Annotated in this window: 48 protein-coding genes and 1 pseudogene (1 of these 49 running past the window's edge); 24 read left to right on the top strand and 25 right to left on the bottom strand. The window is 67.5% G+C overall.

Going from position 1 to position 57671, the window contains the following annotated elements; genetic code table 11:
- The 6 genes from KOI35_RS30400 to KOI35_RS30375 all read left to right on the top strand — a co-directional run.
- Positions 1-1567, top strand: the 3' portion of a protein-coding gene (locus KOI35_RS30400; RefSeq protein WP_215792099.1) for a serine/threonine-protein kinase. 413 nt of this gene lie to the left of the window's left edge; only the last 1567 of its 1980 coding nucleotides appear in the window; its start codon lies beyond the left edge, outside the window; its stop codon occupies positions 1565-1567.
- Positions 1568-1580: 13 nt separating this feature from the next.
- Positions 1581-2681, top strand: coding sequence for a winged helix DNA-binding domain-containing protein (locus KOI35_RS30395; RefSeq protein WP_215792098.1), 1101 nt, complete (start codon positions 1581-1583; stop codon positions 2679-2681).
- Positions 2682-2704: 23 nt separating this feature from the next.
- Complete coding sequence (locus tag KOI35_RS30390; protein ID WP_215792097.1) at positions 2705-5305, top strand: AfsR/SARP family transcriptional regulator; 2601 nt, start codon at positions 2705-2707, stop codon at positions 5303-5305.
- Between the two features lie 57 nt (positions 5306-5362).
- Positions 5363-6601, top strand: a complete 1239-nt coding sequence (locus KOI35_RS30385) for an MFS transporter (protein ID WP_215792096.1) — start codon at positions 5363-5365, stop codon at positions 6599-6601.
- Complete coding sequence (locus KOI35_RS30380; protein WP_215792095.1) at positions 6598-7791, top strand: hypothetical protein; 1194 nt, start codon at positions 6598-6600, stop codon at positions 7789-7791. Before KOI35_RS30385 ends, KOI35_RS30380 begins: the two co-directional genes overlap by 4 nt.
- A gap of 86 nt (positions 7792-7877) precedes the next feature.
- Entirely contained in the window at positions 7878-8957 is a 1080-nt protein-coding gene (locus KOI35_RS30375; protein ID WP_215792094.1) for an Rv2578c family radical SAM protein, read from the top strand.
- Here KOI35_RS30375 and KOI35_RS30370 read toward each other — a convergent pair.
- The gene (locus KOI35_RS30370; RefSeq protein ID WP_215792093.1) at positions 8926-9489 is read right to left on the bottom strand and encodes a TetR family transcriptional regulator; all 564 of its coding nucleotides are present in this window, start codon (positions 9487-9489) and stop codon (positions 8926-8928) included. The genes KOI35_RS30375 and KOI35_RS30370 overlap by 32 nt on opposite strands.
- Positions 9490-9583: 94 nt before the next feature.
- Here KOI35_RS30370 and KOI35_RS30365 point away from each other — a divergent pair, with 94 nt between their 5' ends.
- Positions 9584-9976 (top strand): nuclear transport factor 2 family protein, encoded by a 393-nt coding sequence (locus KOI35_RS30365; protein ID WP_215792092.1) that lies wholly within the window; start codon positions 9584-9586, stop codon positions 9974-9976.
- A gap of 3 nt (positions 9977-9979) precedes the next feature.
- Here the strand turns inward: KOI35_RS30365 and KOI35_RS30360 are convergent, their stop codons facing one another.
- A complete protein-coding gene (locus tag KOI35_RS30360) occupies positions 9980-11050 on the bottom strand; it encodes a glycoside hydrolase family 43 protein (RefSeq protein ID WP_215792091.1) in 1071 nt (356 codons plus the stop codon).
- Between the two features lie 70 nt (positions 11051-11120).
- Positions 11121-11516 (bottom strand): toxin-antitoxin system YwqK family antitoxin, encoded by a 396-nt coding sequence (locus KOI35_RS30355; protein WP_215792090.1) that lies wholly within the window; start codon positions 11514-11516, stop codon positions 11121-11123.
- Between the two features lie 175 nt (positions 11517-11691).
- On the opposite strand from KOI35_RS30355, the gene KOI35_RS30350 reads away from it, so the two are divergent.
- Together KOI35_RS30350 and KOI35_RS30345 are read left to right on the top strand one after the other, a co-directional pair.
- Entirely contained in the window at positions 11692-13431 is a 1740-nt protein-coding gene (locus KOI35_RS30350) for an AfsR/SARP family transcriptional regulator (protein WP_215792089.1), read from the top strand.
- Positions 13432-13580: 149 nt separating this feature from the next.
- Positions 13581-14438 (top strand): phytanoyl-CoA dioxygenase family protein, encoded by an 858-nt coding sequence (locus KOI35_RS30345; protein ID WP_215792088.1) that lies wholly within the window; start codon positions 13581-13583, stop codon positions 14436-14438.
- Here the strand turns inward: KOI35_RS30345 and KOI35_RS30340 are convergent.
- Positions 14435-15487 carry an alpha/beta fold hydrolase gene (locus tag KOI35_RS30340; RefSeq protein WP_215792087.1) on the bottom strand — a complete coding sequence of 351 codons (1053 nt, stop codon included), beginning with the start codon at positions 15485-15487 and terminating at the stop codon, positions 14435-14437. The genes KOI35_RS30345 and KOI35_RS30340 overlap by 4 nt on opposite strands.
- A gap of 56 nt (positions 15488-15543) precedes the next feature.
- Here KOI35_RS30340 and KOI35_RS30335 point away from each other — a divergent pair, with 56 nt between their 5' ends.
- From KOI35_RS30335 to KOI35_RS30325, 3 genes are read left to right on the top strand one after another with little or no spacing between them, the layout of a single operon-like run.
- Positions 15544-16296: a 3-hydroxybutyrate dehydrogenase gene (locus KOI35_RS30335; RefSeq protein ID WP_215792086.1), complete on the top strand. Its 753-nt coding sequence runs from the start codon at positions 15544-15546 to the stop codon at positions 16294-16296.
- The gene (locus KOI35_RS30330; RefSeq protein ID WP_215792085.1) at positions 16296-17147 is read left to right on the top strand and encodes an alpha/beta fold hydrolase; all 852 of its coding nucleotides are present in this window, start codon (positions 16296-16298) and stop codon (positions 17145-17147) included. The genes KOI35_RS30335 and KOI35_RS30330 overlap by 1 nt, the downstream gene beginning before the upstream one ends.
- Before the next feature lie 30 nt (positions 17148-17177).
- On the top strand, positions 17178-17939 hold the full coding sequence (locus KOI35_RS30325; protein ID WP_308121222.1) for an SAM-dependent methyltransferase: 762 nt from the start codon (positions 17178-17180) through the stop codon (positions 17937-17939).
- Here KOI35_RS30325 and KOI35_RS30320 read toward each other — a convergent pair.
- The 3 genes from KOI35_RS30320 to KOI35_RS30310 all read right to left on the bottom strand — a co-directional run bounded on the left by KOI35_RS30320 (position 17929) and on the right by KOI35_RS30310 (position 20729).
- The gene (locus KOI35_RS30320; protein ID WP_215792084.1) at positions 17929-18807 is read right to left on the bottom strand and encodes an AraC family transcriptional regulator; all 879 of its coding nucleotides are present in this window, start codon (positions 18805-18807) and stop codon (positions 17929-17931) included. The two genes, KOI35_RS30325 and KOI35_RS30320, sit on opposite strands and share 11 nt — an antisense overlap.
- Positions 18808-18842: 35 nt before the next feature.
- Positions 18843-19196, bottom strand: a complete 354-nt coding sequence (locus tag KOI35_RS30315) for a hypothetical protein (RefSeq protein ID WP_215792083.1) — start codon at positions 19194-19196, stop codon at positions 18843-18845.
- 165 nt (positions 19197-19361) lie between these two features.
- Complete coding sequence (locus KOI35_RS30310; RefSeq protein ID WP_215792082.1) at positions 19362-20729, bottom strand: cellulase family glycosylhydrolase; 1368 nt, start codon at positions 20727-20729, stop codon at positions 19362-19364.
- A 116-nt stretch (positions 20730-20845) separates the two neighbouring features.
- On the opposite strand from KOI35_RS30310, the gene KOI35_RS30305 reads away from it, so the two are divergent.
- The gene (locus KOI35_RS30305; RefSeq protein ID WP_215792431.1) at positions 20846-21562 is read left to right on the top strand and encodes a helix-turn-helix domain-containing protein; all 717 of its coding nucleotides are present in this window, start codon (positions 20846-20848) and stop codon (positions 21560-21562) included.
- Positions 21563-21679: 117 nt separating this feature from the next.
- Here the strand turns inward: KOI35_RS30305 and KOI35_RS30300 are convergent, their stop codons facing one another.
- The 4 genes from KOI35_RS30300 to KOI35_RS30285 form a co-directional block, all read right to left on the bottom strand.
- Positions 21680-24604 carry a hypothetical protein gene (locus KOI35_RS30300; RefSeq protein ID WP_215792081.1) on the bottom strand — a complete coding sequence of 975 codons (2925 nt, stop codon included), beginning with the start codon at positions 24602-24604 and terminating at the stop codon, positions 21680-21682.
- The gene (locus tag KOI35_RS30295) at positions 24588-26486 is read right to left on the bottom strand and encodes a S1 family peptidase (protein ID WP_215792080.1); all 1899 of its coding nucleotides are present in this window, start codon (positions 26484-26486) and stop codon (positions 24588-24590) included. The genes KOI35_RS30300 and KOI35_RS30295 overlap by 17 nt, the downstream gene beginning before the upstream one ends.
- Positions 26487-26488: 2 nt before the next feature.
- Entirely contained in the window at positions 26489-26809 is a 321-nt protein-coding gene (locus KOI35_RS30290; RefSeq protein ID WP_215792079.1) for a CU044_2847 family protein, read from the bottom strand.
- 488 nt (positions 26810-27297) lie between these two features.
- Positions 27298-27870 carry a dihydrofolate reductase family protein gene (locus KOI35_RS30285; protein WP_215792078.1) on the bottom strand — a complete coding sequence of 191 codons (573 nt, stop codon included), beginning with the start codon at positions 27868-27870 and terminating at the stop codon, positions 27298-27300.
- Positions 27871-28009: 139 nt separating this feature from the next.
- Here KOI35_RS30285 and KOI35_RS30280 point away from each other — a divergent pair.
- Positions 28010-28249, top strand: a pseudogene (locus KOI35_RS30280) (helix-turn-helix domain-containing protein); the annotation flags it as partial.
- A 154-nt stretch (positions 28250-28403) separates the two neighbouring features.
- Here the strand turns inward: KOI35_RS30280 and KOI35_RS30275 are convergent.
- Positions 28404-29021, bottom strand: a complete 618-nt coding sequence (locus KOI35_RS30275) for a ClpP family protease (RefSeq protein ID WP_215792076.1) — start codon at positions 29019-29021, stop codon at positions 28404-28406.
- Complete coding sequence (locus tag KOI35_RS30270) at positions 29018-29644, bottom strand: ClpP family protease (protein ID WP_215792075.1); 627 nt, start codon at positions 29642-29644, stop codon at positions 29018-29020. The genes KOI35_RS30275 and KOI35_RS30270 overlap by 4 nt, the downstream gene beginning before the upstream one ends.
- Before the next feature lie 242 nt (positions 29645-29886).
- Between KOI35_RS30270 and KOI35_RS30265 the strand changes: the two genes are divergently transcribed.
- Together KOI35_RS30265 and KOI35_RS30260 are read left to right on the top strand one after the other, a co-directional pair.
- Positions 29887-30417: a flavin reductase family protein gene (locus KOI35_RS30265; protein WP_215792074.1), complete on the top strand. Its 531-nt coding sequence runs from the start codon at positions 29887-29889 to the stop codon at positions 30415-30417.
- A 54-nt stretch (positions 30418-30471) separates the two neighbouring features.
- The gene (locus KOI35_RS30260; protein WP_246614045.1) at positions 30472-31215 is read left to right on the top strand and encodes an alpha/beta fold hydrolase; all 744 of its coding nucleotides are present in this window, start codon (positions 30472-30474) and stop codon (positions 31213-31215) included.
- On the opposite strand, the gene KOI35_RS30255 is transcribed toward KOI35_RS30260, so the two are convergent.
- From KOI35_RS30255 to KOI35_RS30240, 4 genes are read right to left on the bottom strand one after another with little or no spacing between them, the layout of a single operon-like run.
- Positions 31172-33199 (bottom strand): iron ABC transporter permease, encoded by a 2028-nt coding sequence (locus KOI35_RS30255; protein ID WP_215792073.1) that lies wholly within the window; start codon positions 33197-33199, stop codon positions 31172-31174. The two genes, KOI35_RS30260 and KOI35_RS30255, sit on opposite strands and share 44 nt — an antisense overlap.
- Positions 33196-34233, bottom strand: a complete 1038-nt coding sequence (locus KOI35_RS30250) for an iron-siderophore ABC transporter substrate-binding protein (protein WP_215792072.1) — start codon at positions 34231-34233, stop codon at positions 33196-33198. Before KOI35_RS30250 ends, KOI35_RS30255 begins: the two co-directional genes overlap by 4 nt.
- Positions 34234-35013, bottom strand: coding sequence for an ABC transporter ATP-binding protein (locus KOI35_RS30245; RefSeq protein ID WP_215792071.1), 780 nt, complete (start codon positions 35011-35013; stop codon positions 34234-34236).
- A 58-nt stretch (positions 35014-35071) separates the two neighbouring features.
- Positions 35072-35926, bottom strand: coding sequence for an AraC family transcriptional regulator (locus tag KOI35_RS30240; protein WP_215792070.1), 855 nt, complete (start codon positions 35924-35926; stop codon positions 35072-35074).
- 57 nt (positions 35927-35983) lie between these two features.
- Between KOI35_RS30240 and KOI35_RS30235 the strand changes: the two genes are divergently transcribed.
- Positions 35984-38269, top strand: a complete 2286-nt coding sequence (locus KOI35_RS30235) for a hypothetical protein (RefSeq protein WP_215792069.1) — start codon at positions 35984-35986, stop codon at positions 38267-38269.
- Between the two features lie 323 nt (positions 38270-38592).
- Entirely contained in the window at positions 38593-42453 is a 3861-nt protein-coding gene (locus tag KOI35_RS30230) for a ThuA domain-containing protein (protein ID WP_308121221.1), read from the top strand.
- Here the strand turns inward: KOI35_RS30230 and KOI35_RS30225 are convergent.
- Together KOI35_RS30225 and KOI35_RS30220 are read right to left on the bottom strand one after the other, a co-directional pair.
- Positions 42444-44255: a recombinase family protein gene (locus tag KOI35_RS30225; protein WP_246614044.1), complete on the bottom strand. Its 1812-nt coding sequence runs from the start codon at positions 44253-44255 to the stop codon at positions 42444-42446. The two genes, KOI35_RS30230 and KOI35_RS30225, sit on opposite strands and share 10 nt — an antisense overlap.
- Before the next feature lie 417 nt (positions 44256-44672).
- Positions 44673-45587 carry a replication-relaxation family protein gene (locus KOI35_RS30220; RefSeq protein ID WP_215792429.1) on the bottom strand — a complete coding sequence of 305 codons (915 nt, stop codon included), beginning with the start codon at positions 45585-45587 and terminating at the stop codon, positions 44673-44675.
- A gap of 938 nt (positions 45588-46525) precedes the next feature.
- Between KOI35_RS30220 and KOI35_RS30215 the strand changes: the two genes are divergently transcribed.
- Both KOI35_RS30215 and KOI35_RS30210 read left to right on the top strand, forming a co-directional pair.
- Positions 46526-46768, top strand: a complete 243-nt coding sequence (locus KOI35_RS30215; RefSeq protein ID WP_215792067.1) for a winged helix-turn-helix domain-containing protein — start codon at positions 46526-46528, stop codon at positions 46766-46768.
- 125 nt (positions 46769-46893) lie between these two features.
- Positions 46894-47373 (top strand): DUF488 domain-containing protein, encoded by a 480-nt coding sequence (locus tag KOI35_RS30210; RefSeq protein ID WP_308121220.1) that lies wholly within the window; start codon positions 46894-46896, stop codon positions 47371-47373.
- Here the strand turns inward: KOI35_RS30210 and KOI35_RS30205 are convergent.
- Positions 47336-48181: a DUF8757 domain-containing protein gene (locus KOI35_RS30205; RefSeq protein WP_215792066.1), complete on the bottom strand. Its 846-nt coding sequence runs from the start codon at positions 48179-48181 to the stop codon at positions 47336-47338. The two genes, KOI35_RS30210 and KOI35_RS30205, sit on opposite strands and share 38 nt — an antisense overlap.
- A 161-nt stretch (positions 48182-48342) precedes the next feature.
- On the opposite strand from KOI35_RS30205, the gene KOI35_RS30200 reads away from it, so the two are divergent.
- A complete protein-coding gene (locus KOI35_RS30200) occupies positions 48343-49386 on the top strand; it encodes a DUF3644 domain-containing protein (protein WP_369076859.1) in 1044 nt (347 codons plus the stop codon).
- A 188-nt stretch (positions 49387-49574) separates the two neighbouring features.
- Positions 49575-50513 carry a PIN domain-containing protein gene (locus KOI35_RS30195; protein ID WP_215792064.1) on the top strand — a complete coding sequence of 313 codons (939 nt, stop codon included), beginning with the start codon at positions 49575-49577 and terminating at the stop codon, positions 50511-50513.
- A 272-nt stretch (positions 50514-50785) separates the two neighbouring features.
- Here KOI35_RS30195 and KOI35_RS30190 read toward each other — a convergent pair whose 3' ends face one another.
- Positions 50786-50968 (bottom strand): hypothetical protein, encoded by a 183-nt coding sequence (locus KOI35_RS30190; protein WP_215792063.1) that lies wholly within the window; start codon positions 50966-50968, stop codon positions 50786-50788.
- 168 nt (positions 50969-51136) lie between these two features.
- Between KOI35_RS30190 and KOI35_RS30185 the strand changes: the two genes are divergently transcribed.
- Entirely contained in the window at positions 51137-52285 is a 1149-nt protein-coding gene (locus KOI35_RS30185) for a hypothetical protein (protein ID WP_215792062.1), read from the top strand.
- A gap of 200 nt (positions 52286-52485) precedes the next feature.
- Here KOI35_RS30185 and KOI35_RS30180 read toward each other — a convergent pair whose 3' ends face one another.
- From KOI35_RS30180 to KOI35_RS30170, 3 genes are all read right to left on the bottom strand, one after another.
- A complete protein-coding gene (locus KOI35_RS30180) occupies positions 52486-54138 on the bottom strand; it encodes an endonuclease NucS domain-containing protein (protein WP_215792061.1) in 1653 nt (550 codons plus the stop codon).
- A gap of 304 nt (positions 54139-54442) precedes the next feature.
- Entirely contained in the window at positions 54443-54670 is a 228-nt protein-coding gene (locus KOI35_RS30175) for a hypothetical protein (protein ID WP_215792060.1), read from the bottom strand.
- A 287-nt stretch (positions 54671-54957) separates the two neighbouring features.
- On the bottom strand, positions 54958-56106 hold the full coding sequence (locus KOI35_RS30170) for a Shedu anti-phage system protein SduA domain-containing protein (RefSeq protein WP_215792059.1): 1149 nt from the start codon (positions 56104-56106) through the stop codon (positions 54958-54960).
- Between the two features lie 466 nt (positions 56107-56572).
- On the opposite strand from KOI35_RS30170, the gene KOI35_RS30165 reads away from it, so the two are divergent.
- Entirely contained in the window at positions 56573-57241 is a 669-nt protein-coding gene (locus KOI35_RS30165) for a hypothetical protein (protein WP_215792058.1), read from the top strand.
- A gap of 208 nt (positions 57242-57449) precedes the next feature.
- Here the strand turns inward: KOI35_RS30165 and KOI35_RS30160 are convergent.
- The coding region (locus KOI35_RS30160; protein ID WP_215792057.1) for a flavin reductase at positions 57450-57671 on the bottom strand (222 nt) is incomplete at its 5' end.

Genomic DNA, 57671 nt, shown 5'->3' with positions numbered 1-57671 from the left:
CCTCAAACCGGGCAACGTGCTGTTCGCCCTGGGCGGCATCAAGGTGATCGACTTCGGGATCGCCCGGGCCTTCGAGGCGACCAGCCGGCACACCAGCACCGACCAGATGATCGGCACGGTGGCCTACATGGCGCCGGAGCGGCTCGACCCCGCGTTCGGTGCCGAGGTGACCACGGCGGCCGACGTCTTCGCGTGGGGCGTGGTGGTGGCCTACGCGGCCACCGGCCGGACGCCGTTCGGGGGCGAGTCGCCGACCGTCACCGCCGTACGCATCCTCACCCAGCCGCCGGACATCACCGGTGTGCCCGAGGCGTTGCGGGGTGTGGTCGAGCGCGCGCTGGCCAAGTACCCGTCGGAGCGGCCGACCGCCCGGGAGCTGCTCGACCTGCTGCTCGAGAGCCAGACCCGGAGCGTCCGGGCGACGCCTCCGGTGACGCCGCCTCCGGCAACTCCGCCACGTCGACGGCGCCGGGTCGCCGTGGCCGCGGTGGCCCTGCTGGCGCTGCTGACGGCGGGACTCGTCGGCGGGCACATGCTCAGCGCGACCACGTCGAGCGGCCCGGTGGCCGAGGAACCCGTCGACCCGCTCACCGCGATCCTGGCCGGTGAACGGCGTTTCTCGCTGCGGCTCGGCCCGACCGACCGCTTCTTCATGCTGGACGGCAACGGCGCCGAACTGGACGTCTCCGACGGCACCGGCTCCCGGTCGCAGTTCGTGCTCGAGCCGGTCGGCGTCGACTACATGATCCGGTCGCTGACCAACGAGGGCTACGCCGGCCCGGAGATCTGCCTCGGCGTCAAGATCACTCCGGGTGCGGACTTCGCGCCGGTGGTCGGCGCCCCCTGCACGCCGACCAAGGCCACCCTGTTCTCGGTGTCCGACACCGGCACGGACACCGACGGGCGACCCGCCTTCAGCGTCGGCAACGACTACGGCTTCCTGCGGTGGGACGCCGACGCCAGACGCTCGGACGTCAACGAGGTCGGCGAGCCCCAGTTCGCCGAGAAGTTCACCCTGGTCGACCGCGGCGAACTGCCGGTGCCCGCTCCGCCGGCGTCGACCAAGCCGACGCCGACGCCGTCGGCCACCGGGGCCGCGCTCGTCGACGCCGACGTCTCCATGCTGAAGAACTTCGCGATCGACCTCGGCGTCCCGGTTGTCATCATCCTGACCGCCGACGCGGGCGGTGATCACCACTTGCGTTCGCACCCGGACGGATCGGTGGACTTCACCGGCACCGCGGTCACCGAGTCGACCCGGATGACGATCAAGCCGGCCCGGGTCCGCAAGCGCACCGAGGCCACCGCGAACCAGGTCCAGATCGTTGCCACACCCAAGGTGGCCGCGGCGGGAGGCCCGACGTGCCTGACCGACGTGCGCGAAGTCGTCCTGCGCATGCAGCCGTGCCGCCCGGGCGACGCCGGCCAGGCCTGGAAGCTGACCCCGGCCGGCGACTCGGGACTGTTCGAGATGACCGGAGCCCACACCGCCGTCCGCAGTGAGAGCGGCCCCCTCCTGAAAGAGGGCGGCTGGGGCGCCTTCCAGACGATCGCGGTCGCCCGCTGACTACCCTGGCCGGGTGGAACTCTCGCTGAACCAGGTCCGGTCATGGCGTCTGCGGCGGCAATACCTCGACCGCCCGTCCGGGGTCTCGGCCGAGCAGATCGTCGAGCGATTGTGCGGGGTACAGGCCCAGGTCGCGTCGGCGGCCGAACAGGCGATCGCCGTCCGCATGGCGTCACCCGCCGTCGGCGTGGCGGCCCGGGCCCTCGAGAGCCGCACGCTGGTCAAGGTGTGGGCCATGCGGGGCACGCTGCACCTGCTGCCGGCGGGCGCGGCGGCCGACTACCTGAGCCTGCTGGCCGCCGCCCGCACGTGGGAGAAGGGCGTCTGGCAGAAGACGTTCGCCACGGTCGATCAGGTCAACGAGATCGCCGGCGCGGCCCGCGAGATCCTGCACGACACCGTGCTCACCCGCGAGGAGCTGGCGGCCCGGATCCTCGAGCGCACCCGGGACGACTCGCTGACCGAGCTGCTCGGGTCGGGCTGGGGGACGGTGCTCAAACCGCTGGCCTGGCAGGGCGTCCTGTGCAACGGGCCCAGCGACGGCACCCGGGTCACCTACACCAGCCCGGCCACGTGGATCGACGGCTGGACCGGGCTGCCCGAGCCCGACGAGGCGGCGGCACGGGTCATCCCCGCCTATCTGGGCGCGTACGGTCCGGCCACGATGGACATCTTCGACCAGTGGCTGATCCGGGGCGCGTCCAGGAAGGCGATGCTGAAGAAATGGTTCGCCGCGGCCGGGCTCGCCGAGGTGACCGTGGACGGCAGGAAGGCGTACGCGCGAACGGAAGATCTCGACGACCTCGCGAACGCCGAGCCGATGCCGGGCGTCCGGCTGCTGCCCGCGTTCGACCAGTTCGTGCTGGGCCCCGGCACCGGCAACGAGGAGATCGTCCCGCCCGGCCGGCGCCCCCTGATCAGCAAGGCCGGCGGCTGGATCGCGCCCGTGGTCGTCCACGACGGCAAGGTGGCCGGCGTCTGGGAGTCCGGCGACGACGGCATCGCGGTGACCCTCTTCCCGGAGGCGGGCGCCGTGTCCGAACAGGAACTGGCCGCCGAGGCCGCCCACCTGGGGACAACGGTCGGTGCCGTCGCCCGTGCGCCCGAGGCATAGGGCCGGTATGGGATCGTTGCCGGGTGCTCGATGTGCGTCTGCTGGGACCGGTGGAAGTCTGGGCCGGCGAACGACGGCTGTCGATCGGCGAGCCGCGCCAGCGGGCCGTCCTGGCCGCCCTCGCGTGTGAGGCGGGCCGGGTCGTCACGGCCGAGACGCTGATCGACCGGGTGTGGGGCGAGCAGCCGCCGGCCCGGGCCCGGCACACCCTGCAGTCGCATCTCACCCGGGTGCGTGCCGCGCTGCGCCAGGGTGGGGGCGATCCGCTGATCCGGCGCTCCGGCGGCTATCTGCTCGACCTGCCCGCGGATCGGGTCGACCTGCTCCGGTTCCGGGTGCTCGTGGCGGGCGCGCAGGGCGACGTCGGGGTGCTGCGTGAGGCCGTACGGCTGTGGCATGGGGAACCGCTCGCCGGGCTCGCCGGGGACTGGGTGGCCGCGATGCGCTCCACCTGGGACACCGAACGCCTGCTGGCCGTGGTGGCCTGGGCCGACGCCGAGCTGGAATCGGGCGACCCGGCCGCTGTGGTCGGGCCCCTGGGTGTTCTCGTACGGGAACACCCGCTGGTCGAACCGCTCGCGGTCGCGCTGATGCGGGCGCTGCACGCGATCGGCCGCACCGCCGACGCGCTCGGCCAGTTCGACGCGTTGCGCCGGCGGCTCGCCGACGAGCTGGGCGCCGACCCGGCCCAGGCCACCCGGGCCGCGCACGCCGTGATCCTGAGCGGCACCGCGGCCGGCGACCCGGTCCCGGCTCAGCTCCCGGCCGACGTGGCCGGTTTCGCGGGCCGGGCCGAGGCGCTGAAGTTCCTCGACCAGGTGCCGTCGCTCGCGGTCGTCGGCGGTTCGGCCGGGGTCGGCAAGACCGCCCTGGCCGTGCACTGGGCGCATCGCGCGGCCGAGCGCTTCCCGGACGGCCGGCTCTACGTCGACCTGCGCGGGTTCGGGCCGGGCGGGCCGATGGACCCGGGCGAGGCGGTGCGCGGCTTCCTCGGCGCGCTCGGCGTTCCGGCGCCACGCATTCCGGCCGAGGCCGGCGCGCAATCGGCCCTGCTGCGCAGCCGGCTCGCGGGCAAGCGGCTCGTGCTGGTGCTGGACAACGCCCGCGACAGCGACCAGGTGCGGCCGCTGCTGCCCGGCGCCGGTTCCTGCATGACCGTGGTGACCAGCCGCAACCAGCTCACCGGTCTGGTCGCGGCCGACGGCGCCCGGCCGCTGCAACTGGACGTGCTCAGCCCCGGCGAGGCCCGCGAGCTGCTGCACCGGCGGCTCGGCCCCGAGCGGATCGCCACCGATCCCGCGGCCGGCGACGCCGTCATCGAGTTGTGTGCCCGGCTGCCGCTGGCGCTCACGCTGGCCGCCGCCCACGCGGCCATGCAACCCGAGCTCGGTCTGGCGACGCTGGCCGACCGCCTGGCCGGCGGGACCACGCCGGTCGGCGACACCCCGGACACCGATGTGCGGGCGGTGTTCTCCTGGTCCTACGAGGCGCTCGGCCCGGCCGCGGCCCGCCTGTTCCGGTTGCTCGGCACGCATCCGGGCCCCGACTTCACGGCCGCCGCGGTGGAGGCCGGCGAGGCGCTGCCCGAACTCGTCCGGGCCAGCCTGATCACCGAGCACACGCCGGGCCGTTACCTGCTGCACGACCTGATGCGGGCGTACGCGGAAAGCCTGGAACCCGAACCGGGAGCGGAGGCCCGGCTATTCGAGCACTATCTCGGCACCGCGGCGGCCGGGGCGATGCTGCTGGCACCGACCCGGCCGGCGCCGATCCTGCCCATCGAGCGTGGCTTCTCCCAGGACCAGGAGGCGGCCATGCGCTGGTTCGCGGCGGAACGGGCCGTGCTGCTCGCGTGGTCCGCCCGCACCGACGGAGACCGGCCGTGGCAACTGGCCTGGACCCTGGACACCTTCCTCTATCGGCAAGGACCGTGGCACGACCTGGTCACCGTCTGGGAACGGGCACTGTCCACGGTGCGCGACACCCGGGCCCGTGCCTATGCGCACACCCGGCTGGCCCGGGCCTGGACCCTGCTCGAACGGGCGGCCGAGGCCGACGAGCACTACCGGCACGCGCTCGGGCATCACGAGCGGGCCGGTGACCGGGACGGGCAGTCCGGCGTCCTGCACGAGATGGCGATCCTGTGCGAGCGCCAGGGCCGGATGCGGGACGCGCTCGCCCACGCTGAACAGGCCCTGGCCGTCTCCGGCTACGCCACGGCCAACACCCTCAACACGATCGGCTTCTATCGCGCGCAGCTGGGCGATTTCGCCGGGGCGCTCGAGTTCTGCGAGCGGGCGCTGGCGCTCTACGAGGACAGCGGCGAGGCCGACAACCGTGCCGCCGTGTGGGACAGCCTCGGCTTCATCCGGCACGGCCTGGGGGAGTATGACGTGGCCGTCGAATGCTACGAGACGGCGCTGCGGCTCTACCGCGAGATCGGCGACCGCTACTGGGTGGCCGACACGCTGGTCCACCTCGGCGACACCCATCGTGCGTGCGGGCGCTCCTCGTCGGCGGCGGAGGTGTGGCGCGAGGCGCTCGGCATCTACGACGACCTGGGTCACGCCAACGCGGCCGACGTGCGCAGCCGGCTCTCCGCAGGAATTCCGCAGGGTTCCTGAGCGATCCTCCTTCCCGACCTGAACTCGGCGAAGGGAGTCCGTCATGACCGGCGCGACGTGGGGCTAGCAGACCGTCAGCGGCGTCGCCCGGGACGTCGGGCGGCGCCGCCGACCACCTACCGTGAGCTTTTCTCCTACCGGGAATTCCGTTTCCTGTACGCCGGACAGGCCCTCTCCTACCTCGGCGACCAGGTGGCGGCGGTGGCCGTGGCCGTCCTGGTGTTCGACCGCACGAACTCGGCGCTGTGGTCGGCCGTCGCCTACGCCAGCGCCTGGTTGCCCGGCATCGTCGGGGGTCCGATTCTTTCCCCGTACGCCGATCGCCTGCCCCGCCGCACGGTGATGATCAGCTGCGACGTCGCCCGGGCCGCGTTGATCGCGCTCGTGCCCGTGGTTCCCTTGTGGACCGCGATCCTGCTGCTCTACGTGGCGCATCTGTTCTCGCCGCCGTTCGTGGCCGCCCGCGCGGCGATCATGCCCGAGGTGCTGCCCGGCGAGGCCTACATCACCGGCAACGGCCTCAGCAACGTCACCAGCCAGCTCAGCCAGCTGCTCGGCTTCGTCGGCGGCGGCATCGTGGTGGCGACGATCGGACCGGTGTGGTCGCTGCTGGCCAACGCCGCGACGTTCGTGGCGTCGGCGGCGCTGATCGCGGCCGGGGTCGGGCATCGTCCGGCGGCGGCTCGCTCCACCGGACTGCTGGCCGAGTCCCGCGACGGCATCCGCTACCTGTGGGCCGACCCGTGGTTGCGCCGCTGCCTGGCGCTGGTGTGGGTGGCGAGCGCCTTCTCGTTCGCGCCGGAGGCGATCGCCTATCCGTACGCGGCCTCTCTCGGCGGAGGGCCGGTGCAGGCGGGTCTGCTGCTGGCCGCGCCCGCGACCGGATTCATGGTGGGCACGATCGTGCTGACCCGCCTGATTCGCGATCGGTCGCTGATGCCGGCCGCACTGCTGTCCACGGTGGCCCTGGTTCCCGCCCTCGCCGATCCCGGCCTGCCCGTGCTGCTGATCCTGCTGATGCTCGCCGGTGCGGGCGCCTCGTTCATCGTTCCGCTCAACGCTATTTTCGTACGACGGGTGGCCCCCGAATTCCGCGGCCGCGCGATGGGCGTCGCGTCGTCGGGCCTGCTGGCCGGGCAGGGACTCGCCTTCCTGGCCGCCGGCGCCGCTGTCCAGGCCGGTCTGGCGCCCGCCGTGGTGGTCGGTCTGAGCGGGCTGCTCGGAATTGCTGCGATCGTGGCGACCCGGCCCGCTATCGTGAGCCGTCGATCACTGCTCACACGGGGATATTCATGAAGTCTGTGCTCAGATGGAGCATTCCGGCCGCGGCTCTGCTGCTCGGTCCCGCCGTCGTCGCGTCGCCGGCTGTCGCCGCGTCCGCCGCCCCGACCATCACCCAGCTCACGGCCGCGCCGGTCGTGGGGCAGACGGCCAAGTTCAAGTTCACCGCGCCCAGCGGCAGCCAGCCCGTCGAATATCGCTGGATGCTCAACGGCGGGACACTGCTCGGGACCGTACCCGCGACCAACGGCACGGCGACGGCCAAGATCCTGGCGGTCAGTTTCGCCACGTCCCTGCGGGTCTATGCGAAGAACGCCGACGGCACCTTCAGCGACGACGCCGACATCGTCTTCACCGCCGATACGCCCGCGCCGTACGCCGATCAGGATCTCAACGGCGACGACCGTCCCGACCTGGCCGTGGTGCTCGCCGACAAGCTGCTCGAGGCCGACGGCAAGGGCACCGGCGGCAAGGTCCGGGTCCCGGCGGCCGACCTCGGGCCCAAGGTCATCGGCTCGTACACCGGGCAGCAGGTCATCACCGGCAAGTTCAGCGGCGGTCCGTTCGAGGACTATCTGCTCTACGACCCGGTCAACGGCAACGCTTCCGGGTTCCGCGGGCTCGGCCGGGCCGACCAGGACAATCCGGGCCGGCTGGCCAAGGGTGAACTCTCGCTGATCCAGCACTTCGACGACATCGACGGCAACGCGCCGATCCAGCTGGTCAACGCGTACGAGAGCCGGGGTGTCGAGCTCACCATCCCCGACCTGATGGGTGTGGTCGGGGGTCGCCTGAGTTACTACGTCTCGTACGACGCGGTCTTCGGCGCGTACGACTATCCCGTCGACACCGGGGTGCATACCCCCGACGGCGGCACCGACTGGCAGAACTGGAAGCTCTCGTCCAAGCTGCTGCCCACCGGCACGGCGATCAGCCTGTGGAACCCGGCGACCGGCGCACTCTACCTGTGGACCGGCGTCACCTATGTGGACGGGCAGCTGGCTTTCACGCAGTACCACCTGGCGGCAGACTTCCTGACCGGTGCTTTGGACACGACGCTGCGGCTGACCGATTTCAACGCCGACGGCGTACCGGACCTGTGGGGTGTCTCGCCGGACGGGCTGGCCACCGCCTATCAGGTCAGCCACCTCTCCTCGACGGGCCTGGCCAAGCTGAAGGCCAAGGCGCCACAGCCGCTGATCTAACCGAGCCGTTGCCGGGCCGCGGCCAGGATCTCGTCGGTGGCCGCCGTACCTTTAGATGTCAGTCGTCTTCTAAATGGGGGCTCGCGATGACGGAGGCCGAGTTCCGGCACCAGCGCCACCTCAGCGACATGCGCTGGGCCGGCCAGCGCATCGACGCCGTGGAGCCGGGCACCCTGCCCGGCCTGGCCCGGCTCGGCAACCTGGTGCGCACGGTGCGGACCCCCGAGTTCGAAGGCGTGACGTTCCACGAGGTGCTCACCAAGAGCGCCCTCAACCACGTCCCGCCGACCAGTCGCATGCTGCCGGGGGAGTGGACGATGAACCCGTACCGGGGCTGCACCCACGCCTGCGCCTACTGTTTCGCCCGGCCCACCCACGAGCATCTCGGGTTCGGCATCGGCGCCGACTTCGACGAGCAGATCGTCGTCAAGGTCAACATGCCGGACGTGCTGCGGCGCGAGCTGGCCACCAAGCGGGTGCTGCCCGAGCGGATCGCCTTCGGCACCAACACCGACCCCTACCAGCGGGCCGAGGGGCGGTACCGGCTGATGCCGCCGATCCTCGAGGCGGTGACCGGGGCGGGCATCCCGTTCTCGATCCTCACCAAGGGCACGGTGATCCGGCGTGACCTCGAGCTGCTGGCGGCCGCGTCCCGGCGGGTCAACGTCGAGCTCGGACTGTCGATCGCCTTCCTCGACGAAGAGCTGCGGCAGTCGCTCGAACCGGGCACACCCTCCACCGCCGCGCGCCTGGACACCCTGCGGGCGATGCGCGACGCCGGGTTCGCCCCCACCGTGTTCGTGGCGCCGATCCTGCCCGAGCTGACCGACAGCGCCGAGCATCTCGACGAGCTGATCGGCACCCTGGCCGAGGCGGGCGCCGGCGCTGTCCTGCCCACGTCGCTCTACCTGATGCGCGGCGTCAAGGAGCTCTTCCTCACCTGGCTGCGCCGACAGCATCCGGAACTGCTTTCCCCGTACGGGGATCTCTACGCCCACGGTTCCGAGACGCCCCGCCCCTATCGTGACCTGGTCCGCGCCCGGGTCAACCAGGCCCTCCGCAACCACGGCCTGCCCGTGCCCGACGCCTCCACCGAGGACAAGTTCGCCCTGCTCGGCAAACGTGCGCCGACGGTCAGCCCGCCCGCGCCGACGCTGTTCGACTGAGCAGCGCCATCGTCTCGGCGACGATGCCCGCCAGATCCGCGTCCCCGGCAGACAGCCACCGCTCGTACGCCACACCGAACACCTGCAGGCCGACGCGGGACGTCAGTCGCGCCACCGCCGCATCGACTCCGCGCTGCTGCAGAGCGTCGGTGAACGCCACCGCGATGTCGTTCTGCTTGCTCAGGTCGCGCTCCAGCAGTTCCGGGTTGGCGGCGATCACCGCATGCCGCTGCCGCTGGGCCTCGCGGCCGAGAGTGTCCCAGTCGAACCCGGCCAGCGCCCCCAGAACGACAGCCAGCGGTTCGTCGTCGGGCGCCTGGCGGATCCGCTCGACGAGCGCCGCGCGCAGCCCGTCCGACTCGGCGAACAGCACCTCGCGCTTGTCGGGGAAGTAGCGGAAGAACGTCCGGGTCGTGACCCGCGCACGTTTCGCGATCTCGACGACGCTCGTCTCTTCGAAGCCCTTCTCGGCGAAGAGCTCCATCGCGATGCGGGTCAGCCGCTCGGCGCTGCCTGATTCCCACCGGGGCATGGCCGCAGCCTATCCCGCCGCCACCCCTGGTGTCACGCCGCGACATCACGCTATGGTGATGTCACGACGCGACATCATCGGAAGGCGGACCATCATGAACAACGACGATCGCTGGGAGATCGGCGAGACCCTGGCCCGGGCCGGGCACGTCATCGACGGCGGGCACCTGGATCGGCTCGACGAGATCTTCACGCCCGAGGTCGTCTACGACCTCCGCGACGCCGGGCTGGGTGCCTTCGAGGGGATCGAGGCCATCCGTACGGCCGTGATCCGGCTCGGCGCCCGCAATCCGCTCGCCCACCACCTGACCAACGTGATGCTCGAAGAGGACACGGACGGTCAGGTCACCGCGCGGTCGAAGGGCCTCGTGATCATGGCGGACGGCCGGCTCGAGAGCGTGAACCACGTCGACACGCTGCGCCGCCACGACGGCCGCTGGCGAATCGGCCGTCGCATCATCACGACGCAGCGCGCCCCGGTGCGCTGAGCGCTACTCGAAGAACTTGAGGCTGTAACCCGTATTCGTCGTCGCCCCGGGCACGTTCGCGCGGCGGTAGGTGGTGTTGCCCCACCACACCGCGGTGCCGGTGTACCAGTAGCGCGCCGACCACGAGTAGGGCGTGCCCTTGGGGACGGCGTGGTACATGGTCGGGAACCGGTTGCCCGACGGCGGGCTGGTCGCGATGTTGCCGTGGTCGAGCACAAACGTGTTCTGCCCCGGCCCGTCCACCTTGAGCGTCGCGTCCCAGCCGGACATCATGTTCGGCGCGTACGAACCGAACAGGCAGCCGTTGCTCTTGTACCAGTCCCACACGTTCGCCGGGTCGCCGCCCGCTCGCAACCGCAGGTCGGCCAGGCAGTACTTGCTGCTCCAACTGCCGTTCGCCGAATACACGATGTGCAGCTGCCCGTTCGGGTCGAGCACCGGCTGCGGCGCCTCGTTGATGAACGGATTTCCCACCGTACGTTCCCACGGCTCCCGCGGCTGCGAGATGATGAACCGGCCGCCGGTGGTCGTCGTGCCGCTGGTCATCCTGGCGATGTAGAGGTTCTGCTCGTTGTTGACGGTGCCCGACCACCCGGACCAGACGAACCAGCGCTGGCCCTGGAACGTGAACGGCGCGCCGTCGATCGCCCACTGGTCGGCGGGCAGCGCCACCTTGGTCGCCGCGCCGTAGCCGGAGTCCGGCAGCGTCGAGCTGATGTGGTACATCCGGTGCGCCGAGCTGCGCCCGGCCGAGAAGTAGATCCGGTACTTCCCCTCGTGGTGCACGATCTCGGGCGCCCACACCTCGCCGAGGTTGCCGGTGTCCGACCACACCTTCTTCTTGGGCGCGGTGGCGACACCCTCCAACGTGGACGCGGACCGGACCACGATGCCGCCGTCGGCCGACTTCGCCGAGACGTACAGGCCGTTCACCTTGATGACGCTGGGATCGGCGCCACCGAGCGTGGTCTGGCCGGCCGAGGCGGGCTGCGCGCGATCGACGCTGAGCCCGGCGGCCAGCGACGCGGCGAGGACGAGAACGGCGGGACCGGCGAACCGGCGCAGACGAGGCATGACGACTCCAACCCGAGAGCCAGTGATACCTGTCACTGAATCCGACGGCGTCACCCCTGGTCAATAGCTGTTAGGAATCTTTAAAGATTTTCTCGGTGACCTTGCCGTCCGTGCCGTAGGTCTTCCACCGCCCGGTCTTCCGGCCGTCGGTGTACTGCCCCTCCTGCTGCGGCGTGCCGTCCGGGTGGTACCTCCTCCACGGCCCGTGCTGCTTGCCGTCCTTGAATTCGGCGGTCTGCAGCAGCTGACCGCTCTCGCGCCACCACGTCCAGGCGCCCTCGAATTCACCCGCCGCATAACGACCGACGGCCTTGTCCTTACCGTTCTTGGCGAAGTATTTCCATTCGCCGTGTTTCTTGCCGTTCTCGTACCGGCCGAAACCACTCACCGAACCGTCGGCGAATGTCTCCTCCCACGGTCCGGTCTCGCGCCCCTGATCGTCCTTCTGGTTGATCTGCTCGCCCATGCGCCCAGTCTAGGAAAGCCCGCTTTGCCCGCCGCGGGGTGGCGTGGGCGGGGCTCGGTGTCTACGGTCTGGGCCAGGTTTTCGAAACGTCGAAATGTTCGGCCGTGGTTCTGCGACGTCCTCGCCCTGTTCGCACCCGGCCGGAGGGGGTCGGCATCTCACGGGGGAGGACGGCGTGCGATATCGGATTCTCGGTCCGCTGCTGGTGGAGCACGAGCAGCAGACCCGGCCGGTGACCGGCGGCAAGGTCCGGACCATGCTGGCCGCCCTGCTGCTGCACGCGAACGAACAGTTGTCGGTGGCTCAGCTGGCCCAGCGCATGTGGTCCGGCGACGCCCCGCACTCGCTGCGGCGCGTGGTGCAGACCAACATCGTGCGGTTGCGGCACGAGTTGCCCTGGCCGGGCGCGGTGGTCACCGGGCCGGCCGGCTACACGCTGCTCGTCGAGCCGGGCGATCTCGATCTGCACGTCTTCGACCGGCTGGTCGCCGAGGCCGCGGCCGCGCCGAGCCTGGACGAGCAGGCCCGGCTGTTGCGCGAGGCGCTCGCGTTGTGGCGCGGGCCGGCCTGCGCCGATGTCGCGTCGCCGTGGCTGGCCGAGCTCGACCTGCCGCCGATCGACGAGCGCCGCCTGCTCGCGCTGGAACGGCGCATCGAGGTCGACCTGCTCCGGCGGCACACCGAGGGCATCGTGGCCGAGCTGCGGCAGCTGACCGCCGAGCACCCGTTCCGCGAGCGGTTCTGGGTGCAGCTGATGGCCGCGCTGTTCCGGCAGGGGCGGCAGGCCGAGGCCCTCAGCGCCTATCAGACGGTGACGCGCCGGTTCATCGACGAGCTCGGGGTCGAGCCCGGCGCCGAGCTGCGTGACGTGCACCAGCAGATCCTGCGGGGCGCCGGCCCACATCCGCTGCTGTCCGAACCCGCGGCCGGCCCGCCACCGAAAGAGACGCCGAGAGCCCCGCGAAACCTGCCGCCGGTACCGCCACGTTTCGTGGGCCGTGCCGAAGAGTTCGCCACGCTCGACTGGCACGCCGACGAGCAGGCCACCATGTTCGTGCTGGACGGGCCGGCCGGCATCGGCAAGTCCGCCCTGGCGTTGCGCTGGCTCCACGACAAGGCCGACACCTATCCCGACGGCCGGCTCTACGTCGACCTGCGGGGCTACGCCGACGAGCCGCCGCGGGGTGGCTCGGCCGCGCTGGGCACCCTGCTCGAGGGGCTGGGTATCGCCGAGGACGAGATTCCGTACGGGGTCGCCGCCCGCGCTCAGCTCTTCCGCGACCGCACCGCCGACCGCCGCCTGGCCGTGCTTCTCGACAATGCGCTCGACGCCGATCAGGTGCGGCCGCTGCTGCCCGGCCCCGGCGCCACCGCGGTCGTCACCAGCCGCGACCAGTTACGGGGTCTGGTGGTGCACGACGGCGCGGTCCGGGTGACCGTGCCCCGTCTGGAGCCGGCCGAGGCGGCGGCCATGCTGGGGCTCGATCCCCGGTCCGACGAGGCGGTCCGGCTGGCCGCGTTGTGCGACCGCACGCCGCTGGCGCTGCGCGTCCTGGCCGAGCGGATGGCACGGATGCCGCAGATGGATCCGGCGTCGTGGCTGGCCGAGCTGATCGAGGCGGAGGACCGGTTGATCTCTCTGTCCGGTGACCTGTCGCGTGCCCTGTCCTGGTCGTACGAGCGGCTCGAGCCCGAGACGGCCGGCCTGATGCGGCGGCTGGCCCACACCAGCCGTGCGTTCACCACGGCGGCGGCGGTCGAGATGGCCGGGCTTCCCGCCGAGACCGTACGCCGGCATCTGGACCGGCTCGTCGGCGTGCACCTGGTCGAGCAGCTCTCGCACGACCGTTTCCGAGTGAGTCTGCTGGTCGGGCAGTACTGGCGGCAGGGCGAAGCTTCAATCCGGCTTCACTGACGTTTCACCGCGCGACGGGAGCGAGATTTCCCCGAACCGGCCGTTGTGCCCGGGTCCCCGGCACCAGAAGCTTCACTGCGTGCAACGGGGGAGCCTTTTCCGGCTTCGTTGCCTTCGGAAAAAACGTCGAGCAATCGGATGAGGAATCAATGGCCAACGAGCTGACCGTCGATGCGAACGCCTTCTGGGAAAACGGTTATCAGATCATCCGGAACGCCTACTCGCGGGACGAGATCCAGCGTATCCGTGAGAACGCCATGGCGTCGCGCGGCCGGGGCCCGGGCGACCTGCTCTCCAACCCCAAGATGCGTAACGTGCTGGTCGACGGCCGTTTCGTGAGTGTCGCCAAGCAGCTTCTGGGCAGCGACGACATCTGGTACTCGGGAGACAGCTCGTTCACGATCAATTCCAGCCAGCGGGGCTTCCACAAGGACAACGTGGACCGCAAGGACCCCAAGGGGCCGGACTGGAAGGGCCGTTACACGCTGCTGCGGTTCGGCATCTATCTGCAGGACCACTGGTCGCACACGGGCGGGCTCAACCTGCGGGCCAAGTCGCACAACACGACCGACCATGCGTACGGGAAAAATGTCTATGTCCGCACCCGGGTCGGTGACCTCGCCGTCTGGAGCATGCGCACCACGCACAGCGGCAACGGCGCGCTCTACAAGTTCCCCAAGTGGGTGCACCCGGAGCCCAAGGACATCCCGAACATCCCGAAGTGGCGGGTCGCCAAGGCCGACGGCGACCGGGTCGCGGTCTTCGCCGCCCTCGGGCTCGACGACGCGCACCACAACCGCTACGTCGAATACATGAAGACGCGCACCTACATGATCAACTCGTTCCGGGCGTCGCAGTACGACGAGGACACGCTGCAGGAGGCCAAGAGCGCCGGCCTGAACGTGTGGCGGGTCGCCGAGGAGATCGAGGGCGACGACACGGTGGGCAAGAACGCCGCCTGGGAGCCGATCCCGTACGAGGTCGGCGCCGAGGCCCGCAAGCGCTAAAGGTTGAGCAGACCGAGCAGTTCGGCGGTGACCTCGGCCGGTCGCTCGACGTGCGGTGAGTGGCCGCAGTTGTCGTAGACGACCTCGCGGAAGGTCCCGCCGTTCTGCGCGTACCGCTCCAGCACGGCCCGGGTCTGGCCGACCATCGGCTGCGGCGGGCACGCCTCGGCCCCGGGCCAGCCCGGCACCACGCCGAGCGAACCCAGGTAGGCCAGGTCGAACAGCGACGTGTCGGAGACGATGGCGTCGCGATCGCCCCGGACCCACACGATCGGGGGCTTGGCCGTGGCGGCGGCCAGGCCCTCGGCGAGGTTGAAGTGGTTGGGCGCCATGGTGTTGAGCACGCCGCGGTCGCCCGGCCCGACACCCGGCCACTCCGACACCGCCTTGGCGTCGCCCGGGTAGTTGTCCTCGCCGATCGCCGTGCTCAGCACCGTGTCGAGCAGCAGCTGCTCGTCCTCGCCGAGCGCGGCCGGGTCGGCCACGTAGGCCGAGCGCAGCACGGAGAGCGGGCTGGTCGGGGACTCGTCCGTGCGGTCGCCGGACTGGATGCGGGCCACGAAATCCGGGTTGGCCGTGCCGCCGCCGGTGCCCGCGAAATCGGGCGTGGTCGGGGTGCCGTCGAGGTCGCGGGTGCCACCGAAGCCGTACGGGCTCAGCGGTGCCTCGAGCAGCATCGCGGCGAACCGGCCCGGATGGTCGACCAGCAACTGCATCGCCACCCCGCAGCCCATCGAGTGGGCGGCCAGCACCACCGGCCCGGCCTGCGGAAACAGTTCACGGTCGTCGAGCAGGGCGGCCACGTCGTCGGCGAAGTCGCCCAGCCCGCGGGTGGCGTCCACCGGGGCGGTCTCGCTGCGGCCGTATCCGCGCAGGTCAGGGGCCACGACCCGGACGCCGTCGGGCAGCCGCCGGATGAGCGGCGCCCAGAATTCGGCCGACGAGCAGTTGCCGTGCACGAGGAGCAGCGGCGTCCCGTCCGCAGGGCCGCCGACCAGCACGTTCTGGGTGATGCCGCGGGCCTGGACGCGAAGATCACGGGTCTCCATCGGCTGATCCTGACACAAGACTGGCCGGATCGGGACCGTCGTTCTAGGTTCGGATCATGAGCAATCAGGTGGTCGCGCTCGACCTAACCGGCCGGACGGCGCTGGTTACGGGGGCCGCGAGCGGAATCGGCCGGGCGATCGCGACCCGGCTGGCCACGGCGGGCGCCGACGTGCTGCTGGTGGACGTCCACGAGGCGGACGCCGAGCAGATCGGGGGCCGGGCCGTCGTGGCCGACCTGGCCGACCCGGACGTCGCCGACACCCTCCGGGCCGAGGTCGACGTGCTGATCAACAACGCCGGGCTGCAGGTGGTGGCGCCGGTCCACGAGTTCCCGCCCGAGCGTTTCGCCTACCTGCAGCGGCTCATGGTCGAGACCCCGTTCCGGCTGGCCCGCCGGGTGCTGCCGCACATGTACGAGCGGGGCTGGGGCCGGATCATCAACATCTCGTCGGTGCACGGGCTGATCGCCTCGCCCTACAAATCGGCCTACGTGACCGCCAAGCACGGCCTCGAGGGCCTGTCCAAGACGATCGCGCTCGAGGCGGCCGGCCGCGGCGTGACCTCCAACTGCATCAATCCCGCTTTCGTACGCACCCCGCTGGTCGACAGACAGATCGCCGACCAGGCCGCGGCCCACGGCATCAGCGAGTCCGAGGTGATCGAGAAGATCATGCTCGAGCGGCCGGCGATCAAACGACTGATCACGCCCGAGGAGGTGGCCGAGCTGGTCGCCTACCTGTGCACCCCGGTCGCCGACCTGATCACCGGCGCGTCGATCGCGCTCGACGGCGGATGGACGGCCCACTGATGCCTTCACCCGAGGAATTCGATGTTCCCGTACGCGGTGGCTCGCTGCGCGTCTGCCGATGGCCCGGCGAGGGGCCGGTGGTCATCGCGGCGCACGGCATCACCGCCAACGCCATGGCCTTCGCGCCGCTGGCCGAGGCCCTGGCCGGGCGGGTCCAGCTGGTCGCCCCCGATCTGCGGGGCCGGGCGCACAGCGGCGGGCTTCCCGGCCCGTACGGGATGATGGCCCACGCCGACGACCTGATCGCCGTGGCCGACCATCTCGGGCTGGACCGGGTGCCGCTGGCCGGGCATTCGATGGGCGGGTTCGTGGTGGCCGCGACCGCCGCCGCCCACCCCGGCCGGGTCAGCGAGGTGCTGCTGATCGACGGCGGCGTCGCCTTCCCGGTGCCGCCCGACGTCGACGTCGACGCCGTGCTGACCGCGGTGATCGGGCCGGCCGTCCAGCGGCTGAGCATGACGTTCGCCGACGAGCGGGCCTACCTCGACTTCTTCCATGCCCACCCGGCCCTGCGCGACGACTGGTCACCGGCCGTCGAGGCGTACGTCCGGCGCGACCTGACCGGATCAGCCCCGTCGATGCGGTCGTCGTGCTCCATTGACGCCGTACGGGCGGATGGAACCGACACGCTGATCGACCGCGCGACCGTCGACGCGGTCAATCGGCTGCGCTGCCCGGCCCGGCTGATGTGGGCGCCGCGCGGGCTGCAGAACCAGACGCCGGGCCTGTACGACGAACCTTCGGTGCCGTTCGCCGCCGAACTGGTGCCCGACGTCAACCACTACACGATTCTCTTCGACGATTCCGCCGTCGCCGCGGTGGCCGACCGGGTGGTGGAGCTGACACGATAGGGCCTTCGGACCATTGTGGACGGGGGAGCCGTGGACACGAGCACACCGCACTCGGCCAGACTCTGGAACTACTGGCTCGGCGGCACCGACAACTTCCCGGTCGATCGCGAGGCGGGCGACGTGATCGCCGGGATCCTGCCCTCGATCGTGACGCTCGCCCAGGAGGACCGGAAGTTCCTGCGGCGCTCGGTTCGCTACCTGGTCGGCGAGGGCGGCATCCGGCAGATCCTCGACATCGGCTCCGGTCTGCCCACGGCCGACAACACGCACCAGGTGGCGCAGGCGGTGGCACCCGAGACGCGGGTCGTCTACGTCGACAACGATCCGCTGGTGCTGACCCACGCCCGTAAGCTGCTGACCGGCCGTACGGACTATTTCGAGGCCGACCTCAACGACCCGTCGACCATCCTCCGGGCGGCGGCGGACACGCTCGACTTCTCCCAGCCGGTCGCGGTGAACCTGCTCGGCATCCTGCACTTCCTGCGCGACGACGACGAGGCGCGGGCCGCGGTCCGTACGCTGGTCGACGCCGTTCCGGCCGGCAGCTACCTGACGATCGCGCACGGCTGCGACGACATCAACAAGGCCGAGGCCGACCGGATCGTCGAGTTCTGGAACGAGCGCGGCACCCCGAAGATCAAATATCGGAGCGCGGCGGAGATCGCCCGCTTCTTCGACGGGCTCGAACTGATCTCGCCCGGCGTCGTCGTGCCGTGCAACCGCTGGCGCCCGGACGCCGGCACCGGTGACGTCGACGTCAACCAGTTCTGCGGCGTGGCCGTCAAAAGCTGAGCAGCCTTGTCGCGGTCGCACGGACGTCCGGGCGCATCAGATGCTCACGGTCGCGCCCCGGCGTCCGGCCGTAGCGGGCCCGGTAGTCGTGGCCGAACTGGCTCGCACTGCGGTAACCGACGGCGAGGGCGGCGCTCTCGGCCGTGTGTGCGCCGGCGGCCAGCAGGCTCCGGGCGCGCTGGAGGCGGTGCGCCTGGCGGTATTGGACGGGCGTGACGCCGAGGGTCGCCTTGAACAGGCGGAAAAGCGTCGCCTCGCTCACGTGGGCCGCCCGGGCCACGTCGCCGACCGTGAACGGCTCGGTGAGGTGCTCGACGATGAACGTGACGGCGGCGCGCACCTCGACGACCGGCCGTGACCGCACGCCGGCCCGCAGGGTGGCGCCTAACGGGCCGGTGAGCAGGCGGATCAACACCTCGCGCTCGACCAGGGGCGCCAGGGCGGCCGCGGTGTCCGGCTCGTCGAGCAGACGCACCCAGCGGGTCACCGCGTCGACGAGCGCGGCGTCCGCCCCGGCCTTGGCAAAGGCGCGCGGCACGCCCGACGGGGGCGGCAGCGGATCGGCGGTGAGAATGTCGAGGAGCAGACTCGTTTCGATCTCCAGCACCGCCGCCCGATAGCCCGCGCTCATGTCAGCGAGGACGTAGGTGTCGAGGATGCTGAGGAACACTTCGCCCGCGCCGACGAACGTGTCGGTAAAGCTCTTCTGCCCCTGTGCGACCAGGCACATCATCGTGGAGTAGTGCAGGTCGACGCGGTCGGCCGGGCCATCCTGGCGGACCAGGGTCAGGCGCGGGACGGGCGTCCGGAATGCGCCCGGGCGCCCGTGCCGCTCGATCAGGCCGGTGAGTTCGTCGAGCCGTTCCATGATCACCACGCTACGGCCTGGCGCTTTTCCCGGCTCTAGCGAACGACCTCGCGCACCCGGTCGTAGAAGAAGACGGCCGGCCCGGCGAACGCCTCGCGGAACTTCTCCCCGACCGGGCCGATCACGTTGACCTCGATCAGCTCGGTGGCCTCGTTCCACGCCTGCTGACCGGCCGCGGTGACCTCCAGATGCCGCCAGATCGAGTCCTCGTCGAAATAGCGTTCGTGCTGCAGATGTACACCGTCCGGCTGCCGGAACACCTGGTACTCGATCAGGTACGGCTCGTCGGCCTCGGTCCGCGGATAGATCAGCTCCTGCGACTCGGCGAAGCGGGCCTCGTCGGCGACGCGGTACTTGAAGATCAGGTCGACCTGGTTCCTGGCGGTCATGTCAGACACCGTTTCCTGGTGGGGGACAACGTGATCAACCGTAGGAAGCAGGACCCGGAACCAGGTAGGCCGATGCTCGCAGCGTCTTGCTGGATCCTCGCAGCTGGGCGCTCTTTGTTCGGCGACGCCGGGGCCAGGTGGCCGGGCCCCGGCGTCTTTGTGCCGCTAAGCGGCGGTACAGGTGACAGCGGGAGCGGTGTTGGTTCCCGTATACGAGGCGGTGAAGCCCCACGACGTGTTCGCCCGGGCGGCCAGCGCGCCGTTGTAGGACATGTTGCGGGCCGTGACGGCGCTGCCCGAGGTGGTCACGGTCGCGTTCCACGAGTTGGTGAACTGCTGCCCGCTCGGCCAGGTCCACGTGACGGTCCAGCCCCGGATCGCCGAAGCGCCCGCAGTGACGGTCACCGCCCCCTGGAACCCGGAACCCCACGAGCCGGTGACGGCATAGGTAGCCGTGCAGCCACCAGTCGTCGGCGGTGTCGTGGGCGGCGTGGTCGGGGGAGTGGTGGGAGGCGTCGTCGGGGGCGTAGTCGTCCCGCCGCCATAGATGGTCGCCTCACGCGCGGTCGACTTGATCCCGTTGGCGCCGTTGAAGATGCGCTGCCCCCACGTGGTCAACTGGGCCGGGTTGAACCCGGTGACCATGTCGAGATACTCCACGCCGCCGCCGTTGCCGCTCCACGACCAGCCCAGATATCCGATGCCGCGGGCCTGCGCGGTGGCCAGGATGGTGTCCTCGTCCGGGTTGCCGTCCGAGTGGTTGAACCCGAACTCGCCGATCACCAGCGGCAGCCCGGCCGTCTGGAACCGGCCCACGTAATCGGTGATCTCGGCCGCGGTGTCGAACACCCCGTACATGTGAATGCTGAAGATCGTGTTCTTCTGCGTGTCGGCAGCGAACACCGAGGCCGCGTTGTCGCGCATGATGAACTGCCAGTCCTGGCCCCAGTTGGGCGCGTCGACCATCAGCGCGTGCGCGAAGCCGGCCGCCCGCAGCCGGGTGATCGCATTCTTGGTGTCGGCGATCCAGCCGCTGGCGTTGGTGTTCCCGTACGGCTCGTTCCCGATGTTCAGGACGACGTAGTTCTCCTGGCCGTCCAGCGCACTCTTCACGCTGATCCAGTAGTCGGCGGCCTTCGCGAGCGTGGTGGCCGCCGCGTCCTCGCCGTAGCCGGTGGTGTCGTGGGCCTCGAGCACGCAGATCAGCTTGAGCCGCTTGCACTCGGCGATGACCCGGGACACGTCGGCGGCGTCGTTCTTCGTCCACCGGTCGCCCGTGCTGAGCACCACGCGGACGGTGTTGGCGCCCAGCGCCTTGATGTCGGCCAGCGACGAGAACCGGTCCGCGTACCAGGTATGCGCATGGTTGACGCCGCGCATGACGAACGGGTTGCCGTTGCCCTCGAGGATCTGGGTGCCGCTGACCTTGATGCCGGTCGCCGCCGCGGCCGGCTGGGCGGTGGCGGCCAGCCCGAGTCCGGCGGCGGCGATCGCGGCGGCCAGTCCCGCCAGCCATCTTCTACGTCTGATCATGTCTCACCTCACGGGGGATTTTTGGGAGCGCTCCCAAGAATTGCGTGAGCCTGACAGCGTTGTCAACCATCAAGAAACATCAATGCAATAAAACCGGTTTCCCGTACGCTTTCCCGATGCACCTGCGGTTCGACACGCGCGAGTCGGATTCCCCGTGGGTCCGCGGCGTGTGGACCTGCACCAGCGAGCGCGTAACCGAGATGACCTCGACCGCAGCCGTGAGCTGGGGCTTGGTGTTCTGGCAGCAGCACGGCCACTCGGACGCCTCCGTAACCGGCCCCGAAACCGGCGTCCGCACCGCACCGGTCCCCGAGGGCGCCACGTTCACCGGCATCGACTTCGCGGTAGGCACTTCGCTACGAGCGCTACCCACGTCCACCTTGCTCAACGGCGGCCTGGACTTGCCCGACACCACCGACCGCTTCTTCCGGCTGGACGGTTCACGCTGGGAAACGCCGGGCCCCGACGACGCCGAGGCCCTGGTCAACCGCCTGATCCGAGCCGGCGCAATCGTCCGCGACCCCCTGGTGGCCGAGGTCCGCCGAGGCGGCCACCCCGGCGTAACCCCGCGCACCCTGGAACGCCGCTTCCGGGCCGCAACCGGCTTCGCCCAGGGCACGCTCCGCCAGATCGAACGCGTAACGTCCGCATCATCCCTACTGGCGGCCGGTAGCCCGGTAGCCGACGTGGTAACCGACCTAGGCTATTTCGACGAGCCGCACTTGGCCCGAGCCCTACGCCGTTTCATCGGCCGCACCCCTCGCCAGCTGCGCAACGGCACCGGCGGCGCGATCTCCCTCGACCTGGACCAGCCGGTCCTCGTCCAGCCGTGACTGCCGCATCCGCCGGGCCGGGACATCACGGAGCTAGCTCTGTAGCTGATCGCTGCTCTCGGGGCGATGTACTGAAAGACTTCCGTCGGCTGGTGATCGAATGATTCGGACCGATCTCTAGACGCCAATGTTATTCCGCGTATCGCCGGAAAACCTCTTCCCGTCCAATGCGCTGCGACTCATCACCGAGGTGACCAGCCTCGCCACGAGATCCCAGCGGTCGTAGACGAGCAGATCTCGAAATTCCCGGCTCACGCGCGTTATCCGACCGGAGCCGGGCATCAACTCAATATCGAGCCAGGCGGGCCGATACACATCGTCTGCCTTCTCTTCAATTTCGGGAAATTGTCCCAGTGCACCGAGCGGTACGAACCAGGCGTTGAGCGGCATCTGTCCGACTGCGATGACCTCATTCGCGACTTGTAGGGAGTATCCGTCCGGTTCAAGCTCGTCGGAGGCCCTGATGGCAACGCTCGGAAGGGCCCAATCAGCGACGGCACGCGCCTCCGGAAGAGCCCTGCGGAACAACGGATGAGTGCTCACAGGATCATCGTGCCCATCGAACCAGGAAGTCGGCAGACTTAATCGGATGTCCGGTTCATTCCAGGCTCGATCATCGGACTGGCCTTCTGACTCGTCTGGCTTCATGGTCTCGAACGGAGGCCGCCTGACCGAGCGCTGCTCCTCCATGCGCCTCTTCTCTGCGCCCCAACGCTCTGGCAACGCAGCAAGAGCGGAACCGTTTGTCGAGTCCTCCGTCACCTCGACCACTGCGGCCAGCAGAGAGACTGCCGCGTCGACGACGTCCGGAGACGTGGTCGCCCGTGACGCGACCGCTCTGGCGTCGCTCATCGGGTCGGTCGACGACGGTCGCGTAGTCGCATCGATCAAGGCTTCGATTTCAGTTACGTCCGGTCGCGGGAGCCTGCGCATCTCCATGAACGCCTCGAGCAATGGGCGTGTCACCATTCGCCACTCTGTGGCCGCTATCATAGGAGATATGGCGGCGACCCATTCCCTCAGTGTCGCAAGTCCGGTAGCGGGATCTCCGTCGACGAACCGTGCGATTGCCGTGATCTGGAGCGCGTCTTGCAGGTCACTGCCGGTGGCGGTGTCAACCGCTTCCGAAAGAATCATGATGACATCGCGCGGAGCATCAACGACAAGCTTCGCTATTGCGCCGGCGATCAATACCTCGAACTCTTCGGAACGTGATTCGAGAGCGTCCTCGAGTTGACGCGCGAGGTTGTGTACTTTGCGCTGATCACGGGCGATGACGGACGTCATGAGATATTGCGACCAGGCCCAGGTCATAATGGGGTCCAAGACAATTTCACCATAGGTATCGAGTGCACGCATCGCGCTGCCGATTCGTAAGAGGCAGTTAGCCCTGATTGCTGCGCTCCAAGCGTCGGCCGGCATGCGGTCCAACCGTTCGAGGGCATCGCTGTAATTGCCAGTATTGCAGAGCACGCTGATTCGTGTAGAAATCACCGATTCGCTGGGATCTCGCTCCTCGGCGAGTGCGGATGCCCACAGAGCGACCGCGTTCATGTCCAAGCTGTCGGCAGTCGAGGCCAGAAGTTGCCAGCGGTCGCCCGAATCCAAGTCATACGCAACAGCGCGCAATGCGGCGGAGAACGCAAGCCACTGCTGCTCAGACCGGTCCGGGATCATGAGTCGCGCGATGTAATCTCGCCCCTGTGCCTCGGTCATGTAACACCAGCTGTAGCTCCCGAGATCTCCATCGAACACTTGGCGAGACTCATCGAGGCGAGCGAGGCCATCACGAATCTGCTGTTCAAAAGCACTTGCGGCTTTATCTTGAGCCAAAGCAATCACGCAGTCGGACAGTCTCATCTGACATTGTGCGACTTCCTGGCGGGATGCCGTCGAGCCGAATTCACTGAGGGCGCGTTCGTAAGCTGACCTTGCGTTTTCGACATCACCGTATGAAACCCAATCGAGTCCTGCCTGGACCAGCAGTCGTGCGGTTTCATCGGGTTGATTTTCCAAGCTCGCTCGGGTCTGGCATATGTGCGCATCGAGGACATAATCGCTCGGCCCTGCTTGCGTGCTTGCAGTATCGAGAGCGGCCGATGCCGTTGCCGAGTCGCCCTCCCGCGTGGCTCGAACAGCGACTGCCCACCAAAGTTCTGGAACCGGGAGAATGAGCCTGTCCAGCTCCGATCGGACATCCGCGAGGGTGGGTAGGCCTTCGATCGTTTGATGTGCTGACCGTACCCATTCATCGTTGTCTTTCTGTTGCCGGGCGCGCGCAATTATCTCCGCGCCCACCTCTAGGCTGCTCCCCGTGAGATCCGAAGGATTTCCGTCTGCATCTTCGGCCGGGGCCGAATTGTTCAGGCGGCTGATCATGGCACGGTAGACACTTGTTTCTGCTTCTGGGCTGCAGCGATCCAGGTCGGCGAGCAACACGTCCACGTCACGCCACCGGCCATCAGTAGCCGCCAGTCTGAGCTGCAGTTCGATCAAACTGGCTCGTGTCTGACCCGGCGGCGTGATCTGCCCGCCAACCTCTACCCCGGCACGGCCGCGAACGAGGAACTCTTCGACCGGCGAGAGGTCCCGTAGGCGAAGTCCCACTGCGGCCGCCGTCGCGCGCTCAGTGAGAGCTTGGGCACCGTCGGGCAGGGGAACGTCGGAGAGCAGCCTTGTCAGCGAGTCAGATCGGCCCTCCGCCAAGGCGGCCCAAGCGAATTCGAGCCACGGCCCCACCCCGGCAAGGTTCTCCGACTCGAGAGCGGCGAGTAGCTTCCGGCGAGTCTCCGGCCAGCCATAAGGGGTGAAGCGCCAGATTTGCATCAACTGTTCGATGAGTGGCAGTACGGAGGCGAGACGTATACGCGCCTCGTCTACCATGACCAGACGCTCCTTGACGGAACGCCGCACCTTTCTCAGATGATCGTGGGTGGTGGCCAACTGAGCGGTGTGCGCCAAGCTATCGATGCCGAGATCGACGTCCAGGTCTCGTTGTAGTTCTTCCTGAAGTGCCGCAAGTATGTCACCTAAGGAATTCATCCGTTCGCTCCGTTGCGGATGTGCCGACTGGCTTGTTGACGCGGGGTGGAATCTGCGTCTGTTGGGTGCTTAGTTCCGAGGCGGGGCCGGTTGGGAGAGGCGGGCGGAGGTGCAGCCCATTACGGCCCGCAGTCAGGAGCGTGAACCAACCAAAACCCGCAGCGTCCTCGACCGGGCTGTCCTTGCTGACCAGTCGGCGCCCTCGTTGAACCGCGCTCTCTACCGAAGTGCGCTCCTTACCGAGGGCCTCATAGAATCCTGAATCAAATCGCCAGTATTGCCGAGGGTGAACGGGGTAGCTGGTGACGACTACCGCTTGGATGCCGCTTGGCAGGCAGTTGCCGAGGCTGCTCGGTGATATTGGCTTGAGCTCTTGAACCTCTGGCGGCATACCAAATTCCAGCACCACGAGCCGAATGCCACCCTCGCCGGCTGCCGTCAAAACCTCGGCCACCTCTTTCCACTGCGGATCGCCGTTCTCCACGAAGGTCATGTGCGCGACGTCGTCCTCAACCTTTCCGAATCCGACATAGTGGAAGGCCGCGTATTCGTGCTTGCTGAAATTGGCCTCGACGTCGGTGTATCGCGGGTTCAGGGCGGCGCGACGGAATTCGATACCATTGCGCTCGAGGCAACCTTCAAGATTTGACCGCAGTTCGTCCTCTTTGGGCCAGGGTATCTGTCGGCGTGCGTGGCAGATAGCGGGATAGGAGTCCGCCCACTCGGGAGGCTGGGCGATTACCGGCAGCACGGTCTCCGACGTCTGTTCCAGCCACGAGCCTTGATACTCGTCGTCAGTGTTCGGAATTGCTCGCGTGAACTGGATGCGTTCGTTGGTGGAGAGGTAGCCCTTGTTGGAACCCGGAACAGCTGCGAGTTCCCACGGGATGTCGGCCAGTTCGTTCTCGTTCTCGACGTGCAGCCGAATGAGCGTGCTGTCGGCCAGGGCAAGTCGCTGTAACTCCTCGCCAACGCGGCCCGGGAACAAGGCGCTTGCGAGAAGGCGCCCGAGAAGTGCAACTTCCGCCTTGTCTCGTACCCTCCGACGTCGGGCCCATCGAAACAGTGCCTCGGCAATCTCCTCGCCCAGATTGTTGCCCGTGATGTCATCGTCGGGAGACAAGCCTTCGTGCCCGAGCCCGATCCGCCACCGCCGTAGATCGCCGGAGACGTAGAGGTTGACGGTGGACTCCGTTGCCCAGCTCAGCCCCAGAGCCTCCCATTTCGCCTTACCGAGCAGTTCACGCCAGGCGCGAGCCTCGACCGGCGGTTGAGACTGGTAGGAACGCAGCGCTGGAAATGATTGGAAAACCTGGGATACCGGTGTTCCGGCGCCGCCTACGTTATTATCCAGGTAGTGGGCCAGGCGAGTGACCGCAACGACCGCGCCCGTGGTCAGATTCATGACCGGACCGCCGCTCAGCCCGCCGCTTATCCAAATGTTGCGTAATTCCAAGGTCTGCGGCTGACCAGGTGCTTGCTCTCGGGGATCGCCCACAGCGTCCGGTGCCTCGAGCGCCGGCTCATACCCGGCAATGTCACGGTATCCGGCCACGCAATACTGGGCGTTCAGCAGGCTTGTCCCGAGCAGGACTGCGGTACGGGAGCCAGCCTTCTTGGGCGCGTCGACGGTCAGGAGAGCGAGATCATGGACCTCATCGGAAACGATATCGATTACCTCGAGGATCTCCGATTCTCCGGCATTCCTGTCCCAAGGCCTGACTTGAACACGCGTTCCGGTAAGAACGTGCTCACAGGTAAGTAACCTGCGGTCGTCGACGAAGAACGCTGTGCCGATCGGTGAGCCGTCGACGACCACCAGTGCGACGCAGCGTTTCAGTAAATGGCGAAGCTCGTCGAACGGTATGGCGGGCGCGCTCATGATTAGCCAGCCGGCGTCGGCTGACGTCGCCATTCCAAAGTAATGTTGATGCTCGCCTCGCCGGTCCCTTTACCGATCAGGGCGATCAACTGTCCTTGTTCGATGGCCAAACTGCAGCCGATCTCGACGGTTGCCGCGTCCGGCCCGGCCGCCTTGACCGCCTGCAGCAGTTCGTGCCCGAGCTGCTGAATGGGGCGTGTGACTGATGAGAGACGGGCGACGATATCTTCCTTGCCGACCAACGCCCCGCCGACTTGCTCGGCTTTTACGGCGACACGAATTTGATCCGCGTCCTCAAGTCGCACTGCCAACACTCGTTCCATCGAGACCCCTCAAGAGCGCGCCGCAACGATCCCGACATCCTGACATCGGAAGAACCGGCGTGCTAGCTGCCAGTCGGGTCTCCGACCGCAGACTTACCGGGGTGCATCGTGGGTCGCCCCGAAACTCACGAACAGGCCCGCCCAAAACATCATCGGCAAGACACGTCGTCCTGCGCGTCGGCCACGGCGTGGTCCCACCTCGGCATCGCAAAGACCGACTTCGGATAGATGCGTGCTTGATGGTGCGGGTGACACTGGTGCAAACAGCGGTGATAGGTGAGGTTCGATGGTTGTGTCGTCGAGCGACTGACTATACGGCGGTACGCCAAATCATCGACGATTCGCGCGAAAGTGTTAGCGATGTAGTTTTGGGTCGGTCAGCCTTACCGGGAAGGGCATCGTCCGCACGGAAAGATCAAGCATCGCGCCAGGCGCTGAGTCACGATACTCCCAGAAGCAAGCGGTGGGTTGTCGCGGCTGGGGCGGGTTCAGCGGACCTCGTAGATCATTTTGACCACGCCGTTCGCGTAGGGCTCGGACTCGCGCAGCTTCAGCATTCGCTTGTCGTTGTCGGCCCGGCTGAAGATGCTCTTGCCCGCGCCCAGCAGCACCGGGAAGACCAGCAAGTTGTAGCGGTCGATCAAGCCCGCCTCGCTCAGCCGCCGGGCCAGGTCGGCGCTGCCGTGGATGAAGATCGCGCCGCCCTCGGTCTGCTTCAGCGCGGCGATCTCATCCGTGGATCGCAGGATCGTCGTCTCGCCCCAGCCGTCGAGCAGGTCGTCGTCGGACAGGGTGGTCGAGACCGCGTACTTGGGAAGGTCCTTGTAGTCCTTGTGGTCCTCCGAGTCTCGCCAGAACGGGGCGAAAGCCTCATAACTGGTGCGGCCGAACATCAGCGCGGACGTGTCCTGGAGTTCCTCGCCCTTGAGGGTGTAGACCTCCGGGCGGAACTCGATGTCCTGGAACACCCAGCCGCCGCTGCGGTGGCCCTCGGTTGCTCCGCCGGGCGAGTCGACGACGCCGTCGAGCGACATGAACCCCGTGTAAACCAGCTCGCGCATTTCCTGACCCCTTCGAGACGATCGAACGAGGACCAGGCTAGAAGACGATCACGGCGGGGGTCTTGGACGAAAACGACAGCCTCTACGCCTGCGGCGTAAGTGGTATCGCCGGGCGCCGGGGCCTGGGTACGGTCACGCTATGGCGGACAACTCGCGGCGGCCCCTGTTGCGCACGCTGATCGGTCGCGTGCTGCGCCGGCATCGGCTCGATCAGGAGCGCACGCTGGCCGAGGTCGCGCGGGCGGCCGCCGTTTCGGTGCCTTACCTGTCCGAGGTCGAGCGGGGGCGCAAGGAGCCCAGCTCCGAGATCCTGGCCGCAGTGTGCGACGCCCTTCAGATCGAGCTGTCCGACCTGCTGGCCGAGGTGGGGCACGAGCTCGTCGAGCACCGCGCCCCCGTCTTCCGCCTGGCCCCGGTCGCCCCCGTCACGCCCCAGACCCCGGGCCGTTTCGGTGGCGGCAGCGTGATGCTGCTGGCCGCCTGAGGCCAATTTCATAACTGAGGCGGGGCCCCGCCTCAGTTATGAAAAAGCCTCAACTCGCAGCCGACAACCGATAGGCACGCTCGGGGCGTGACGTGATGACCCGGTCGGCCAGGCCGTAGGCGACCGCCTCGGGTGCCGTCAGCGCCATGCTCCGGTCGGTGTCGGCGCGGATCTTCTCCACCGGGTGCCCGGTGTGCCGGCCGAGAATCCGGTCCATCTCGGCCCGCACCTTGGCCACCTCCTTCGCCTCCACGGCCAGGTCGGGCAGCGTGCCGCGGGCCTGGCTGGACGGCTGGTGCAACGTCACCTTGGCGTGCGGCAGCACCGATCGCTTCCCCGGCGTCCCGGCGGCGAGCAGGGCCGCGGCCGCCGACGACGCCTGGCCGACGCAGGTGGTGGCGATGTCACAGCGTACGAAATTCATCGTGTCGTAGATGGCGGTCAGCGCACTGAACGATCCGCCGGGCGAGTTGATGTAGAGCCCGATCTCCTGCTCACCGGCCGACTCGAGGTGGATCAGCTGGGCGATCACCACGTTGGCGACGCCGTCGTCGATCTCGGTGCCGAGGAAGATGATGCGGTCGGACAGCAGGCGCGAGTAGATGTCGTACGCCCGCTCGCCGTTGGGGGTCTTCTCGACGACGGTGGGAATCGTGTACTGGCTCATGCGCTCAATCCCATCGGCTGGCGTGACATGGTCGGGCGCACGTCGTCGACGCTGTCGAGGACATGGTCGATCAGCCCGTACGCGAGTGCCTCCTCGGCGGTGAACCAGCGATCGCGCCGGCTGTCCTTCTCCACCGTGTCGATCGGCTGGCCGGTGTGCTCGGCGGTCAGACGCAGCAGCATGGTGCCGACCCGGTCGAGCTGGTCGGCGTAGATCTCGACGTCGGCCGCGGTGCCGCCGAATCCGGCCGAGCCCTGGTGCATCAGGATCTGCGCGTGCGGCAGGCTGAACCGCTTGCCCGGCGTGCCCGCGGTGAGCAGGAACTGTCCCATGCTGCCGGCCAGCCCGAGGGCCAGCGTGCTGACGTCGTTGGGGATCAGCCGCATGGTGTCGTAGATGGCCAGCCCCGCGCTGACCGACCCGCCCGGCGAGTTGATGTAGAGGCTGATCATCCCGCGCGGGTCTTCGGCCGACAGCAGCAGCAACTGCCCGCACAACCGGTTGGCGACCTGGTCGTCCACCTCCGTCCCGAGCACGATGATGCGCTGGTGCAGCAGCCGCGCGGCCACCTGGTCGTCGATCGATCCCGCGTTCCACGGGCTGGCTCCGTTGGTCGATGGCATGTGCCGGCCTCGCTCTCGTTCGTCTTGGCTGGCTCCACCTTCCAAGTCGCGAGGGCGGCCCACCAAGCCGATCTGCCGTCAGCAGACAACGCGCCCAACGGATCTGCCGTCAGCAGAAACGAGCAGCCCGGATCAATCCCTAGTAGTCCTATAGGATTTTTGCTAACGTGAGGCCGGGTGCACGCCGCCGTGCCTGCGAGGTCTCTGCTCGCCATCCGCACCACGCTGAAAGGTCGCCCGCCGTGACCACAGAACATTCCACACCAGCCTTCCCCACGAACCAGGACCTGGATCCGATCCGCCTGCGTCAGGCCTTCGGCATCTTCCCCAGCGGCGTCGTGGCCGTCGCCGCCCACGTCGACGGCGAGCTGGTCGGGCTCGCGGCCAGCTCGTTCACGTCGGTCAGCCTCGACCCGCCGCTCGTGTCGTTCTCGATCGCCAACACCTCCAAGACCTGGCCCGATCTGCGCCGCTCCGGCCGCCTGGGGGTGACGATCCTGGCCGACCGGCACGGCGGCCTGGCCCGCCAGCTCGCCGGGCCGGTCGCGGCACGGTTCACCGGCGTCGAGGTCGTGCGGAACGAGGGCGGGGCGGTGACCCTGCCGGACGGGCTCGCCCGCTTCGACACCACGATCTACCGCGAGGTGGAGGCCGGCGACCACACGATCGTCCTGCTCCGCCTGCACGCGGTCGAGCACGCCGACCACTCGCTGCCGCTGGTCTTCCACCGCAGCGCGTTCGGCCTGAGGCCGCGACCATGTGGTCCAAGCTGACGTCCACCGCGACGGCCCGGATCGGCCCGCTGGAGAAGACTAGGCTTGCCGATCATGGGCTACCTGCGGATCGGTGACGGCGATCTCTACTCGGAGATCGCCGGCCAGGGTGAACCGGTCCTGCTGCTGCACGGCGGGTTCTGCTCGCTCGAATCGTTGCGGGCGCAGTCCGACGCGCTGGTGCCCGACCATCGGGTGTACGCCTTCGAGCGTCCCGGGCACGGCCGGTCGGCCGACATCGACGGCGAGTACGACTACCCGCGTATGGTCGCCGACACCCTGGCCTACCTCGACGCGGTCGGCCTCGAGTCGGCGCACATCGTCGGCTACAGCGACGGCGCGATCATCGGCCTGTTCCTCGCCCTCGACCATCCCGAGCGGGTGCGTTCACTGACCGCCATCAGTGCGAACCTCGACCCGTCAGCCTTTGAGGACGGGGCCGGATCCCTCCAGAAAGTGGAAGAGCCAACAGAAAAGCCCGACGTCGAACGGATGCACTACGAGCGGCTCTCTCCGGACGGGCCCGGGCACGTGGACGTCGTACTGGAAAGGCTCTTTCGTCTCTGGCTGAAAGAGCCGCACATCGACCCGGCCGACCTGGCCCGGATCACCGCGCCGGTGCTGGTGATGTCGGGGGATCGGGACACCATCCGGCCCGGGCACAGCCTGCTGATCGCGTCGTCGATCCCCGGCGCGCAGCTGTGCGTGGTGCCGGGGACCACCCATCACCTCGTGGCCGAGCGTCCGGAACTGATCAGCGCCCTGGTCCGGGATTTTGTGACCGCAGCAGCCAGATGAAGTAGGGCGCGCCGATCAGCGCCATCATCAGCCCGGCCGGGATCTGCGAGGGGGCGATCACCGTACGGCCGAGGGTGTCGGCCAGGCTCACCAGCAAGGCGCCGATCAGCATGGCGACCGGGACGATCCGCCCGTGCCGCACGCCGACCAGACCGCGGGCGATGTGCGGCGCGACCAGACCGACGAAGCCCACCACCCCGACCGCGATCACGCTGACCGCCGCCACCACGGCCGCGATCGTCAGCAACGACAGTCGCGCACCCTCCCGGCGTACGCCGAAAATCTTGGGAGTGTCCTCGTCGATGGCCAGCAGGTCGAGCTCGCGGCGCAGGCCCAGCACCACCGGCGTGGCCAGCAGCAGCACCACGGCGACCGGCAGCACGTCCGCGAATGATCGGCCGTACGTGGTGCCGGAGAGCCAGGTCAGGATGCGCGGCGTGTCCCACGGGTCGGCCCGCAGCAGCAGGAACGTGCTGACGTCGCCCAGGGCGTAGCCGCAGCCGATGCCGATCAGCAGGAACCGGTCCGGCAGCAGGCCGCCGCGCCAGGCCAGCACGGCGATCAGCGCGAAGGTGCCGAGTCCGAGGGCGACGGCGGTGACGATCAGCGCGGTGCGGCCCCCGGATGCGGCCGAGGTCACCACGATGACCGCGCCCAGCCCGGCGCCGGCGGTGATGCCGAGGATGCCGGGCTCGGCCAGCGGGTTGCGGACCGTGCCCTGCACGAGGGTTCCGGCCAGGGCGAGTGCGGCCCCGGCGACCACGGCCGCCGCCACCCGCGGGGCCCGGTCGTCGAGCGCACGTCCGATCAGATCGGGTGCGGCGCCCTGCAACCAGAGGGCGATGTCTCCCGTACGTAACCAGAGGCTCCCCGCCAGCAGTCCCAGCACCGCTGCCGCGAGCAACAGCACGGCCGCGACGATCAGGACGGTGACGAAACGACGGCGCGTCCGCAGCTTTATCCGGGAAACCGGCGCCGTGCCGCCGTCGCGCAGACGCAGCGCGAGGATCACGATGACGATCGCGCCGAGCAGCGAGGTCGGGATGCCGGTGGGAATGGACGCGGCCGCCTGGGCACCCATGACCGCCCGCAGCACCGAGTCGGCCAGCAGCACGAAGAGCGCGCCGACGAGCCCGGAGGCCGGGATCAGGAAGGCGTGCCGGCCGATCCGGCCCGCGATCAGGCGGACCGCTACCGGAGCGGCCAGCCCGACGAACGCGAGCGGTCCCGCCAGGGTCACCGAGATGCTGGTCAGCAACACGGCACAGAGGATGGCGACGACCCGGGTCGAGCGCACCGGCACGCCGAGCGAGGTGGCCGCGTCGTCGCCCAGGCCGAGCACGTCGAGCCGCCGGGACAGCAGCAGGGCGACGACCAGCACGACCACGATGACCGGGACGGCCCGGACGGCGGCGTCGATGTTGAGCTGGGCCAGCGAGCCGCTGCCCCACGCGTACAGGCCGGTGGTGCTCTCCTTGAACAGGATGAGCAGCATCGCCGTGGCCGCGTCGAGGGCCATCGCGACGGCCGACCCGGCCAGGATCAGCCGGGTCGACGCGGTGCCCGAGGCCGTGCCGACCAGTCCGAGCACCAGGGCCGCGGCGAGCAGGCCGCCGACGAACGCGATGGTTCCCGACGCCCACAGCGGCACGGTCAGGCTGAACGCGGAGACCAGGCACAGCGCGAAGTAGGCGCCGGAGGTGACGGCCAGCGTGTCCGGGGCGGCCAGCGTGTTGCGGGTGACCGACTGCAGCAGTGCCCCGGCCGAGCCGAGCGCCACGCCGACTGCGATGCCGGCCAGCACGCGGGGGAGCCGGGAACCGGCCAGCACGTCGCTGATCGGTACGCCCCCGACGTCGCCCCGGCCGCCGACGAGGTCCCAGAAGCCGACCCCGGACGTGCCCTGCGTGATGTGCCACAGCCCGGTCACGACGACCAGGAGGAGCAGGACGGCCAGGACGGCCGCCCCGCGAACGCGCCTCACTCCTTCGTCAGGATCTTCACGTAGGCGTCGATCGCCTGCTCGTTCGACAGCGGGCCGCCCGCGCCCCAGACGCCGGCCGGGAAGGCGTACGCGCGGCCCTCCTTGACCGCCGGGAGAGCCGTCCAGATCGGGCTCTTGACCAGGTCCTTGACGTAGCTGTCGGGGGTCTCGTCGTCGGAGTAGAACAGCGTGGCGCCGCCGACCGCGGTCAGTCCCTCGATGTCGGTCTGGGCCAGCCCGTACGCCGGATCGACGCCCCCGCTCCCGTAGGCCGCATTGATCTTGTCGGTCCAGGCCGGCGTCATCCCCAGCTGCTCGCCGAGTTCGGTGAACAGAGCACCCTTCCCGTACGGGCGGATGACGACGTTCCCGCCCTCGATCCACCCGTCGAAGAAGAGGAAGTCCTTGGCCTGCACGTTCGCCGCCGTCACCTTGGCCTTGGCCTCGGCCAGGTGCGTGTCGAACTGCTTGAGCACCAGATCGGCCCGCTCGGTGCGCCCGGTCGCCTGCCCGATCATCGAGAACACCTTCTTCATGTTCTCGATCTGCCCCGACGCGTCGGCACCGACCGTGGCCAGCACGGGCACGCCGCGCTTCTCCAGCTTGGTGATCAGCTCGTCGTCGGCCTTGAACGCCTCGACCACGATGAGATCGGGGTTCTGCGCGTAGAGCGCGTCCAGGTCGGGCTCGCCGCGCTCGCCGGTGCTGATCACGCTCGCGGGCAGCGGTTCCGCCTTCACATAGGTGCCGTAGCCCTTGGGGTCGGCCACCGCGACCGGCGTGAGGCACAGCGTCAGCACGTCCTCGGTCTGCTGCCATTCCAGCACGGCGACGCGCGAGGCGGGCTTGGCCAGCTCGACCTTGCGGCCGACACCGTCGGTCATGGACACCGGGTCGGTCGAGGTCTTCGTGGTGTCATCGGCGCAGGTCTGCGACGTCGATGCGGTCTGGGCGACCGGTTCCTCGACCGTGGTCGTGCCACAAGCCGTCATGGTCAGGAGGAGGGCGGCCGCGGTGGCCGTCAGGCGCTTCATCTACTTCACTTTCTTTCCGACTGGGTCGATACGGATGCGGCCGGTGCGGGCGTCGACCTCGACGTCCACCCGCAGGCCGTAGACCTCGGTGAGGTGGGCGGCGGTGAGCACCTCGCGGGGTTCGCCGGCGGCGTGGATGCGCCCGGCGTGCAGGAGCAGCAGGTGGTCGGCGACCCGGGCCGCGTGGTCGAGGTCGTGCAGCACGATGCCGACGGCCACGCCGTGCTCGTCGGCGAGATCACGGACCAGGTCGAGCGTCTCGATCTGGTAGCGCAGGTCGAGGTGGTTGGTCGGCTCGTCGAGCAGCACCACGCCGGTCTCCTGGGCCAGGCACGCGGCCAGCCAGACCCGCTGCATCTCGCCGCCGGACAACTCACCCACAGGGCGTTCCGACATTTCCCGTACGCCGGTGAGCGCCATCGCCCGTTCCACCGCGCCCCGATCGGCGGGCGACGGTCCCGCGAACCGGCGCCGATGCGGATGACGCCCGAATCCGACCACGTCGCTCACCGACAGCCCGTGCGGGGCCTGCCGCGACTGCGCGAACAGCGTCACCTCGCGGGCGAATTCCCGCGCGCTGAGCCGGTCGGCCCGCTGCTCTTTGAGGATGATCACGCCCTCGTCCACGCCGTGCAGCCGGGCCAGCGCCCGCAGCAGGGTGGACTTGCCGCTGCCGTTCGGCCCGACCAGTGCCGTGACCCGTCCGGGACGCAGCTCGACCGATACTCCGTGCACCACGGTCGTCTTCCCGTAGCGGAGCATCAGGTGGTCGCCGCGCATTGTCCGCTCCGCTTTTCACAGGTAAGGGTTGCCTTGCCTGCCGGAGGTTAGGCGAGCCTTAGCTTGGCGGCAATCCCGCACTCTGGACAGGCGATACGGGATTCCGGACATGGAGCGCGCCGGGCGTAACCCGCATCACCCGCCGGAACGCCGCGATGAACGTGCTCGGCTGCGAATAACCCAGTCGTTCGCTGACATTCCGGACGTCCGTACCGTCGGAAAGCATGGCCAAGGCCACATGCACCCGCAGCGCCTGCCGCCACTGCGCGAACGACAGGCCGGTCGCCTCCCGGAAGGCCCGAGTGACGGTTCTCTCGCTCGTAGCCAGCTCGGCCGCCCACTCCTGCAGTCCCCGCTCGTCGGCCGGATCGGCCAGCAGTGCCTCGGCGATCGCGTCGATCCGCGGGTCACCGGGCAGCTCGAGCGCGATCGGTCGCTCGGCCGGCTCGAGCACGTCGAACACCACGGCCTCGGTGCGCACCCGCTCGCCGGCCGCCAGATCCGGCCCGGCCAGCCGCACGAGCAAGGCTTCGAGCAGCGGCGTCATCGTGATCGAGGTCGGCCCGGCGAACGCCACCGGCGTCCGCTCCGGCGCGAAGAACGCCTCATGCAACTCGGCCGCCGCCGTCAGCCGCCCGCCGTGCACCACACCCGCGGGCAGCCACAGCCCGAACCCCGGCGGCACGGTGAACAGCCGGTTCCCGATCCGCGAGGTCAGCGTGCCGCCGCGAACCCAGACGAGCAGATGAAGCGGATGCGAGTGCGGAGCCCACTCGGTCGCCACGCCGGGCACCTCCGACGCGGCCACGATCGCCGAGTCGCCCGCGTTCCCCGGCACGCCGGGTCGCACAACCGTGCCCGGATCCCGCCGCCAGGTCCCCAGGCTGAGATGGTCGTCAGCCGCGGCCCCCATGGATGAGATCGTACGCGGAGTCGTGCTCGCGGGCCGTCGTCGCTCTACGTTGAGCAGGTGTCACCGTTTCTTCCGCTGCGGCCGGATCAGGACCTCGTCCCGCAGCTGCTCGCGGCATCGCGGGCCGGCCGGAGTCTGACCTGCGCCGGGGCCGACGTGAACGCCGCCGACCTGCGATCGGCATGTCTCGCCGGCGAGGGCCTCGACCCGTACGGGCTGCGGCTCGATCGCGCCCGCATCGTGGGCCCGCTCGATCTGCGAGCCTGTGAGGTGGCGGTCCCGCTGGCCTTCACCTCGTGCGACTTCACCGAGCCGATCGATGTGCGGGGCGCGCATCTGCACGATCTGTCGATCACCGCCGATCCCACCCTCCGGCCGTACGTCCTGCCGGGGATGCTCGCCACGGGCTGCCGGATCGACCGCGATCTCGACGTCTCGGGCATGGTGATCACCGGGGAGTTGGCCGCACGGCCCGGGGGCAGCACCCGGGCCAGTGTCTGGCTCATCGAGGCCGAGCTCGGCGGCAGCATCGTGGCGCGCGGCACCCATGTACTGCCGTCGACCGGCTTCGCGATCAACGCCGATCGGGTCCGGGTGGACGGCGCGATCCTGCTGCCCGACGGATTTCGAGCGACCGGGGAGGTTCGCTTCGGCGCCGCCCGGGTCAACGGCTCGCTCGACCTGATCGGCGCGCAACTCACCTCCGGCGACGGGCGGGCGCTCAACCTGGCCAGTGCCTCCATCGGTGGGAGCGTCTTCGTTCTCGACTCGGCGAAGACCAAGGAGCCCAGCCGGATCCGCGGACGGATCGACATGAACCACACGGCGATCGGTGGGACCTTCTTCATGCGGAACGCCCAACTGACGGCGCCACCAAGCGGCGTCGGTGCCCACCCCTACAACATCGCCACCCCTATGAGCCGGCCCCTTCTGTTCGCTTCGCAACTGTCCGTGCGCGGCGCCATGCGGATCGAGGGCGACACCGTGGTGCGAGGCGGCTTGCTGCTGACCGGCGCGCGGTTGGAGGGCGGCCTGAGGGTGGAGGGTTCCGTCTGGAACCCGGGCGACATCGCCGTCGATCTCGCCCAAGCCGGCATTGGCGGCATCGAGGCGGCCGACGTCTCGATCGAAGGCACCGTGAAGCTGGACAACGCTCAGGTCGACGGTCCGGTCCGCTTCGACGGTGCGAGCTTCACGACCCCGCGGCAACGGCGTTGCATCAGTGCTGTCGGCATCCGCATCCAGGGAGATCTGCGGCTGGCCGGGGTCAATGCGGTAGGGGGCGGCCTCAACTTTCGCGGCGCCTCGGTCGGCGGTGTGGTGGACGCCGCCGACGCTTACATCAGCAACCCGGGCGACAAGACGTTGAGCCTGCATATGGCTGAAGTCAGCGGCAACGTCCGGATCTGCGGAAAGTTCCGGTCCATCGGGCTCGTGGTGCTCAACCGCGCGGTCGTCGGGGGACGGCTGCGGGCCGACGGAGCGGTGCTGGAATGGCGCCCCGCTGGCCTGGAGCCACCGGGTGAACCGAATCCCCGCGGCGTCGCCCTCGAGGCGCTGGCCGCCGACGTCCGCAGTGGTCTGCTGCTCGGCTGGACCATCAAGGCCGGTGGCATCGACCTCACCGACGCCACGACGACTGCGTTGGCCGACCGCCCGGAATCCGACTGGCCGGTCACCTCGTACCTCGGCGGCTTCCGGTACGACAGGTTCGCGCCCGTCGACTGGGAGTCCGGCCGTGCCGTCTGGGACGCGGACGAACGGATCGCCTGGCTCGCGCGGATGCGGCCGTTCGACCCGCGGGCCTGGCAGCATCTCGCCACCGTGCTCCGGACGGCAGGCGACCGCGACGGTGCCGACGCGGTGGAGATCGCCGCCTTACGTCAGGCCCGAGCCGGCCGCCCTCGTCGCGCCAGGGCCATCGATCGCCTCCAGGACACCACCGTCCGCTACGGCTTCCGTCCACAACGGGCGATCTATCTCCTCATCCTCCTGATCGCCGCCGTGACGTTGTCCCTGTACCTGCCGGCGGTCCGCGATCAGCTGCGCGCGACCGACGACAACGCCGTCGTGTTCAGTCCCGACGGCGCCCGGCCCCTGCCCGGCGAGGCACCGCGCCCCGGCACCTGCGGCGACGGAAAGGTGCGCTGCCTGAGCCCGCTCTTCTACGCCATCGACACCGTGGTGCCGCTCATCGACCTGCACCAGCGCTCCACCTGGTACCCGGTCGGCGAGGGCCACGGCCCCTGGCTCGAGTGGTGGCTCAACCTGTGCACGATCCTGGGCTGGGTGACGTCGACCGTGTTCGCCTTCTCCTTCACCCGGCTGGGCAGCCGGACGTAGGCCGCCGGGAAGCGCTCTCCCGCCGGTGGGAGGTCCGGCGCCGCGTTGCCTCAACGGGCAGATGTTGCCCCTTCGGCGGTCTGGTTTCACGACGATCGATGAAGTCATTGTTCGACGATGACGAATCTGTTAACTTTTCAGCACCTCCGAGAAAGCGCTCTCCGAGGGGTTCGAGATCCACGATGCGACGGCGCCACACCCCCGATCGGGCGTCGTCGACGAGCACCCCACTCACCCCATCCCCATGGCGGCGCGTGCGACCTCCCCCGATGCGTGACGTGCCGACCCTCACGAGAGGGACCCCACCGTTCATGATTCGCAGAGTGTTACTGATCGTCGCCCTGGTGCTGGCCGGGACGGGCATCCACGCCGCCCCGGCCTTCGCGGCCGACTTCTCGGTGCTGATCTTCAGCAAGACCGCCGGGTTCCGGCACGACGCCATCCCCGCCGGGATCACCGCGATCCAGCAACTGGGCGCGCAGAACAACTTCACGGTCGAGGCCACTGAGGACGCCGGCCAGTTCACCGACGCCAACCTGGCCCGGTTCAAGGCGGTGATCTGGCTGTCCACCACCGGCGACGTGCTCGACGCGACCCAGCAGGCCGCGTTCGAGCGCTATCTGCGCGCGGGCGGCGGCTATGTCGGCGTCCACGCCGCGTCCGACACCGAGTACGACTGGCCCTGGTACGGCAACCTCGTCGGCGCCTACTTCGCGAGTCACCCCGCGATCCAGCCGGTCACCGTACGGATCGAGGACACCGCCCACCCGTCCAACGCGGGCATCCCGGTGAACTGGAACCGCACCGACGAGCTGTACAACTACCGCACCAACCCGCGCTCGCAGGTACACGTACTCGCGAATCTCGACGAGTCCACGTACACCGGCGGCAGCATGAACGGCGACCACCCGATCTCGTGGTGCCGGCCCTACGACGGCGGCCGGTCCTGGTACACCGGCCTCGGCCACACCCAGGAGAGCTACGCCGAGGCCAACTTCCGGACCCACCTGCTCGGCGGTATCAAGTACGCCGCGCAGAACATCGGCAACTGCTCGGTGTCGGGCCCGGCCGGCACGTTCAGCCAGGTGAACCTGGCCAAGGGCGTGTCCGAGGTGGGCGAGCCGATGGGCATGACCGTGCTGCCCAACCGGGGTGTGCTGCACACCTCGCGCAACGGCGTCATCCGCTACACCGACGTCAACGGCAACACCAAGGTCGCGCTGACGCTGCCGGTCTACAGCCACGACGAGGAGGGTCTGCAGAGCATCAAGGCCGACCCGAACTTCGCCACCAACCGCTGGGTGTACGTCTACTACGCGCCACCGTTGAGCACGCCGGGCGGCGACGCTCCGTCCACCGGTACGGCGGCACAGTTCGCGCCGTTCAACGGTTCCAACAAGCTGGGCCGGTTCACCGTACGGGACGACAACACGATCGACCCGAACTCGCTGGTGACCATCCTCGACGTACCGACCAGTCGCGGGTTGTGCTGCCACGTCGGCGGTGACATCGACTTCGACGCCGCCGGCAACCTGTACCTGTCCACCGGTGACGACACCAACCCGTTCGACTCGGCCGGTTACGCGCCGCTCGACGAGCGGGCCGACCGCAACCCCGCCTACGACGCGCAGCGCACCTCGGGCAACAGCAACGACCTGCGCGGCAAGGTGCTGCGGATCAAGCCGGGCGCGACCGGCGGCTACACCATCCCGGGCGGCAACATGTTCGCCCCGGGAACCCCCAACACCAAGCCCGAGGTGTACGCCATGGGCTTCCGCAACCCGTTCAAGATGAGCGTCGACAAGGCCACCGGTGTCGTCTACCTCGGCGACTACGGCCCCGACGCCGGCTCGGCCGACCCGCAGCGCGGCCCCGCGGGCACCGTGTCGTTCGAGCGGATCACCCGGCCCGGCTTCTTCGGCTGGCCGTACTGCTCCAACTACAACACCCCGTACCAGGAATACGCCTTCCCGACCGGGCCGTCCTCCGGTCCGTACAACTGTGCCGGTGGGCCGACGAACAACTCGCGGAACAACACCGGTATCACCGCACTGCCGGCGTCGCAGGCGGCGTGGCTCCCGTACGGCGGGCAGGGTCCCTGGCGTCCCGAGCTGGGCGGCGGCGGACCCATGGGCGGCCCGGTCTACAACTTCGACCCGGGACTGGCGTCCGACGTCAAGTTCCCCGCCTCGTACGACAAAAAGGTCCTGCTCGGGGAATTCACCAGCCGCTGGATCAAGGCCGTCACCCTGAACGGCGACGGCACGGCCGGTGCGATCGAGCCGATCCCGTGGACCGGCACGGCGATCATGGACATGGAGTTCGGGCCGGACGGCGCGCTTTACGTGCTCGACTACGGCACCACCTGGTTCGGCGGGGACGAGAACTCGGCGCTCTACCGGATCGAGTACAACAGCGGCGGCAACCGGGCGCCGATCGCGCAGATCAGTGCCACCCCGTCGTCGGGTGCAGCGCCGCTGACCGTGCAGTTCAGCTCGGCCGGCAGCAACGACCCGGACGGCGACCCGATCACCTACGCCTGGGACTTCACCAGCAACGGCAGCACCGATTCCACGGCGGCCAACCCGACCTTCACCTACCCGAGCAACGGCGAATACACCGCGACCTTGACCGTACGGGACTCCGGCGGCCGAACCTCGACGGCCAGCACGGTCGTCGGCGTCGGCCGGGCCTCCATCCAGCTGGTCGCCCCGCCCGACGGGTCGGTGTTCCAGTTCGGCGACCTGGTGCCGTACGAGGTCAAAGTCACCGACCCGAACGCCGCCACCATCGACTGCAACCGGGTCGTCGTCAACTACGTGCTCGGCCACGACAGCCACGGTCACCCGATCACCAGCAAGACCGGTTGCAGCGGCTCGATCCAGACCACGGTCGACGGCGAGCACGACGCGAGCGCGAACATCTTCGGAGTGCTGGCCGCCGAGTACACACCCGTCAACGGCGTCGCGGTCCAGGCCCAGCACCAGCTGCAGCCGCGGACCCGGCAGGCCGAACACTTCAGCACCATGAACGGCATCCAGGTCGCTCCCAAAGCCAACGCCCACGGCGGCAACGCCGTCGGCTACATCGAGAACGGCGACTGGATCTCCTTCGCCCGCTACAACCTGGCCGGCGTCACCGGCATCAAGGCGCGGGTCGCCTCGGCCGGCGTCGGCGGCACACTGACCGTACGGACCGGCTCGCCAACGGGCCCGGTGGCCGGCACGGTGCAGGTCGCCCCGACCGGCGGCTGGGAGACATGGGTCGACGTCACCGGAACAATCAACCCACCCGCTGGAACGAACCAGTTGTACCTGGTGTTCACCGGCGGCGCCGGGTCGTTGTTCGACATCGACGACTTCACCTTCACCTCCGGCGGCACCACGCAGCCGCCGACGGGCAACCTGGCGCTGAACAAGCCGGTGACCGCGTCGAGTACGGAGTCCGGCGCGTACCCGGCGTCGGCCGCGGTGGACGGCTCACTGACCACGAGGTGGGCGAGCACGTTCAGCGATCCGCAGTGGATCCAGGTGGACCTGGGCCAGTCGACCACCATCGACCGGGTCAAGCTGACCTGGGAGGCGGCGTACGGCTCGGGTTACCAGATCCAGACGTCCACCAACGGAACCACGTGGACCACCGTACGAACAATCACCGGCGGCGACGGCGGGGTCGATGACAACACGGGCCTCGGCGCCACCGGCCGCTACGTGCGCATCAACGGCACGGCTCGCGGCACGGCCTGGGGCTACTCGCTGTTCGAGTTCGAGGTCTACGGCGGGGTTGTCGTGCAGCCCTCGGGCAACCTGGCGCTGAACAAGCCGGCCACGGCGTCGAGCACCGAGGCGGTCGCCTACCCGGCGTCGGCCGCGGTCGACGGTTCGCTGACGAGCAGGTGGGCGAGCACCTTCAGCGATCCGCAGTGGATCCAGGTGGACCTGGGCCAGTCAACCGCGATCAACCGGGTCAAGCTGACTTGGGAGGCGGCATACGGCTCGGGTTACCAAATCCAGACGTCGGCCAACGGAACCACGTGGACCACCGCCCGAACGATCACCGGCGGCGACGGGGGAGTGGACGACAGCACGGCGCTGGCCGCTACCGGCCGCTACGTCCGAATCAACGGCACGGCCCGCGCTACGGCCTGGGGCTACTCATTGTTCGAGTTCGAGGTCTACAGCTGATCGGCTGAACCACGCACGACAGGGTGCGGAGACCTTCGGGGGGTCTCCGCACCCTGGTTTGTCCCTTTTAGACCAGACTTCGCTCGTGGAGCGGCGACGGCTCTTGCCTTGGTCGGGCCGAAGGTGCCGTCACGCTGGTTCGCTGGCCGGCGCTCGGGCGGATCGAGGGTGGCGCGGATCAGTTCGTCGCCTGGATCCGGCCTTCGCAGCGAGTCGCCGACACCGGGTTCGAGTCCCGTCCGCCCCACCAAGCTAGGCATTGCGCGAACCGCCTCATCGGGTTCGGGCACCCGGAAGACCGGGATGACCTTGTCGTCGTCGGTGATCCGGATTTCGGCGATCAGCTGTTCGATAGCCGCCTTGCGTTCGGCCGAGCTGCCGTCCTCGATCACGTACGCCAGGTGCTCCCGGATCCGGTCGATCGTGGCGGGCGACGGTGCTACGGGCTCGTCTTCGATGGCGTCGGCGATCTCGTCGCGGCGGACGGTGAGCGCGTCGATCTCTGTGCGCAGTTCCCTCAGCCGGAGGCCGGCGTCGGCTTCGTCCATGGTTCCGTTCTCGAACGCTGCTCGGTAACGGTCGCGAGCTCTGGTCTTGGCGGTGATGGCGATTTCGAGGGCGTCGAGTTCGCCGCGCCGGTCGGCGTTGGCTTCTCGGTGGTGGTGCCGGGCGCGGGTGATGGCGTTGGCGATGAGCCGTTCGGCGTCGCGGTAGAAGTCGTAGAGCGCTTGGAGCGTGGCGGTGTCCATGGCTGTCGCGTCGAGGCGTGGGGCGTCGCATCCGTGGCTGCCGTAACGGACGCGGGAGTAGCAGGTGTAGTAGCGGTAGGTGCGGTTGCGGCCTGTGGCCGAGGTGCCGATGTATTTGTTGCCGCAGTGGGGGCAGGTGATCAGGCCGGTGAGGTGGTAGTCGGAGTCGCTCATGGCTCGCTGGTTGTGGGCGTCAGCGCGGGTGTCGGCAATGTCGCGGACGCGGCGCCAGGTGTCGCGGTCGATCAGGGCTTCGTGGGTGTCGGTGACGTGGACGTCGCCGTAGACGATGTCGCCGGTGTAGGCGGGGTTGTCGAGGATGCGGCCGATGGTCATGCCGGACCACTTCTTGCCCAGGCGGTTGGCGATGCCGCGCCGGTTGAGTTCGTCGGCGATGGCGCGGGTGCCGAGTCGCTGGTTGACGTACATGTTCACGATTTCGCGCAGGATCGGCGCTTCAGTTGGGTGCGGGATGAGTTTCTGTGTCTGCGGTTCGACCTGGTAGCCGTAGGTGCGGTGGCCGCCGGGCCACCTTCCCTTGGCGGCTTTGGCGTGCATGCCATTGACGACGCGGTCGATGATGGTTTCCCTCTCGAATTCGGCGAAGACACCGAGGAGTTGGACGAGCATCCGGCCGATCGAGGTTGAGGTGTCGAACGGCTCGGTGGCGGAGACGAAGGCGACTCCGGCGTCGTCGAGGTCGGTGAGCAGATCCAGCAGGTCGGAGAGTCGGCGGGTGAACCGGTCCACCCGGTAGACGAGCAAGATGTCGAAGCGCCCCGCCTTCGCCGCTCGCAGCGCCCGCTGGAGTCCGGGCCGGTCGGTATTTGCGCCGGACGCGTCGTCGGAGAACGGTTCGGGCAGGGCGACCCAACCGGGCTGGGAGTTGATGTAGGACGTGAGCGCCGTGATCTGGGCGTCGATGGAGAACGGCTGGTGTTCGTCGTCGGTGGAGCGGCGCACGTAGACGGCGACCCGCCGGTTGCCAGCAGGTATGTCGCCGAGTCCGGTGCGTGGCCGGCGGCGTCGTGCTCTGGGGGTGGTCGCTGCCATGTGAGCGGATCCTTCGCGTCGGGGTGGCCGGTGGCGACGCGGGTTGAGTCGCCACCGGCCCTTTCTATGCGGCGGTGTCGGGGTGTTCGTCGTGGTGCTGTTCGTAGCGGGCGATGAGCACGGCGAGGGCTTCGACGGCGTCGGCGTACTCGGCGTCGGTCATGGTGACCGTCTCGATGCGGGCGATGGTGATGTCGGTGATTGCTGGTCGTCCGCGGATCGGCGTTATCCGCTGGTGCTCAGGTTCGGCATCTCGGTTGCCATGCGGGCTGCTGCCCCTAGACCTCCACAAGGTGCTTGATCGCTGTCGCCAAATAGCGGGTGCGCATTTGGCCCCGCCTCCTTTCGTCCTGTCAGCTATCGGATGTGCTGTCAGTTGGTCGGGGTCCGGTGACCGGCAGCCACCGGTTGCCCCCTTCATGCGGCATCTCGTATGCGGTCGGTGATGGCGACGCTCAGCTCGGCCAGGGTCAGTGCGGGGCCGGTGTGCTGGTGCAGCCACCAGACCGGTCCCGCTGGGTGGCCGAGGTCGGTGGCGGTGGCCGGTGCCCTGCCACCGCGACCGTGTACCGCGGTCGCCGTCGGATAGCCGGTACCGGCCTGGCTGAGGGCGTCGTGCAGGTGGCGTTCACGAGCAGGGCCGGGCAGCCAGAACAGCACCGGCCAGAGCCGGCCGGTGACCCGGGCGAGGTCGCGGTAACCGTCGACCTTGTCCACCAGGCGATTCAGCGATTCGGTCCCGGTGTCGTACTCCAGGAAGAACGCCGTCGAGACGCCATGGTCGGTGAAGATGCCGTGCCCGTCCGGGCGAACCTTCAGCCGGTACGCCAGGGCGGTCCCGTCTGCCCGGTGACCGGAGCGGGTGTCATCACCGGTGAAAGCGGTCATCTGCTGGCAGCGTGCCGCCGACCACCACCGTTCCAGCTCGGCGCCCGGGTGGGTCCGTGCGCGTGCGGCCAGTTGGGTGAAGAAGTCGTTCACCACCAGCAGATGGGGCAGGTTGGCCCGGCTGGTCAGATGCCACCGCCGCAACCGTGCTTGGTCGCGACGTGGCGTTGGTTCGCCGCGCTGACTGGCCATCACGTCGGAGCCGAGCTGGGCGAGTACCCAGTGATACGGGTACGAGCCGCCGTCAGGGCGTTGTGGCCGGAACCGGTCGACCAGCTGTTTGCTCATCAACGCCCGTAGGCGGCGTTGCGCGAAGTTGAGCGACGGGAACAGGGCCGCGGCGATCTGGTCGGTGGTCAGCACGCCGTGGTCGGCCAGCCAGCTCAACAGGGTGAGATCCCGGGCGGTGAGCCCAGCCTGAACCCGCATGATCGGCTCACCCACAGCGCCCGTCCTGGCAGGCGGTATTACGGCGTTCTCCCCACCGGGGGATCCCCAGGAAGGGATCAGTCGCAGCATGGCCGAGTGTCCCGGCAACCGGCCTGAGCAGCACTGTCAGACCTGACAGCACGTCCCTTTGGGCGTCCTGGTCAAGCGGGACGGCCGAGCGCATCCCCGCGGGGACAGCGAGAGGGACGGCGGAACTCTTTGAGGTCCCTCGCCTGGTTGGGTTCGGTCGATACACACAATTCGAGGTCATCAACAGCTCCGAAGGCATCGGTGGACGGCGAACGGCCTTCGACGCCTCCGGACACGCCGTGGCGTAGTGCGGAGGAGTTCGAGTTTGGCCGTGAGGAGCAGGGCGCCGGCATCGCACAGGCGCGTGTCACCGCTGGCCCTGGTCGGGCCGCAGTACACGCATCCAGCGCGTGTGCCGGACACCGGGGCTCAACTCACCGGCGTGGGTACCTGATTCGGGGTCTGCCCGATCACCGGGGCCGCCCGATGCCAACCAGTTGCCGATGTCCTCAGACCCGCGTACCGCTTGCTCACTTAAGGCTGCATAGGGACGGGTCCCAGCGGACGGGCAACCGGCCACACGGGATACGCGTACCAGGGGACGCCCCAGCGGTCCCGGCGATCAACCGAGTTTCTGATCGTTCTCAGATGACGAACACTTCAAAGGACAGGCGTTCGCGAGACCGGACCGCTGCCACGGCCTGGCCAGTGGGTCTACGAGCCCCGTGCCCAACCTCCGAGCACGGGGCCACGCTGCCAATGGCTGCCGCGGATACCGCTGGACTGCCGCTAACGGTCAGGGTTGCCCCGCCAGCGACGGTGTCGCACCGACCACGCTACCCATCTTGTATTTGCTTGTCTACCTATGTATCGCCTCGTAGCTGCCGATAGGTAGACGTGGCACGCTTCGTAAGTTGGCGCACGTGAGCCCGCGACCGGTACGCACCGACGGCCCCGTGCCGGTCTACGTCCAGATCGCCGACTACATCGAAGACGACATCAAGACCGGCCGGCTCCAGCCCCACGACCGCATCCCCACCGAGAACGACATGCACGCCGAGTGGGGCGTAGCCCGAACAACAGCCCGCCGAGCAGTAAACCTCCTGCGCGAGCGTGGCTTGGTCTACACCGTCCCGCAGCGAGGCACCTTCGTAAGCCCAGAATGATCTTTAAATGGCCTGGCCATCTTGATGACTTGAGCGCGAAACGAACGGCGTGTCGCGGGGCGCGAAGAAACACCGTTACTAAAACTATGCGTAGGGTCTCGCCCGAGTTATGAGAAGGTAAGGATGTGGAGCCAGCACCAGAACTGCAGCCAGTCGGCATCGTAGGCGTCGGCTACGAAGGCAGGAACGCCAACGATTTGGTAGCCGATCTAGTGGCGCTGGGCGTGTCGAAGCTTGTTGACGTGCGCTTGACCCCGATCTCCCGTAAGCCAGGACTTAGCAAGACGGCGCTTGGCCGAGCTTTGAACGAAGCCGGAATTGCCTATGAGCATCGACGAGAGTTGGGAAATCCGAAGGCTAATCGACCTGGCTTCGGCGGGCTTCCACGAGAATTAGCGGCAGCCAAATCTACATACGAGTCACTCTTGGGTGCTCCTGCGGCTGATGAGGCGCTGAATAATATCGCTGAGGCCGGCCTGTCAGAGTTGATCGCGATCCTGTGTTTTGAGGCAGACCAAAATCGCTGTCATCGCGATGTGGTTTTACAAGAAGCGCGAAAGCGTTCGGCTAGGCTTTCGGGGGCCAGTACACGCCGAGAATGCTGAACACATGAGCCCGCTTGGCTTGATTTCCAACATAAAAGGCGACGTCCTTATCGCTGGCGCATAGATTTCCAAAGAACTTTTCCGACAAAGCCGTCGCGGCGTGCCTGGCATCGGAGCCTGCGAGGTGATTGCGTTGATAGGCGACAAACTCCCAGTCAATCATTCCCTGCCGATGGCCGCGACAATTCAGGTCGTGGCAGCGATATCGGTAGAACCCCTTGAATCGTGGCGGTTGCAGAGGAGTTCGATCGCGAGTGCCAAATAAGTCAAGCTGGTTGACGTAGGCATCGATCTTCGTCTGCTCATCCGCACTCCACCCTGGGTGCCGCTCGATATCAATTCCACCCACGTCCTTCGGCTTTATTAGCGCAAGAGACTGTGAATTAGCATCCGCGCGCGCCGCCCGGTGAAGTCTGCACATAGATTCTTCAATATACGGGTCAATCCAGTTTCGTCTTGGCTGCCAAGGCTTGAGAAATGCGCCTCGTTCGAGTGAAGCCGAAATTGGTTTCCAGCTTTCGCGTCGCTGGTCATTGCGCGCTGGACGGGCATCGACACTCACCAGTTCGTATTTACGAAACTTCTCGTCCGATGCTAAATCCCGGAAATTGACAGGATAGAGCCTTATCCAGCCGCGGCGATTGAGGTCCGCACTGAGGCCCGCAACGCAGACCGTTTCTCCATAGGTTTGCGACGGATTAGGAGCTGCCTTGACCGTAATTAGCACTCGGAGCCGCTCTTTTCTATCAGATTGCGGCTTTTCTTCCGGCCCCTCCTCACGCGGGCCGAACAGGGATAGCTGATTCATGGTGACCCTCGGTCCTAACCCTAGGTAGCCAGTCCGACACTTGATGTCGCGAGTGTGCCATAGCTGTCCACATGGGGGAAGCCGCGCTTCGTCTACACATTGTGGACAATGATCGGTACTTCGGCGCAATCTAGCTGCGGGTTTGGCGGTATCATGGGTGGATGGCGCCTCGACCCAGATGGTGGCATCAACTGCAAGCGGCCCGCAACGAGTCCATCCTGGCGGTTGATCTCTACAACCGCTCTGGCATGGAACGTCAGCTGGAGGCCTTCATCGTCCACATGTCAATAGCGTGGACTAAACTGCTACAAGCGAAATATGAACGCGACAATATTGATTTTTACATTCGTGCAGCAAATGGGCGCCGGCAGAGGACGCGCGACGGAGACTGGGTAACGAAGCCTCTGCAGCAAATGATAGCGGAGCAATTCCAGGACTCTCACCCCATTAGGGCAAACTTGAACTTCTTCATTGGGTTGCGCAACAAGATTGAGCATCGGTATGAGCGGGAGATAGCGGCGTTGGTGACGGGCCGCACGCAAGCTTACATTTTAAACTTTGAGGAAGTTCTGGTTAGCGAGTTCGGTAGTTCCGAATCGCTGAGCAACACTCTGCGCTTTCCGCTCTTCGTTTCGTCAATCACAGATGACGCTGTTGCGGCGTTGAAGGCTGTTAGGAAGAGAGTGCCCAAGATTGTTGCGGAGTATATTCAAGATTTTGATGCAACACTAGAACCTGAGCTAACAGATCATCCAAGCTACGAATTCCGAGTTTATCTCGTCCCCAAGACGAGCCCTAAGGTCAGCGCAGACGTGGCTATGACTTTTGTCAGAATGGATGAATTATCTTCGGATCAGCTAGCTGTTATGGAGAAGGCGCAGACTATAATCAGAGAGAAGCAAGTTCCGGTTTCAGACCTCGAAAGTCTGCTTCCTTCGCAGATCGCGAAGGAGGTGTCGGCCGCTCTCGGATTTACCTTCAGCGTTAATGACCATAGCCTTGCATGGAAGTACTACAAGGTGCGACCGCCTGAGAACGACGAACATCCTGAGCGTACCAAGAGCCAATTCTGCACATACAACAGAGCCTTCAAGCGATACGTCTACACCGACGCTTGGGTGAGATACTTAGTACGGCACCTGTCTGACCCCCACGAGTACTTAGTCGTGTTGGGTAGGGAAATGCCGAACAGGGCAAGTCAATAGAATTATCTGGGTGTACCCTAGCGCGCGTAGCCCGTGCGACCAGTCGGTGAGTTGTCCTTCGGTGCGAGTTCGCGAGAGCAGATTGCCTGAGTGATCGTCGCTGCATGAGCTAGTGACCTCCCGTCCATGTGCAGGTGGCGCGTAAATTCGGTGCCCGGCGGCGATGGGTGGCTGCCAGGATGGCCGCTATGCTCGTCACCCTGGAACCCGGCGCTGACCGCAACTACGTTCTCGGCGTCCTCGACCGTGCCGTGGTCGAGATCGATAGCCCCCACCCGAACAACAATGTCCCCTATGGCGGCTACGTCGCCTGGATACTCGGGCTCGCCCGGATGCTGCGCGGCCATATCGCCGACGCCGACCTGGAAGGGCTGATCTACACACCCGGACTCGACCGGCTTCTTGCCGGTGTCGGCGCCGGCACGATGAAAGGTCAGCACGTCTTTAACGACGAGAAGGATGCCCGGCGTAGGGTATTTACCACGGCGGCCAACAACCTACGTGACCAGATCGCGCGCTGGAGCGTCCACCAGCACGAGGTGCTGAGCGTCGTCGACACGAACGTCTTCCTGCACCACCCAGGCTGGCACAAGGACCCCAGCCCGCAACGGGTCCTCGGCAGCATTCCGTGGGCGCTCGACCTGAAGGCGGGCCACGCCGACATTAAGCTTGTGCTTCCCGAGGTAGTCGTCCGTGAACTCGACCGGCACAAGGAATCGAGCAACAAGGTCGTGCGCTTCCGGGCACAGGTCACCCTCGCTGCGCTGGCCCGGCTGTTGCAAGATCCGTTTGCTCCGGTCGTGCTCCGTGAACACGGCCCACAGGGTGCAGCCGACGACGAGCCGGGCGGACAGGTGACGCTACGCGTCTTCTACGATGATCCGGCCCACCGGCCGGTCGACGACGAGGACACCGAAATCCTCCAGCGCGCCCTGGCCCTCCAGTCGCTGGCCAGCCATGACGTCGTTGTCTTTACGACGGACGTGACGATGGCGCTCAACGCCCGCCGGTTCGGCATGAAGACTGCCATCCCGGAGCGTCCGATCGAGGATCCGGACGATGCACCGCCGTCAAATCGCCAGCAGCGGCGTGAGCGCCAGGAAGCGGCCTACCGCGCCAACTCTTGATCCACCACCGGTGCCTGGCGCATCGAGTGGCGCGTCTGGCAGCGCCTCGCGGATCGAACAGGCGGAGTACTGGCAGCCTCGCGTATTCGAGCGGTGCGAGTTCTCCGGAATCACGGCAGGTCGTCGCGCTCAGCAATCGGTCCCGTGGACGAAGTCGATGAACAGAGAAGATCTCGTCGCGGCGCTCGCAGCACTGTCGGCGGGTCCGCCATGACGCTGAGCGGACAGATGAGCATCCGCCGCGAACGCCGAACGCCGAGCTCGCAGAGTTGTCATCGCTGGAGAAGCTCACGGATCCCGGTGAACAGGGCCATCGCGGTGCCCACGCCGACCGCCCAAGCCGGGCTGTGCGCGGCCAGCACCCCGACGACGGCTGCCCCGCCAGCCGCCACGATCGTGGTCCACCGTCGCGATCCCTGCGGATCCGGGGTCGAAGAGCTATCTCTGCTGGTCATGAAACGTCCACTCCTTCCTGGCCGAGAGGCCCGTCGCCTCGTGCCACACCAGTAGACCAGCGGGTGAACGTCCGGTTCCCGACAAGCTCGCGGGGCTCCAAACCCTGCCATCGGCCGGTACGGTCGCAGGTCGTGGTTCGCAAACAGCCCAGCCCCGCCGACACTGCATTGCTCGCCGCCGCCGGCGAAAGAGGAGCCACGGCCACCGTCACCCAGCTCGAACGGTGGCGGACGGCAGGACTGCTAGTCCGCAACGAGAAACACGGCGCAGGGCAAGGGCGGGGCAGTGTTTCGACCGCCCCGGCCGAGGCGGTCGACCTGGTGGTGTGGCTCAGCGCTCACGCCCGCCCGGGCCGCCGCCCCGACGACCTGGCTCTGGAGGCGTTCGGGGCCGGCCTGCCGATCCCGGAATCGACTGTGCGCCGAGCGTGGCTGATCGCCGCCACCGACTTTCGGCAAGACGCGTTACTCGGGCCGCGCGAGGCCAGCGATCGCAGCGCCTGGATCGGCGACGTCGCGGACGAACTAGCCAGCAAACACAGTGGCAAGATCGTGCTATTGCCTCAGCGCCTGCGCGACGTCGACGCCCGCATCACGGCGGCCGGCATCTCCTTCGCGATGCCGGAGCTGGCCGTGTTCGACAAAGGCCCCACCGAGGCCGAGCCGTACACCACCCGGGACTTCCTCACCACGGCGGTCTCCGCGACGCTGGGCGGCACCAGCGAGTTTGTGGACGCCGACCTCGGCGCAGTCGCCCGGGCCCTGGGCCCTCCCGGCGCCGCCGTCCCGGTCGCCTCGATGCTCGAGTACTCCGACAGCGAGCCTGCCCTGGCCGACATCAACGACGGGCATGGCCTGAACCTGCTCCCGGCCGCCGACGCCAGCGGCGAATTGACTCGGACTGTCACTGAGGCCTCGCTCACCCAGCTACGGGCGGCCTGGCAGGCCGTCGATGAGATGCATCGTTGGGCGGTGTCGCTCTGCGACACCGTGGAAGCCGAACTGGACGCGATCGCGGCCGGCGAGCCCCCGCCCGACTGTCCGGGCCTGCTGCAGTGGTTCTACGGCGTCGCCTTCGGGCTCAACCGGCTGCTGCTGCGCCAGGCCCTGCTTGAGCCTGCCCCGTCGCCCAAGGCTAAGGCGAGCACCGCGGTGATGCTGTTGTTCCTGGCCACCGGGATGAGCCGACTACGAGTGATGGTGCCCAATGGGCAGTTTGAGCTGCTGCCGGTGCTCCTGCCGCCGTTCCTGTACCGACTGGCCGAGATGGTCGCCGCCGACCTGCCGGCAAGTCTGCGCCCAGATGGCTCATCCTGACCGCGGCGCCCGGGCCGACCGCAGTCGGCGCTGGCGCTGGTCAGCTCAATGTGCGCTATTCGATCCAGGCGGACACGCTGTTGAATGCGGCATCTGGCACCCTGAACCTCATGCCTGGCGATTCCGCCGGCGTCGGGGTCAATCGTCAAACTTCACTGTGGGCCGCATTGATTCTCACTCCGCCCGCTGAGGTGATTACGTCAGTTCCCGCGCGGCACGAAAGGAAGGTCGTTGGTCACGAGCACCGTTGCGCTCTTCCAGTCGACATCTATCTGTGCGCGGTAGGCTGTGACCAGTGACTCGATCTCCTCGGCAAATTGTTCGAGGAATTTTGGCAGTGGATAGCACTGATCCGGCGTTGACTCATACTCGGACAGGGGGCGGCGGATGAGCCGGTCGTGGTCGAGTTCAAGCCGGACAGGTGGATCGTCTCCTGGCTGAAACTCGAATAGGACGTATTTCAGGCCAAGACCGTGCAGCACGTGACGATCGTCGGCCCAGGCGTGGCCCATCGACTTTGCGAATCCCCAGTCGACCGGATCCGGGTAGACCGCCTGAATCGTGTGATTGATCGTCGCCGGTGTCGAGCCGGTCCAGGCGAGAAAGCCCTCCAGTATCCGGCCGCCCGGCCCGGCGACATCTATCGCGGCGGTCATGCGTGGAAGTAACACGTGGAGATCGTCAGGCCAGCCGAACACCAGGGAGCCGATGAAGTCGCCCGGGTTGTAGATCTGGACAACGGTCCGTTGATCTAGCTGGGATTCGCGCTCGTCCAACCACGCAGCGATTATCTCGCCCCAACTATCTGCTCCGACCATCGTCTGCGCGACACGAAGCCGGAACTGTGTCCAGTGTTGGTGATTCGCGGGCCGCGCGGAACCGAGGTATTTGACCTGTGACAGACCGAGCCGGTCGAAGACTTGGCCGAGCAGGGTGTCGTCCGGATACAGGTCACGCTGGCTGTGGAAAATGCCCTGGCGGAGGACTTCAAGGGGCTGCCATCCGCCGCTGTCGGTCAGCATCTCAAACTTGTCGGCATAAGCCGGGCGTACGAGGTAGTTACTCTCGTGTAGTCGGTCGGCGACCGCTTCGAGCGCCGCATGTTCGATCGCCCACTCATCGACCTCATCGACCTCAACGTCGTCGTCCACCTTGTCGTACGCCTGCGACTCGGCTGGTTCGTTTTCGGTGGTACCCGTACGCGTCGGCGGGTGCGAGATGACGTCCGCGGGCTTTGCGTGTGGTGCTCGGCCGATCACTACGTACAGGGCAGAATCGCCATCTTCGTGGCGCAGGACGATGCCGAGCGCATCGATTGCACCAGCCGAGGCTAGTGCCGTCGTGATTGTTCGCCAGAGTCCATCGAGGTGATCAAGGCTCAGCGGGGCGACTGTAAAGTGGACAGGGCTGAGACCACGGGCGTCGGCCTCGGGCACCGCGGTGACCTCGGTGGCCGACGCGATCCTTGGCCCGTCCTGGGCTAGGTGCACGTGGTAGCCCCGGATCTCATTGCCCCATTCGCGTTTGAGGTTGCTGAACGGCACCAGCAGTTCCGCCCACTCGGTCGACACGATCACGGCGCGGACGTCTGCGCGGTTGACGCCCTGTTCTTGCCTGAGTAGCGCAACGTACTTGACGACCTCATGCACCGCCTCGCGGGCGGTGCTGTTACTACGTTTGACCTCGATCACTACGAGCGCGCCGTCGGCGTCGCGCGCGAGGATATCGACGAACCCTCGTGTGCCGTATGCATTCGGCAGTGGATAGTTGGTCCGGATCAGTGTTAGCCCACGTTCGAGGATGTCGAGATCTGTCGCCAGGTGGTCCCGGATGTGCTGTTCGGTGACGGTCAAGGCCAGCTCCTTGACAAAACCCTTTGTAGAGGGGTCTTAATCCTCGCGTTGACGCTGCAGGATTTCAACTCCGTTCCAGGTCCAGGTAGGAAACGGGCAATATGGCTTGTGCCGGCATCGACCTGGCCACCGAGCCCGTACCGAGGGCGGGTCGGCTCTATATGGTGGCCGAGTCTTCACCATGGGTGCGGGTCGGTACCACGTCTACATGAAGAAGGCGTATCGCGATTCTGGTGGTAGCTGTCGGGAAGGTCGCGCAGGATCGCGCCGACTTCCTTGGCGAAGCGGAGGGGTGACCGGGATCCTAGGCGAAGTGGGCGGAGCTCCAGTTCATCTTGGTCAGCGGCAGACCCTCGCGCAGGAGATCGCCGGTGGCCGAGTCGCCGATGTGGTCGGTGATTTGCACAGGAGTGGCAACGTGGCCGTGGGGGTAGCGTCCGAGCGACGGGACGTATCCGGTGGTGTAGAGGTAGCGCCGATCGCCGAGGTTAAGGCACGCGCCACGGGGCAGCGGGTACTCACCGTAACGCATGATTCGCAGGCCGGTGGACGGTATCAGCTTGAAGTGCTTGGCGAGCTGACAATACGGCGGCCACGGTGTTCAGGGTGCCCTGCGGTGCACCTGTGACCTGGACAAACGTCCTAACATAGGGATACCTGACACGACCGTAGCCCGGTTCGCATGGTGCAACGTTCGGCCCACGGGTAGGACCAGGGCGTTCGCCCTGGTTCGCCGAAGTCCCCTCAGTCGCCGGACCCGTTTCGGGTCCGCTCGTCGCTCGTGTTGTCTGATGCGGTCCGATCCAGCGACAAGCTGTCTCAGAACGGCGGATCGTCCCAAGGATCGCGGTACGACGCGGGTTCCGGCCAGGGGTCCTCTTCTGGCTCCGGCCAGTACTCCTCCACGTCTCGCTCTCCTTCGTCCTCGCCATCCGCATCGGTGAGGGCGAACGATCCCTCAGCGCCTTCGATCAAGTCTGCGAACGTCATTACCTCAATGCGGGAGAGATGGCTGTTGTAGGTGCGGATTGCCTCATTGATTGCCTCTTGCGGAATTCGACTCTCAACGAACATCGGATGACCAATGACCACCGTCGCTGATGCGCGGCGTGGATCCACCTTGAAGCGGTTGAGGATGAAGTCGCGCTGCTCGTCCAAGCTCCGCAGGTAGTTAGCCGCCTGCGAGACCGCCTCGTGTACTTCGTTGCCGACCCGGTAATGGCTCCTGTGCTCCCGGATCAACTTGGGGATGTTCGCCTGCTTGATCTCGACCACGTGCAGCGATCCATCCGACCGGACTAGCAGGAGATCCATCTCATCCCCTGGTACAAGTTGCCGGCGGACTTCCGCCTTGATGTAACGGCCTCCGAACACCCACCACTCTTGGTCCAAGACCCTCTGAATGTCCGGTTCAGTACTTGCGGGGTCCTCCACTACTTGACGCCATCTGCGGAGGCCCTGGAGTTGGCGGTTCCGCTCGATGACATCCGCGAGTACGCCCGCCTCGTCCATTCGGGCGAGGGCTTCCGCTAGATCAGGTGCGTTGCAGATCGCAGTCACCACGCGGTGGACGGCGTCAGCATCGACGCGGCCCTCATCGATACCTGCGATCAGTTGCTGTACGGCTGAATCGTGTGCGGGAAATTGGTAGACGCCAGCGGTCGGAAAGGCGTTGTTGAGCAGGTCTCTAACCGCCTCGATCTCCCGATCTTCGCAATACCACCGATGCTCCGCTCTGTCCTCGAAGCTGAAGCCGGGACCGTTAAGGCTCCTGCCGAAGGTTTGCACCTTGAACTCGCGTCGCTTGATCTCACCGGTTTCCTCATCCGAGATAGTCAGGATGGTGGCCGACTTGAATACCCGCCTGCCCTGCTTGACGTCCACCGTCGTGAAGTCGAGGACGTTGGGTGGCTGGTGCTTGGTTGTTGTGCGAACTCGGAAGGCTTGGGCCGCCGCATCCTGGCTCATGAGCGCACCGTAGCGACGGACGCACCATGCGTCGATGGAACGGCTGTTCGAGGCACACTTGCGCCCCTGCCAGCGGGCGCAAACGCGAGTCAATCAATCGGAGTCCGGCATGAGCCAGCCACATCGACAACCCAGCGCGAGGGCGAACGCCGACGACCCGCCGGGCCGCACGGCGACCACTCTCGGCACGTCACGCAGAACCCGGTCGAGTCCGGTCGGCGGTCGATGGCTACTTGGCGAGCGAGCGTCCAGACGATTGGGTCGGCGTCTGTCGGAGGCATCTGCGGCGGGTTGGTCATTTCGGCCCTGCTCGACTGTCGTGATCAACTCCGACGGTAGGCCATTACATTAGATTGTATCTACAGTAGATTGATCTTTAACTCGCACGCCTACCTGCAATTCACTTGATGCCGAGCATCGCATTTCCTCGATGGGATCGATTTGTGCACCCAACTATCTTGGTGGCGTGAAGTTGGATCTGGGTAGCGTGCCCGCTTGGCTTACTGTCGGATCAATTCTGCTGGCATTGCGAATATTTTTCAGAGACCGCGCCGCAGCCGACCGGAAGCAGGTCGATGCCGTCGCAATTTGGTGGGAGATCGAGCGGGACTTCAAGCCACCGTGGGAGGCGCGCGTCGAGCAGATCAAGCTACGCATGTGCGTGCGCAACGGGAGCGACCTACCCGTAGAGCTGACGTACGTGTCCCCGGTCATCGCCACCCGCTGGACGGTGCCGGTTGAGGATCCACGTCCAGATGCCCCAGGAGTATGGGACGTGGTGAGCGGCGAGAACCGGCCGGACCGGTTCTTTGGGCCAGTCGACCTGCCTCCGCAGAAGACCATTGAGTTCGACTGGCAGGAGGTGAACGTCGTCCATCTGGCGCCGCAGGATGCAACCCAGCTCGACCCCAGCCCTGACGCCGTGCGCTGCTCGCTTCGATGGGCGCTGGTCCGCGATAACGCTGGGAGAAGATGGCAGACCCGGCATGCGGCCGGTCGGCGTGCGAAGCGGATTCGCTGGTGGAGCCGGCACGATCCGGCGTTCCCGTACGACTGGAAGAACCCAATCGTGCGGAGATTCTGGGAAGCGCGGAATCGGATACGTGCGGCGCTGCCCGCCCCTAAGCGGGGTTGAGACCGCCAGGGTCCGCTGCTGGCGGTCGGTGCTGTCAATGGCCGAACGCCTTGACACGCGGCGTGAGTTATTGAGATGTCCCGGCATCGCATCACCCTCGATACCCACGAAGCGGTTCGCATCGTGCAACGTTTGGCCCACGGGGGTGCACCTCGAAGCGGGCGTTGGCGACGCTGGCGCGCAAGAAGCCGCACGTCCGCCTGCCTGGTTATCCAGGCAGGCCGACGCTCTTCCCGGAGCCCGGCGTCCGTGTCCATGCCAAGAAACGCTCATAGAGCTCACCAGGAGTCACGCCAGGCATGACGCCGGCCGCTTCGTTGAGGTAGGCGAAGAGGTACATCGCCAGTGAGGTCCGGCCGAGTTCGGTCGCGAGTTCCTCGCGCGCCGGGTCGCACGGCCAGGGCCTGGTGCACGCCAGGCAATCCCAGGA

This window comes from Paractinoplanes bogorensis, from assembly GCF_018829635.1.
Lineage (GTDB): Bacteria > Actinomycetota > Actinomycetes > Mycobacteriales > Micromonosporaceae > Actinoplanes > Actinoplanes bogorensis.
Note: the sequence above shows the minus strand (reverse complement) of the source record. Positions and strands in the feature narration are given on the sequence as shown.

Bases quoted from the DNA above. Each gene is read 5' to 3' on its own strand.
- KOI35_RS30225 (WP_246614044.1), bottom strand. From the start codon at position 44,255: ATGGCAGCGACCACCCCCAGAGCACGACGCCGCCGGCCACGCACCGGA.
- KOI35_RS30375 (WP_215792094.1), top strand. From the start codon at position 7,878: ATGACGGAGGCCGAGTTCCGGCACCAGCGCCACCTCAGCGACATGCGC.
- KOI35_RS30250 (WP_215792072.1), bottom strand. From the start codon at position 34,233: ATGAAGCGCCTGACGGCCACCGCGGCCGCCCTCCTCCTGACCATGACG.
- KOI35_RS30335 (WP_215792086.1), top strand. From the start codon at position 15,544: ATGAGCAATCAGGTGGTCGCGCTCGACCTAACCGGCCGGACGGCGCTG.
- KOI35_RS30270 (WP_215792075.1), bottom strand. From the start codon at position 29,644: ATGCCATCGACCAACGGAGCCAGCCCGTGGAACGCGGGATCGATCGAC.
- KOI35_RS30320 (WP_215792084.1), bottom strand. From the start codon at position 18,807: ATGGAACGGCTCGACGAACTCACCGGCCTGATCGAGCGGCACGGGCGC.
- KOI35_RS30355 (WP_215792090.1), bottom strand. From the start codon at position 11,516: ATGGGCGAGCAGATCAACCAGAAGGACGATCAGGGGCGCGAGACCGGA.
- KOI35_RS30315 (WP_215792083.1), bottom strand. From the start codon at position 19,196: ATGACCGCCAGGAACCAGGTCGACCTGATCTTCAAGTACCGCGTCGCC.
- KOI35_RS30380 (WP_215792095.1), top strand. From the start codon at position 6,598: ATGAAGTCTGTGCTCAGATGGAGCATTCCGGCCGCGGCTCTGCTGCTC.
- KOI35_RS30305 (WP_215792431.1), top strand. From the start codon at position 20,846: ATGCACCTGCGGTTCGACACGCGCGAGTCGGATTCCCCGTGGGTCCGC.
- KOI35_RS30360 (WP_215792091.1), bottom strand. From the start codon at position 11,050: ATGCCTCGTCTGCGCCGGTTCGCCGGTCCCGCCGTTCTCGTCCTCGCC.
- KOI35_RS30290 (WP_215792079.1), bottom strand. From the start codon at position 26,809: ATGGAACGAGTGTTGGCAGTGCGACTTGAGGACGCGGATCAAATTCGT.
- KOI35_RS30240 (WP_215792070.1), bottom strand. From the start codon at position 35,926: ATGGGGGCCGCGGCTGACGACCATCTCAGCCTGGGGACCTGGCGGCGG.
- KOI35_RS30300 (WP_215792081.1), bottom strand. From the start codon at position 24,604: ATGAATTCCTTAGGTGACATACTTGCGGCACTTCAGGAAGAACTACAA.
- KOI35_RS30285 (WP_215792078.1), bottom strand. From the start codon at position 27,870: ATGCGCGAGCTGGTTTACACGGGGTTCATGTCGCTCGACGGCGTCGTC.
- KOI35_RS30195 (WP_215792064.1), top strand. From the start codon at position 49,575: ATGCTCGTCACCCTGGAACCCGGCGCTGACCGCAACTACGTTCTCGGC.
- KOI35_RS30190 (WP_215792063.1), bottom strand. From the start codon at position 50,968: ATGACCAGCAGAGATAGCTCTTCGACCCCGGATCCGCAGGGATCGCGA.
- KOI35_RS30345 (WP_215792088.1), top strand. From the start codon at position 13,581: ATGGCCAACGAGCTGACCGTCGATGCGAACGCCTTCTGGGAAAACGGT.
- KOI35_RS30295 (WP_215792080.1), bottom strand. From the start codon at position 26,486: ATGAGCGCGCCCGCCATACCGTTCGACGAGCTTCGCCATTTACTGAAA.
- KOI35_RS30175 (WP_215792060.1), bottom strand. From the start codon at position 54,670: ATGCGTTACGGTGAGTACCCGCTGCCCCGTGGCGCGTGCCTTAACCTC.
- KOI35_RS30245 (WP_215792071.1), bottom strand. From the start codon at position 35,013: ATGCGCGGCGACCACCTGATGCTCCGCTACGGGAAGACGACCGTGGTG.
- KOI35_RS30370 (WP_215792093.1), bottom strand. From the start codon at position 9,489: ATGCCCCGGTGGGAATCAGGCAGCGCCGAGCGGCTGACCCGCATCGCG.
- KOI35_RS30260 (WP_246614045.1), top strand. From the start codon at position 30,472: ATGGGCTACCTGCGGATCGGTGACGGCGATCTCTACTCGGAGATCGCC.
- KOI35_RS30275 (WP_215792076.1), bottom strand. From the start codon at position 29,021: ATGAGCCAGTACACGATTCCCACCGTCGTCGAGAAGACCCCCAACGGC.
- KOI35_RS30170 (WP_215792059.1), bottom strand. From the start codon at position 56,106: ATGAGCCAGGATGCGGCGGCCCAAGCCTTCCGAGTTCGCACAACAACC.
- KOI35_RS30200 (WP_369076859.1), top strand. From the start codon at position 48,343: ATGGCGCCTCGACCCAGATGGTGGCATCAACTGCAAGCGGCCCGCAAC.
- KOI35_RS30205 (WP_215792066.1), bottom strand. From the start codon at position 48,181: ATGAATCAGCTATCCCTGTTCGGCCCGCGTGAGGAGGGGCCGGAAGAA.
- KOI35_RS30340 (WP_215792087.1), bottom strand. From the start codon at position 15,487: ATGGAGACCCGTGATCTTCGCGTCCAGGCCCGCGGCATCACCCAGAAC.
- KOI35_RS30330 (WP_215792085.1), top strand. From the start codon at position 16,296: ATGCCTTCACCCGAGGAATTCGATGTTCCCGTACGCGGTGGCTCGCTG.
- KOI35_RS30310 (WP_215792082.1), bottom strand. From the start codon at position 20,729: ATGATCAGACGTAGAAGATGGCTGGCGGGACTGGCCGCCGCGATCGCC.
- KOI35_RS30365 (WP_215792092.1), top strand. From the start codon at position 9,584: ATGAACAACGACGATCGCTGGGAGATCGGCGAGACCCTGGCCCGGGCC.